This window comes from Acidovorax sp. ACV01 (assembly GCF_014851495.1).
Classification (GTDB): domain Bacteria; phylum Pseudomonadota; class Gammaproteobacteria; order Burkholderiales; family Burkholderiaceae_C; genus Acidovorax; species Acidovorax radicis.
The window spans coordinates 1-56812 of the sequence record NZ_JACUZT010000006.1 but is presented as its reverse complement, the minus strand read 5'-3'; the positions used below and the strand labels follow the sequence as shown (position 1 = coordinate 56812).

Sequence of the window (56812 nt, the reverse complement as noted above, 5' to 3'; positions counted from 1 at the left end):
TGATGAAGACGAGGAGAGAACGGCGGTCCGCGCCGGGCCAGGCCGGCAGCGACTCGGGCGGATGGATCAGGTGCTGGGCGGCATGCACCACCCGTGGGCGCTCCGGGTCTTCGGCGATGTGGATCAGGCCCTTGAAGCGCAGCATCTGTTCGCCGCGCAGGGCCGCCAGCAGTTCGAGCCAGTGGCTGAACGCTGCGCCCTTCACCGGCTCGTCGATGGCGAAGCATTCGGTGGTGATGTCGCTGGCGTGGGACAGATGCTGGCGGGATGGGGCGGACAGCCGCGCGCCGCCACGGCCTGGGTTGCCCAGCAGCAGCCAGCCAGGGCGCTGGCCCCGGGGGGCGTGCAGGCGGTCTTTCAGCGCCAGGAACGCGTGACCCAGGTGGAACAGGTGCTCGGAGTCCAGTTCGCCGCGCACCACCCGGCGCAGCGGCGCACTCGCGTTGATGCACGCGAGCTGCTGTGTCAGGGGTTGAAGGTCGCGTGCGCCAGCCAGATCGGTCTTGGTCAGCAGCAAGGTGTCCGCCATGGCCACCTGCCGGCGGGCCTCTTCGTGCCGCTGCAGCGTGGCGGCGCCGTTGCAGGCGTCCACGGTGACGGCCACGCCCTCCAGGCGGAAATGGCCGGCCAGAGCCTCGTGTGTAGCCAGGGTGTGCAGCAAGGGCATCGGGTCCGCCAGGCCCGTGGTCTCCACCACCACCCGGTTGAACCGTACTGCGCCCTGCTGGCGACGTGCGTGCAGATCGGCCAGGGTGCGCGCCAGGTCCTCGCTGACCGAGCAGCACACGCAGCCGTTGGGCAGCACCTGCACATTCGGCGCCACGTGCTGTACCAGCAGGTGGTCCAGGCCCATTGCTCCCAACTCGTTGACGATGACGGCGGTGTCCTGCCATTCGGCACGCTGCATGAGCTGGTGCAGCAGCGTGGTCTTGCCGCTGCCCAGAAAGCCCGTCAGCACGATGACGGGAACGCGCGGGTCGTCCGTCATGCGGTCGCTCCATGGACACAGCGGCCCTCGAACCAGGTCTGCAGCACCTCTGTGGCACCCAGCTGGCCCGGGTCCACGTCGAACAGCAGGGTGTCCAGGATGGCCAGGTCGGCAGACTTGCCCACTTCGATGGAGCCGGTCAGGTGCGCCAGGCCGGTGGCCTTGGCTGCGTTGATGGTGTAGGCCCGCAGCGCCTGCTCCACGCCAATCGCTTCTTCGGGACACAGGGCGCCGTCCAGGCGGCCCGTAGGATCACGGCGCGTCACCATGCCTTGGATGGACGGCCAGGGACTGGGGTCCGGGACCACGGGCCAGTCGGATCCCCCGGCGACCAGCGCGCCGGCGTCGATGAGCGAGCGGATCGGCGCGATCCGGTCCACCAGCGGTTGGGGCACCGCGCTGCGGATGGCCTCGATGATCACGCTGGGAAACCACAGCGGGGGCGACAGATCGGCCACCACATCGAGCTCGGCAAAACGCGGGATCTCTGCCGGATCGACGAAGCTGGCGTGGGCGATCTGGTGGCGCAGGCCGGGACCATTGAAGCTGCGCAGCACATCGATGGCATCGAGCGCAGCACGCGTCGATGCGTCACCCGTGCAGTGGATCTTGACGCGGATTCCCCGGCGCTCACTGTCGGCCAGCACCTTGGCCAGCTGCGGCACGGTCAGGGTGGTGCCGCCGCGAAAGCAGCAGCCGTGCACGGCGTCGGGCAGGTAGGGTTCCAGCATGGCGGCGGTGCGCGAAGTGGGCACGCCGTCCAGGAAGATCTTGCCCGCATCGGGCATGAAGTGCCTGCTGCGGAACTGCTCGCGCAGGGCCAGCAACTCTTCGCCGGCTTCGCCGGGTGCCAGCGGCGCTTCGGTCACGGGGACGGAGCCCACGACCCAGGCACTCAGGCGCCCCTGGTCTTCCAGCGCTTTCACCGCGCGCAGCACCGCGCGGGTGGTGAGGGCTTCCTGCATTCCGGTCACGCCGCAGGCGTTCAGCCTTTTGATCGCGTGCGCGGCTGCCTCCACGTCCAGATGCGGGGTTGCATCCATGGCCTTGGCAAGCGCGATCTCCACCAGGCTGCAAGCGGCTTCCAGGAGCAGCCCGGTGGCCGCGCCGGTGGCCGGGTCGCGCACGATCCGGCCGTTGGTCGGGTCCGGCGTGCCGTCCTGTATGCCGGCGGCCTCCAGGGCGGCGCTGCTGACGAACCGGTTGTGGTGCGAATCGTCGCGCAGCATCACGGGGCGGCCGCCGGCCGCTTCGTCGAGCCGTTGGCGTGCCTTCTGGTCGAGCTGGCCCATCAGGGACGAGCCCCATATGCCGCCCACGATCCATTCCCCCGGTGCCTTGCCCGCGGCCGCATCGCGCACGGCCGCAAGCACCTGGTCGAGGCTGAAAAAGGGCGGTACGAACATTTCGTAGAGCTCAGCGCGGCCAGCCCAGACGAAGTGGTTGTGCACGTCCAGCAGCCCGGGGACCACCATGGCGCCAGGCAGGTCGACCACGCGTGCGCCGGGCAGTGCAGCCCTGGCCTCCTGCAGCGTGCCGATGGCGACGATGCGGCCTTCGTGCACAGAAATTGCTTCGACCCAGGGGCGCTCAGCCGACATGGTGCAAATGCGCGGGTGGTGGAGGATCAGCGTGGGGAGCGGAGATTTGTCAATGTGCATGGAAGGGATGTGTGGAAGTCAATGGGATGGGGCGAGGGAATCCACCGTTGCGGGCGCCGGTGCAATCGCTAGGCTTGGGACTCGCAATGGCCGTTGGCCGGTAGGCGCACTGATCTAGTGCGCGAATCCATGGCGCACGGCGTTGAACAATTTTTTCTATGCGTAACAGTCCCTCTGCGTTTCTGAGCAAGCCCGATGAGTTGCTGTTGGATCTCTACGCCGGTGCTGCGCAACCTTCTCGCTGGACGCAGTCGCTGGACCGCTTGTGTCTGTCCACGGGCGCATGCTCTGCCGTGGTACAGGCGTTTCGTTTCGAGCAGGGTCGCGCCCGCATCCTGTGGGCGGCGCGTGATTCGCGGACCCTGGCTGGTCTGGCGACCGAGCCCCGTGGGCTGGCTGATGGAGACAATCCGCGACTGAACTTCCATCGCGCCTTGCGCGGACTGGACCGCGTAGCGGGGGATGAAGTGCTTTTTGACCCTGGTGATGAGGCCCGGCCTATGCTGGAGCAGCGCTTGGCCACGTTGGGCCTGGGGCGTTTCATGGGCACGCTGCAGGACGTGGGTCGTGGCGTGTACCTGAGCCTTGCCCTGCACCGCTCCGTGGAGGACTGCGAGGAATTCGACGAGCAGCACATCAATCGCCTGGCCAATCTCGCCCCCCACCTCGGACAGGCCTTCCTGCTCACGGAGCAGCTGACCGCGTCGCTGGAACGGGACGACCGCCTGCGCGAGCTGATGGATTGCCTGCGCTTTGGCATCGTGCTGAGCGACGAAAGAGGGCGTGTCCAATGGTCGAATCGGCATGCTTTGGCCTTGCTGGGCGCCGACGCGGCACTCACACTGCGTGGTGAATCCCTGCATGGACGCAGTGCTGAAGAAACCCACAGGCTGCTGCGCCAGCTTTCGGACGTGAGAAACGCGCCTGGGCAGGAAGCGGGCTACATCCGTATGGGGCAGGGGGCAGGGGCCTTGCATGTGGCCGTCCAGGCGTCGAACGGTCCGGGCACGCTGGTGTTGGTCATCTCGTCCGCAGACCAAGCGCTGGACCTCCCGTCCGGCGCGCTCGAGAACCTGTTCGGGTTGACACCCACGGAAGCACGGCTGCTTGCTGCGTTGGCAACTGGAAGTTCGGTGGAGGACTATGCAGTGCATCGCGGGGTGTCCGTGGGGACAGCGCGCGTGCAACTCAAGCAGATCCAAGCCAAAACTGGCCAGCATCGCCAATCGGATCTCGTCCGCTTGGTGCTGTCGTCCGCAGCTGCGCATCTGTCCGGTTCCTACAGGTCTTGAGACCATTTAATTCAGAACGTCCAGGCCGCGCGCACGGCGAACTGCGTGCCCTGAGTTCGATTGCGGGCGCCAAATTCCTTGTAGACGTGGGCCCAGACAAGTGGCCAGTCCGAACCCAGTTCGAAGAAGCTGACGGTGGGGCCCAGTGCCACCACACGCGAGCGGTTGCCATCCTGGAAGCGGGCCCCATTGGCCTTGTCATCCGTCAGCTGCTTGTACAGATAGCCACCGACCCCGAAGGTCCAAGCTCCTGCATGCTGGCCCACGGCGAAGTCGTGCTGGTACTCCATGCCCGAGCGGTACTGCGTGTCCTTGTTCTTGCCGTGCACATTCACCTGGATGTTGGACGACACCTCGAACCCGCCCGGTGTGATGTAGGTGAATGCAAAGGTTGGCGATGCCGTCCAGTGGTTGGTGCCGGCGTTGATGATCCGGGTGCGGTCATAGGAGCCGGTGGGCAATTGCAGTTCCACCCGCGCGTTCATGAACACGCCGGGCGAGGGGGTCCACTTGACGATCACGGGCGCGACCTGCACATCGCCGATCGCGCGGTTCTCCCCCCGCAGGTCCAGCGGTCCGACGGGCGTGGGGACCGTCAGGCGGTTCTGCATGTCCAGGTAGGGCACGACAGCGGAGAAGCCGTAGGTGCCGCCCAGCAGCGGGGTGTCGGTTATCTTCACCACGGCGGCACCGACGCTGCTAGCGCGGATCTTGATGCCCACGGGGGATGCGTTGCCGTTGGTGTCCTTCAGCCGTGTGGCGCTGTACTGGGCTGCTCGTACGCCCACGGTGGCCACGTCGGAGGGCGGAGGCAGCATGCCGGCGCCGAATTCGAATACACCGATGGGGGTGATCGGCGCGCCGTTCTCGACGGCGTGTGCCGCACAGGCCAGGCTCAGGGCGCTGGCCGACACCAGGTATTTGCGCAGGGTCAGGGATGCGATGTGCATGGAAGTCGTCTCTTTGTTCAGGGGTGGATGAAAGCGTTGATCTGGGGTTTGAGGTTAGGGATCTGGTGCCGCGGCATCACCTACCAAACGGGATAGAGCGCGCTAAGGGTTTGTGCGGGTGCTTCCGCTCAGCGCCAACGCCGCCGCCCTGCGCTGGTGCGCGTACGCGCAATCCAGCGCGTGAGATGGGCTCAGTTCGGTGCGGTGCAGCCCTATGCCTGCCCTGGCCTGGTGCATGGATTGGGATTGCGGCGACCCGCAATCACGATTGCACTGCCTCGGTAAAAGGGGCTCGCATGGATCCGGCAAGCACCTCAGTCAGGCCATCAGGACGTCAGGGAGGAATGCGGCCAGGCGCACAGTGCAGACCACACTGGCGCAGCCATAAAAAAAGCCATCGCCGATTGCGGGCGATGGCCATGGATGGGGTCGAATGCCTGGCCTGTCAGTCCAGGTAGAAGCCGGATGCCTTGACGATGGGAGCCCATACCGCAGCGCCGGCTTCCTGGGCCGTGCGCAGTTCTGCAGGGGAGCTTGGTTTGGGCTGCAGGCCAATGGCCATCAACCGCGCATACACATCACGCTCAGCCAGCACCTTGCGCAGCGCGGTGTTCCACTGCGCAATGGCTGCAGGCGACGTGGCGGCCGGTGCATACAGGCCGTACCAGCCTTTCACCTGGGTTCCCGGATAGCCGCTCTCCGCAAAGGTAGGCACATCCGGGAGAAGCGGTGCGCGCTCGCGGCCCGACACTGCCAGCACCTGCACCTTGCCGTTGCGGTGCATCTCCAGCATGTCGCCTAGGGTGTTGATGCCTGCTGGAACATGGCCGCCCGCCATGGCGGTGACCAGGGGTGCACCGCCCTGGAAGGGCACGTGCACCATCGGCAACTGCGTGACCTGGCCCACCAACAAGCCGAAGAAGTGCAGGGGGCTGCCTGCCGCAGGCGAGCCGAAGCTGGCGCGCTCCGGCGACTGGCGCGCCCACTTCACGAAGTCTGGCAAGGTCTTGGCGCCAGCGACACTGCCGGCCGCCAGGACATACGGAAACTCCGCCACCATGGAGATGGGAGCGAGATCGGACACCGTGTACGCGAGCTTGCGAAAGACCAGGGGATTGGTGACCGTGAGCGCCTCGGGCGCCAGCATCACCACGCTCCCGTCGCCCGGAGCGGACTTGAGCGCGGCTGCGGCGATCCGCCCGCCTGCGCCGGGCCGGTTGTCCACGATCACGGGGCGGCCCAGCTGGGCCGAAAGCTTTTCGGTGAGCAGGCGCGCAACAGCGTCGGCCGAGCCGCCCGCGGGGAAGCCGACGACGATGCGGGCGGGCGCATCCGCCGACTGCGCCCAGGCGGCCGGCACGGCACATGCCGCAGCCAGGGCGATGACCAGGCTGCGGCGCAGGCAGGGGAGGGAAGTGGGATCGGGCATGGCGCTGTCCTTCGCTGTAGGGGTGGGGCTGCAAGCTGCATGGCCGCTTAGCCGGAGCCCAGGTTATCCCTGCGAAGAACGCACCGTTATCGAAATCCTGCAAATGTGGTTGCGCCTGTTGCATGTGCGCAGAACCCCCGCCTGCACGCTTGCGGCGGCTTTTATGCGGGGCTACGCTTGGTTTCCGCACCGTCTGCGCCATCCCTTGCCATCGCCATGAACTGGACATCGCCCTATCCCTCGCACCGCACGCCGACCCTTGCGCGCAACACCGTGACCACCACGCAGCCCCTGGCGGCCCAGGCCGGGCTGCGTGTGCTGCAGGCAGGTGGCAACGCCGTGGACGCGGCCTTGGCCGCCGCCATCACGCTCACAGTGGTGGAGCCGATCATGAATGGCATTGGCGGTGATCTCTATGCGATGGTGTGGGACCAGGGGAGGCTGCACGGCTTGAACGCGACGGGCGCTGCGCCCGCCGCGTGGAGCCCACAGCGGTTTGCAGGCCTTTCGCAGATGCCGCGCAACGGTTGGGATGCGGTCACCGTGCCAGGCCAGGTGTCTGGCTGGCGCGCCCTGTCGGAGCGTTTTGGTCGCTTGCCATTCGAGCGCCTTTTCGAGAGCGCCATCGACTATGCGGACAACGGATTCGCGGTGTCGCCTTTCATCGCCTCGGTCTGGCCTATGCTGGCCAGTCTGGTGCGTGGCCAGCCGGGCTTTGACGCGGCCTTCCTGCGCGAAGGGCGCGCACCGGTGGCTGGCGAATGGTGGCGCTTTCCCGACCAGGCCAGGACACTGGCCGACATCGCAGCCACGGGCGGCGAGTCCTTCTATCGCGGGGCCTTGGCCGAGCGCATTGCCGCCCATGCACGCGCAACGGGCGGTGCACTGACCGAGGCAGACCTGGCTGCCCAGCAGCCGCAGTGGGTGACACCTGTGGCACAGCGCTACCGTGGGCTCACCTTGCATGAGATTCCACCCAACGGGCAGGGTATTGCCGCACTCATGGCGTTGGGAATTCTTGAGCATTTCGACATGCGCGCGGCCGGACTGGATACCGCAGGCGCGGCTCACCTGCAGATCGAGGCAATGAAGCTCGCCTTCGCAGATCTGCATGCGCATGTGGCCGACCCTGGGCATATGAGGTGCACCACCGAGGAGTTGCTGGACCCGGACTATCTTGCACGGCGCGCACGCTTGATCGACCCGCACCGTGCCCAGGCGCCAGCACCCGGTGCGCCCAGGTCCGGGGGTACCGTCTATCTCGCTGCGGCAGATGCCGATGGCATGATGGTCTCGCTGATCCAGTCCAACTACTATGCCTTCGGATCGGGGGTGGTGGTTCCGGGAACCGGGATAGCACTGCACAACCGGGGGTGGAACTTCAGCCTGGAGCCGGGCCACCCCAACCAGGTGGCGCCAGGCAAGCGCCCTCTGCACACCATCATCCCGGGCTTTGTCACCGACTCCGCGGGTGAACCATTGATGGCGTTCGGGGTGATGGGGGGATTCATGCAGGCCCAGGGGCACGTGCAGATGCTGTCGCGCCTGGCCGACTTCGGGCAGGTGCCCCAGGCGATGAACGATGCGCCGCGCTTCATGGTCTCGCCGGTGGACCATACCGTGAAGCTGGAGACCCACATGCCGGAGGCGGTCGCACAAGGCCTGCGGGAGCGGGGGCATGCCGTGCAGGCGCTTCCCACGGGGCACCTTGACTTTGGCGCGGCCCAGATCGTTCAACGTGCGCAGGGCTACTACGTCGCTGCTTCCGATGGCCGCCGCGATGGCCAGGCGGTGGGTTACTGAAGGGCGGCCTGCCCGTGCGCCGGCGCGATGTGCCAGCGCTTCAGGAGCCGGCCGTAGTCGGGTGCGCCGTGAAGGTCGCGGATGAACGCATTGAGTTCCTCGCGCATGGTGTCGGCGCCGGGGTCACCGCAGACCCCCACCGTGTAGTGGAACACCGGGTCGGTTGGCGCAGCCGCCTGCACCTGCAGCCGGCCCGACCAGGGGCTGTCGGGTGCTGCGCAGACCCAGCCGGCCATGGTCTGCTCCAGCAGCAGGGCATCCACCCGGCCCGCGCACAGCGCATCGAACACTTCGGTGAGGGATGGAAAGACCAGCAGGTTCTTCAGCCGGTGGGCATCGGCCTGCGGCTTGTCGCGGCCCCAGTGGACACCATGGGCATGCAGGAGATCGGGCACGGCCGGGTCCGGCATGGCGCCCAGCGTGTACCCGGCCAGCGAGCCGATGTCGGTGAAGCGCGCCTCGCCTTGCCTGCGAACCAGCACATAGCGAAAGTGCACATAGGGCTCGGAAAACGCCACGCGATGAAAGATGGGGGCGGGCACCAGGGCGCTCCACATGACGTCTGCTGCAGCGCCCGCGGGCGCGCCGGCCATGAGCAGCCAGGGGCATTCGAGCCACGGGCGTTCCACGAACTCCACGGCCACCCCCAGCCTCCGGGCGAATGCGTGTGCCAGGTCGACGTCCAGGCCCCGTGGCTGGGATGCACCCCGGGCGCGAAAGCTCATGCCCCAGGCACGCGGCTCTATGGCGACCCGCAGCACGCCCCTGCCCCGCACGGAATCGAGCACGGAGACGCTGCTTCCTGTGGGGGCCCCGATGCGCTGCGCCGCGGCTGCCAGCGCACAGGGGCCGTGGCAGGCCTCTTGCATCTGCGTGCAGCCTTCGCCGGCAATCTCCAGCACACGGCGGCCTCGCTCGATGGCGTCGCGCGCATTGGCCAGCATGTCGGGTATTGCGCGCGTATGCGCCTCGATTTCGTCCATGCGCAGCGCCATGTCGCTCTGGCTGGTAGACACGGAATAGAGTGCGCTGGAGATGCGCTGGTCGGCATCGCCGATGCTGTGCGCCAGCGTGGTGTTGAACTGTGCGAAGCTGGCGCGAAACGGAGAAAAATCGAGCAACTGGGCCACCTGCCGGGCGTCAAGCGAGGATCGCTCTGCCAGGTTGCGCATGCGGGTGGCAAGCACACCGAAGGCCTGGCCCGCCTCGCCACCGTGTGCCGCTTGTATGCCGCTGTTGATGGCCAGCAAGGACAGCTCGCTACTTGAGCGCTCTATGGTTTCCATGACAGCACCAATGCGCTCCATGCGCTTGTCCAGATCGGCTGACAGCTGCGTGAGCGAGTCAATGGTCTGGTGCGAGAGCGCGGAGAGGCGCTCGGTGCTGGCCAGTGTCTTTTCCTGCGCAGCTTGCAGGGACTGCTCCATCGTGGTGCGCATCGCCTCGAGTTCCTCGATCACCGTCCGGGAGCGGCTGTCTATTTCGGTGAACACGTCGTCCAGGGCATCGTGGCTGTCCGCGGTGTACTGCAGGAGCGCCACGGTGCGTCCCAGCGCCCGCTCCAGTTGGCCACCGAGCAGTGGGCCGGGCGCGCCTGCGGGATCGAGGGCCGTGGAGGGCTCGCGTACGGTGCGGGAGCGGGAAAAAAAGGGGATGTGCACGGCGAATGGAAAGTAGGAAGCGGAGGCAAAGCCTGGCGGACCGCCGCGATGGGTACCGCTGGGTCCTCGACGATAGGTGCGGCCCCTGTGCTGGCGCTATCGAATTCCTGCAATCTTGCCGAGTACGTGGACAGGGCGGGGCCCGGCTGGCACGGCCTGTGCATTGGTTCACGGCACTTTCCGCCTGTCTCGGCACGCGGTTGTTGCCGCCGGGGATTAGGGTTTGCGCGAGGTGGTTCTTGCCACACCTTCCCTGATATTCCAGGCGGCAGTGCCTGTGATCAGGCAATCCTGTTCAGGAGGCCATTGTGGCAAGTACCCCTTTCGAAAACTGTTCTGTTCCCGATGAAAGACTGTCGCCCGCTGCGTGGCATTGCTGTGCCGACACGGCGGATGTCGAAGAGCATGCGGGTTCGCTGCCGGAGTGGGCTTTGCAGTACGAACAGTTGTCGGAAGGCGCCTTCCATGGCCGTGTGGAACAGATTCACCTGCCTGGTGCCTACATGGTCAAGGAAACCATGAACCGATCGGTGCGCCAGCGTGGCGAAATAGGCCGCGATATGTATGGGTTCGCATTGGTGCTGCAGTCCGGCAGCGAGGCCATATGCAACGGTCAGCGCCTCGATTCGAACGCGCTACTGGTCGGGCGCGGCGATGACCTGGATCTGTGCAACACCACCGCTTCTCAGATCGGCGCATTGTCCGTGGACTGTGACTATGTCAACGACGTATCGCTGCGCATCTTTGATCGCCCCTTGGCTTCGTGGCTGAGCCAGCAGGTCGTAGTGGGTGTGGGCAACTGCGTTGCCGATGGCTTGCGCACTCGCCTCAACGGTGCCCTGCGCGATGCAGAGTCCAGCCTCCGACATGGTAATAGTGATGAATCTGTCCTGGAGCGGATCCGCGACGACATGCTGCTGGCCTTTCTGGATGCGTTGCCGTGGGAAACGGACACGTCGCATTTGAAATCGATCGCCTCGCGCCGCCGCGTCGTCAATCGAGCGCGGGAAATGATGCTGGACAGACCTGACAGTCCGCCCTCACTGCTGGAGGTGTGCCGCCATGTCGGTGCCAGCCACCGAAAACTCAACTATTGCTTTCAGGAAGTCTTGGGCATGAGCCCTGCGCGGTACCTGCGGGTATTGCGCTTGAATGGTGTGCGGCGCCAACTCCGGTCAGAGCTGGATCTGCGCCTTGGCGTACAGGATGTAGCGGCATTGTGGGGCTTCTGGCATTTGGGGCAATTCTCCGCAGACTACAAGCGGCAGTTCGCGGAACTTCCCTCGCACACACTCAAATCCAGTAGGACGCGCCCAATTCCTGGGTGACACCCACGTGCTTCTCAAGGATGCATTCATGCGCTAGGTGAAGGCGCATCGGGCTCTTCGGGTGGAGTGAAAAAGCTGACTTCCTTGAGCACACTACGGGCCATTTCGACAATTGTCTCTACGCCGGCCGTGCGTCTCTCAGCCAGGAACGAAACATAGTAAGAAATGGACGGAAGTGGTGGAACGGCATCCACCAGCTTCAGCCGGCCTTGTCTCAGCGGTTCTGCGACAAGGGGAATCGGCATGGCTGCCATGGCATGTCCTTCCAGCACCGTTTTCATGATCATCGCAAGCGAGTTGCACGTGTTGAGGCGGTGCAGGTCGGTACCTGATTGCGCAAGCCAGTTGCGCGCGACATGATGCAAGATGGATGGCTGCGGGGTGATGATCAGCGGGACATTCTCCGCGTCACGGGGCGTGAATGGCGTGTCCGGTCGTTCCATCTCAATGCTGGCAATCCACGCCACCTGAACTTCGCCCAAGAAGCTGTCGATCACGTGAGGCCGCAGTGCAGGCGTGGTTTGCAGGGCGATGTCCAGCTCCCGCCGGTTCAACTTCTCGTTGAGTACCTTGCTGCGATCAATCGTCAGATCAACCCGCAGGGAAGGGTACCTGGCGCGCAGTGCCTGCAGCAGTTCGGACATGCCTGCGGTCGCTGACGATTCGTCCGCACCCATTCGCAGAACACCATCCAGTGGGGGGATGTCCTGCGTGCCTGCCATTTCCATTTCCGCCCCAAGCTGCAGCATGCGTTGGGCATGCTGCAACAGATCGCGTCCTGCGGGCGTGAGCTCCACACCCTGTTGGCTGCGGGTGAGAAGTCCCAGTTCAAGAACTTCCTCGAGCTCTTTTACCCGGGCTGTGATTGCTGGTTGGCTCACAAACAGGTGCTTTGCCGCTGCGGCAACCGTGCCGAGCGTTGCGGCCCAGTAGAAGGCTTCCAGTTGTCTGAGCGTGATGTGCAGCATCAGGAAAGTTTATAGCCAGGGGTCCGAATTCGTGACTATTCCGTGACGGGGGAAGTACCTAGAGTGCATCACATCTCAACAGCACTCATGTAATTCAAATGTTCATCCTGAATCCTCTCCCAGACCAAGTGGCCCCAGCGTTGATCGAGCTGCTCGTTTCGGCGGAACCCGCCGTTATCGGCCACTTTCGCCACACGGGCTTCATGTCACCTGCGATTCGCGCGCATTTCCAAGACCGTCGCATTGCAGGCACGGCGGTCACCGTTCGCATCCCGGGGATGGATGGTTCCATGGTCCACTACGCAGTGGGACAGGCCCGGCCGGGCGACATTCTGGTTTTTGATCGTTGCGGGGACGAAACCATCGCGACCATGGGCGGCGCAGTTGCCTATGCGGCGAAGAAGGCTGGCGTAGCCGGCATCATCGTGGATGGCTTGGTCACGGATCTGGGAGAGCTGCGGCAGTATGGAGTACCGGTCTGGTCCAAAGGAACGTCTGCCGTGACCGTCAAGACCTTGGGGCTGGGAGGTGAGTTCTGCGTACCCGTGACCTGTGGCTCGGTGGCGGTGCGCCCAGGGGATGCCATCCTTGCCGACGAGAACGGCGTCTTGGTGCTGCCTGCTTCGGACATCGAGAGCAGTGCCCGCCGTGCACTGAAGATGATGAGCGACGAAAAGCAGACCCTCCAGCGCCTTGATAAGGGAGAGAAGTATCCGGACATCGTCGGCACTTCGGTGGTGATCGCCAAGATGATGGAGTCGAAGGCATGAACCGGGTGGAGCAGCTACTGGCTGGCGGCTTCCCCAGCCTTCTGTCGTTGTCCGAAATGCTGCGCAAGCGCTTGTGCAGTTCCGTGGACCTCACCGAATACGCGTTGACCCGCATCGGGGCGTTGAATGAACAGCTGCACGCCTTTGTCGCTGTCTATGCCGAAGAAGCGCTCCAGGCGGCCCATGCGGCGGACAGACTTCTGCAGGCTGGCCACTGGCTTGGGCCTTTGCATGGCGTACCAGTCGCCCTGAAGGACAACATCGACATGCGCGGGCGGCCCAGCATGAATGGCTCGCCCCTCCTGGCGGCACGCCTAGCGGAGCAGGACGCCTGGATTACGCGGCGCCTGCTGGCCGGCGGCGCCGTGATTGTCGGGAAGACCCACATGGTGGAGTTCGCATTGGGCGCCTGGGGGGCGAATGCGTACATGGGCGCTCCTCGCAACCCATGGGGGCGCACGGAGCACCTCAGCCCTGGCGGATCGAGCAGCGGATCTGCTGTGGCCGTCGCCTCTGGCATGGTGCCGTTGGCCGTCGGCACCGATACTGGTGCATCGGTGCGGGTTCCGGCCGCTCTGTGTGGCATCACCGGTCTTAAACCCACCATTGGCCGTCTTCGGGGAGACGGCGTGGTGCCGCTGAGCACCACGTTTGATAGCGTTGGCCTGCTTTCCAAGACGGCTGAGGATGCCGCGCTCGCATTCGCAGTCCTGACGGACGACGAGAGGTCCTATCCACCGGCGGAGAGGCTCAGCGGCCAGCAGCCAAGCCTCGGCGGCCTGCGGGTGGGAGTGCTTGGCGAGGAGAATTTGGAGGGGCTGCAGCCTGAGATCCTGCGTTCCTATCAAAGTGCGGTGGAGCTCTTCCGGGAGCATGGAGCACACCTGAGGATGCTCAGCCTGCCGGCGAGCTTTGACGACATGGCAGACGTCCAGAGCACCATCATGCTGTCCGAGGCTGCCGCCAGTTGGGGTCACTTGGCCGCCGACGAGTCTTTGAAGATGGATCCTTCGGTACGTCCGCGCATACTTGCCGGTGCTCGGATCGGTGGCGCCCAGTACGTTCAGGCGGGCAGACGGCGCGAGGCATTGAAGCGGGCTTTCAATGAGTCAATGGGTGATCTGGATGTGTTCCTGACACCGACAACCCAATGGACTGCCAGACCCCTGTCCACAGCAGACCACAGCAAGCCCCCCGTGAGGTATGCCCGCATCGGGAATCTCTTGGACCTGTGCGGTATTTCCGTGCAAATGGGCGAAGACGACAACGGGTTGCCCATTGGATTGCAGATCGGTGGACCGACCAACGCCGATGAACGCGTGCTCCAGGTGGCCCGCAGCTTCCAATCCCGCACGGCATGGCATCTACGCCGCTGGCAGGCGTAGCCCATCCGACGAATTCGCAGACCTTCTACCTCACCATTGCACCTGCACCATGAAGACCTACATTCGCAACCTCACCCTCGGCGTTGTCACTGCCATGGCGTTGATTTCCGCGGCTGCACAGACCGTGGATCCGTATCCCACCAAACCGCTGCGCATCGTCGTGCCATTTCCTCCAGGGGGAAGCATCGACATGGTTGCGCGCATCATCGGACAGAAGCTTTCGGACGAGCTGAAGCAAGCGGTCATCGTAGACAACAGACCTGGTGCGAGTGGCAACATCGGTATGGACCATGTCGCCAAATCCGCTCCTGACGGATACACGCTCGTCATGGCCCCGTTCAGCATTGCGACGAATGCGCACCTCTTCCTGAAGCTGCCATTCGATCCGCTCAATGACCTCGCGCCAATCATCCGCGTTGCCGACCAGCCCAATGTACTCATCGTCAATCCAGACAGGGTGAAGGCGAAGTCCGTGGCGGAGCTGATCAGCCACCTCAAGGCCAATCCCGGAAAGCTGAGCTTCGGAACTTCCGGCTCAGGCAATCCGCAGGATTTGTCTGCACGCGTTTTCATGGCGGCCACAGGTACTGATATGGTGAACGTCGCGTACAAAGGCGGCGCTCCTGCGCTGGCTGATCTGGTGGGCGGGCATATCGACCTGATGTTCGAGACGGCACCCACGGCAGTTCCGTATGTCAAAAGCGGCAAGCTGAAGGCCTTGGCGGTGACCAGTGAGAAGAGGCTGCAGTCCCTGCCTGAAATCCCAACCGTTGCCGAAGCAGGGGTCAGCGGATACAAGGCGGTGTATTGGATGGGCCTGCTTGCCCCCGCACGCACGCCTCCATCGGTGATCAGCAAATTGAATGCAGCGACGCAGAAGATCCTCGCGACGCCGGACACGCAGCGGCAGATCAGCGATATCAGCCTGAGCCCAGCAGGGGGAACGGCGGCCGAGTTCGCCTCATTCATCCGAGCTGAATCTGCTGCTTACTCGAAGCTGATCAAGGAACTGAACATCCCGGCCCAATGACTCCAGGTGCTCGCACCTGGCTGGTGCAAGTGGATTGTCGCGGGCCTGCACGCGGTTGGTGCTGATACAGAAATCGTATCAGCGGTATCCGCACTTCGGAATGGACGCCTCTCGGCCTGCCCGCGATATTCCTGGCGTGATGCAAAAATACAGGAGACCCAATGATTTCGACTCTTCGTCGCGCGTCGGCCATCGCACTGATGGCTGTCACTTCTCTCGGCTTCGCAGCTGAATTTCCGAGCAAACCCATTCGGATCGTTGTGCCCTACCAGCCAGGCGGTTCCACCGACGTCATGGCCCGTCTGGTGGGAGAGCGCTTGTCGCATCGTCTCCAGCAACCTGTCATCGTCGAGAACAAGGCTGGTGCCAGTGAGCAGGTCGGCGCCACGGCAGTCGCCAAATCGCCGGCAGACGGCTACACCGTGATGCTGGCCACCACCATCGGCCTGGCCATCAACCCATCGCTGTACGCCAAGCTTCAGTACGATCCCGCAAAGGACTTCACCCCTTTGCTGCCGGTTGCCAAGATCGCAAGCGTGGTGGTTGTGAACCCCCAGTTGCCGGTCAAGAGCCTGGAAGAGCTGACGGTCTATCTGAAGGCCAATCCTGGGAAGATCAGCTACGGATCTGCGGGAAGCGGGGCGCCCAGCCATCTGGCGATGGAGCTGTACAAACGCGCTGCCGGCGTTGATGCTGCACACATTGCCTACAAGGGTGGTGCGCCGGCATTGCAGGACCTGATGGCGGGCAATATCCAGGTCATGATCGCACTGGTGTCTGAGGCCATGCCGCTCGTCAAGGCGGGAAAATTGCGGGCGCTGGCCATCACCTCGCCGACCCGGTCAACGCGATACCCCGAGTTACCGCCTGTCGCTGACGTCCCGGGCATGAAGGATTTCGAGATCTATCTGTGGTACGCGCTTGTGGCGCCCGCTGGAACCCCGCGTGATGTCGTGGAGAAGTTGAACCAGTCCATCAACAGCGTGCTGGAGGATAAATCCATCAAGGACAAACTGGCCGAGCTCGACATCGAAATAGCCGGTGGTCAGCCGTCGCGTGTGCCAGCGATCTTCAATGCCGAGGGCCTGAAGTGGAAAAAGGTAATCCAGGATGCCGGGATCAAGGCCGAGTGAGTGCCACGCCACGAGTGGATGCCATGCAACCTCGCTATCACTTGTGCGGCGCCTCTGCGCTCATGATGGACGTGTCCGATGGACCGTTCGACCTGACAAAGCAGGAGCGTTTATGGGCACTCAGCGCCCCCGGCGGTGACCTTGTCCAAGTGCACGGTGTACGCAGCCTGGTGCTGGGCGTTAACAACCTTCTGGTGATGTTCGACTCAGACCAGATCGCAACGAAGGCGCTTGGCGACGCTCTCGATGCTGCCTGGGCCAGTTCGCATGCGCGAAGCATGGCAGGACAGCTTGTCGAGGTGCCGGTGCGGTATGACCGCACGAGCGGCTCTGAACTGGAAGGACTGGCGGCGCACGCGGGGCTGGGCGTGGCGGAGGTCGTGCGGCTGCACACCTCCGTGGACTACTGTGTCGCTTGTATCGGCTCGGTGCCTGGATTCCCATACCTCGTTGGCCTGCCGGATGCGTTGGCCATGCCCAGGCATGCCACGCCGCGCCCGCGAGTCCCCAAGGGAGCGGTTGCAATCGGCGGTGCCCAGACAGGCATCATTCCGATGGACATGCCTTCAGGCTGGCATGTGCTGGGCAGTACCGACCTGGCGCTGTTCGATCCCTTGCGGCCAAAGCCTTGCTTGCTCTCTCCTGGCGACCGTGTTCGCTTCATTGACGCGGAGGCAGTGTGACGATTGAGATCCTGAGCAATGGAGCCCTGAACCTCGTACAGGATCTGGGCCGGCCAGACCATGTGGGCATCGGCGTGAGCAGCAGCGGTGCGATGGATGTCCCTGCACTGATACTTGCCAACTCGATGTTGGGCAACCCCGCTGACGCCGCCGGGATCGAGATCAGCATCTTTCCGTTCCGTCTACGGTTTCTGGAGGCTGCCAATTTCGCTTCGGCAGGCGCTTCGACGACAGTCGCAGTGCGAGGCCGCAGCTGGCCCAGCTGGTGGACGGCCCATGCGGATGCAGGCGATATCCTGACCATCGAGCCGCCACCTGATGGAGGGCGTGTGTACCTGGCGATGTCTGGCGGTATCGATGTGCCTTGTGTGTTGGGCTCTCGCTCGACTGATCTCAAGAGCGGGTTCGGTGGTTTTGAGGGGCGCGGTTTGCTGAAAGGTGATCGGCTTTCCTCACTGCACGGGGGCCTGGTTGGAGCAGCCAGCCTGCCTAGCCGGGGTATCGCTCCGCAAACCCGCATTGCGTTCTCCGATGAGCTGAAGCGAGGCACCGTGACCATTCGCACCATGGCAGGTGCGGAGCTCCATCGTTTCAACAAGCAAGCCATCGCGGCATTCACAGAGTCGGACTTTCGATTGACACCCGACTGCAACCGGCAGGGCTATCGCCTGGAAGGTGAGGTGCTTGCGCTGGATGCGAAGGTGGAGCTGCTATCGCATGGCATCGTACCGGGCACCATCCAGGTGCCTCCGTCCGGCCAGCCCATCATCCAGATGGCTGAGGCGAATACCTGTGGTGGTTATCCCAAGATCGCTACCGTCATCGAAGCAGACCTCTGGAGGCTGGCACAACTCAGACCAGGGCTGAGAGTGCGCTTCACATTGGTCGATCAACAAGCCGCGCTGGCCGCAAAGCGTGCCTTGGACGAAGAACTTGCGCGCTTCGCAAATGCGCTGGCGGTCGCAGGTGTTCCTGCGCCGGCGCTCTTAAAACACAAGGAGATTCCATGACAACCGGCAACTTGGCGCGAAGCGTCGATTTGAACTCTGATCTGGGCGAAGGCTTTGGTGCCTGGAGGATGGGCGACGACGATGCGATCCTTAAGGTCGTGAGTTCTGCCAACGTCGCTTGCGGTATGCATGCGGGCGATCCTCACATCATGGCCCGCACCTTTGCCCGCGCGAAGGAGTTGGGCGTGGCGGTCGGTGCGCACCCCGGGTATCCCGACCTGTGGGGCTTTGGCCGACGTGAATTGCCTTGCACCCCCTCGGAGATTGAGCAGTTCATGGCCTACCAGATTGGGGCCGCCTTGGGGGTCTCCACCTACGTCGGGCATCCCATCACCTACGTCAAACCACATGGCGCCATCGCCAACCTGTCGCAAGTCGACGAGGTGGTCGCCGGGGCCATTGTTCGAGCCATCGCGGCGGTCGATTCCAAGCTCGTGCTTTTGACGTATCCGAACGGCCATGCGACCAGGATCGCGCAGGAAATGGGACTCAGGACCTGTGCCGAGATATTTGCCGATAGGGCATACACACCAGACGGGCGCTTGGTTTCGCGCAAGCTGCCAGGGGCTGTTCTGCACGACGTGGAAGAAGCAGCTGCACGTGCCCTGCGGATGGTGCAGGCCGGAGCAGTTGAAACCATTGATGGCTCTTCGCTGCCAATGGAGATCGGGTCCATCTGCGTGCACGGAGACAGCCCCGGTGCCATTGAGATGGCTGCCGCAGTGCGCAGGAAACTAGGCGAAGCGGGTATTGCCATCCGTCCATTTGCCTGAGGGGGGGTCGTGCTATATCAATTGGTTGATGAAGTCTTGGCGAGCGTTGCGGGCAGCAACATCACGGCGCTGGAGTATCGCGCCAGCGGTCATCGCATCCGCCTTGAGCGCCCTCAAGGCGGTGCGCAATTTGCCCCTGCGTCTGACGGTCTGGCCGTATCCCTGCCTGTCCCATCTGCGGAGCTGCAAGCGACGGTCAAGCCAGCGCTGGTACGTGCCGCGATGTACGGCACTTTCTTCCGGGCAGCATCTCCTGATCAGGCGCCATTGGTTGAGGTGGGCCAAACCGTTGAGGTCGGCCAGCAAGTCGGCATCCTGGAGGCGATGAAGACCTTGCACGCAGTCGAGGCAGAGTCTGCGGGTATCGTCCACGAGATCTTTGTAGAGAACGGCGCCGCCGTTGACGCTGGAACTGTGCTCCTGAGCATCAAGGAGGCGGTGCATGGCTGACTTTGACACGGTGTTGATCGCCAATCGCGGGGAAATTGCTTTGCGAGTACACCGCGCTTGCAAGGCGCTCGGTCTCAAGACCGTTGCGGTGCACTCCGACGCGGATCGAAACTTGCGACACGTGGAGCTGGCCGACCAAGCTATCTGCATTGGCCCGGCACCAGCCGCACAGAGTTATCTGAACCCCGACTTGATTCTTCGAGCTGCCCAATTGACGGGGGCTCAGGCGATCCACCCAGGGTATGGCTTTCTTTCGGAAAGCGCCCATTTCTCCGAAGCGGTGGCTCAGGCTGGCCTGGTCTTCATTGGGCCCGGGGGCGCCGCAATACGTCGCATGGGAGACAAGATCGTGGCAAAGCAAGCCATGAAGGCCGCAGGGGTTCCATGTGTGCGGGGCTCCGACGGGGCATTGCCGCAGGATGCTTCGCAAGTATTGCAGCTCGCGCGTGAAACAGGCTTTCCTTTGATCATCAAGGCAGCGGCCGGTGGAGGGGGCCGGGGGATGCGCGTAGTGGCCAAAGAGAGCGAATTGCTGGGAGCCATCGCGTTGACGCGCGAGGAAGCGGCCCGAGCATTTGGCAGTGATGTGGTGTACATGGAGCAATTCCTTCAGAAGCCCCGCCATATAGAAATTCAGGTGCTTGCCGACTCTTTCGGCAATGCCATCTGGCTGGGCGAGCGCGACTGCTCCATGCAACGGCGCCATCAGAAGATCATCGAAGAGGCCCCCGCACCTGGCGTCCCGCGCGACCTGATAGCGAAGCTAGGGGAGCAGTGCGTCCAGGCCTGCCGAGAAATTGGCTATGTCGGTGCGGGAACGTTCGAGTTTCTGTTCGAGGCGGGCGAGTTCTTTTTCATCGAGATGAACACGCGCGTGCAGGTTGAACATCCCGTGACGGAATGGGTAACGGGAGTCGACATCGTGGTAGAGCAAGTTCGCATTGCGCAAGGGAAGCCACTGTCGATCCGGCAGGAGGACGTGCGCATCGAAGGGCATGCCGTGGAATGCCGCATCAATGCCGAGCATCCGTGGCGTTTCACCCCTTCACCAGGAGAGGTCGTGCAGTGGATTGCGCCTGGAGGCCCCGGGGTGCGTGTTGAGTCGCATCTGTATGCTGGTTACACAGTCCCTCCCAACTACGATTCGCTGATCGCCAAACTGGTGGTGCACGGACGTAGCCGAGATCAGGCATTGGCTCGTATGCGAACGGCTCTCGACGAGATGGACATCCAAGGCATCGACTCCACCATTCCGTTGCAACGCACGTTGATGGATGAGCCAGGCTTTGTAAGTGGAGGCGTGGACATTCACCACTTGGAACACTGGCTGGGCGCGCAAGCGCAACACAAGGAATGAGCATGCCTGTCGAGCACCAACTGGGCGAAGTGGTGAAGCGCTTGCGAGCAAGCGATGTCAGCTACTTCGAGTGTGAAGGCCCTGATTTCTTCCTTTCTGTGCACCTCTCCCGCGCCCCCTTGGCTGCTGGTCCCGAGACTGGGTCGCCGCCGGCATCAGTGGGGGCAACTCCGGCCGCCATGGTCGTCAGGTCGGCTGGCATGGGCGTCTTGCGATTGGCCCATCCACTAGGTACCCAGGTGGCACTGAAGGAAGGCGATCGCGTGGAGCCCCAGCAGTGGGTGGCATTGCTGTGTGTGGGCGATTTGCTGACGCCGGTATTTGCGGCGCATGCTGGCGTGGTCGACCGGGTCATAGGCACCGAAGGCTCGATCATCGGATACGGGGATGCGCTGTTTGAATTGCGACCTGGGTAAGGGGCTTGCACACGATTGTGTTGGTACCGACCGGTTGCACTGAAAGCTAGGTGATCCGTTCACCGGTCTAGTGTGCAGCGCGTTTGCGCCGTGCTGGCGGGGGTGCGTTCACCGGTGCATGCAGCACCGCGTCGAGCATGGGGTGTTTGCGTGCCGTGTTCCAGGCAATTGCTGCCGTGATCACCTTCAGGTTCTCCTTGAGGGGGCGCACCACTACGTTTTCAGGGGCCAGCTTCTTCAGCGACGCAGGCACCAACGCAATTCCTTGCCCGCAGCCTACAAACGCTACCTGAGAGGCGACGGAGCGCACCTCGTGCAGCACGCGTGGAGAGAACCCGCTGGCATGGCAGGCGGCGACCAGGCTGTCAAAGTACACCGGACTCACCTGCCGGGAGAACATGGCGAACTCTTCGTGCGCCAGCGAGGCGAGCCGCACCCTGGGTAGCCCGGCCAGGGGGTGCGTCTTGGGGAGTGCCACAGCCAGGCGATCCTCTGCAAGTGGGGTGGACGCGATGTCCGGGCCCAGCTCGCCCTCCAGCCTGGCGAACGCCAGGTCGATATCCCCGCTTCGCAGCAATGGCACAGCCTCCGCACTGTCGATCTCCCGAACGGACACGGTCAACGAGGGATGTTCGCTCTTCAGTCGAGCAAGAAGCAGGGGCAAGGTATCCAGCATGGTGGAGCTGATGGCCCCGATGGTCAACAGGTTGGCATGGCCAGCGGCTGCCTCCTGCACCGCTAATTCAAGGCGCTGCAGCTGATCTGCGAACTTTCGCACCGCAGGGAGGATCGCTGCCCCCGCTGGCGTCAGTCGCGTGCCTCGGCGCGATCGCTCAAAAAGTTGCAGCTTCAATGCCTGCTCCAGCACTTGTATCTGCTCGGTCAGTGGTGGCTGTGACATCCCCAGCCGCTTGGCCGCGCCGCTAAAACTCTGCGCCTCGGCAACGGCGAGAAAAAGCCAAAGGTGACGGATAAGGCGGAAGTTGATCATGGCAGTTCTATAGGTTGGGCATATGGATAAGTTCCAAATATCGGAATTTACAGATAACCCGGCGTCAACGAAAGTGCGGACTCAAGAACTTTCGATGGGCCTCGCCGATGCCGACCTCTCTACTGAACCGTTTGGCAGCGCTGGACACGAACACCGTGTCGGATGCGCTGGACTTCCTGCAACTGCCGGGTGCTACCTACGGTTTGCGGCCACTCTGGGCCTGCCCAAAAATTGTCGGCCGTGCCAGCACCATCCAGTTGGGCGCCAAGACCGATGCCCAGCCCACAGTGCACCTCATTTCCCCCGTGATTGCCGAGATCGACAGCGATGACCGCGTCCTGGTGATCGCCGGCGGCCTGGAGGGAATTTCATGTTGGGGCGACATCCTCGCCAATGCTGCGGTTGCACGCGGGGTCCGTGGATCTGTGATTGACGGTTTGAGCCGCGACATCGAAGGCAGTGAGTCGGTGGGGTATCCGGTGTATGGGCGCGGCGTGACCATGATCAGCGCGCGGAATCGTGTCGTGCAGATTGACTCCGGCAAGCCAGTGCAGATGGCAGGTGTCACTGTGTGCCAAGACGACTACGTGATTGCTGATCGCTGCGGGGCGGTTTTCGTGCCGGCAGCTCGCATAGAGGAGGTGCTGCTCCTTGGCGAGCGCATTGCCCGCCGCCAGGACGGGATGGTGCTGGCAGTCCGCCAGGGGCGCTCTGTCGCTGATGTCATGCACGACAAGGAATTTGACGCTATTCATGGAGGAAAGAAATGACTGCACACGAAGACAAGGAATTGGTCGCTCTGTTCAAGGGACTGGACACCCCAGGGGTGTCGGATGCGATGGACAAGTTGGGGCTTCATGGCCAGTGTCTGGGCGTTGCACCTTTGGAGAACTACAAGCAGGTGGTGGTAGGCCCGGCCTTCACTGTGAAGTACGTCGCTGCATCCCATCCAGCAGGAACGGTGGGTGACTTCATCGACGATGTCGCTCCAGGCGATGTGGTCGTGATCGATAACGATGGACGGACCGACTGCACTGTTTGGGGCGACATCATGACCCAGTACGCCGGCATCCGAAAGATCGGTGCGACGGTCATCGACGGCGTGTGCCGTGATGTTTCCAAGGCGCTGGGAGACGGCTATCCGCTGTTCACCAAAGGCCGATTCATGCGTACAGGTAAGGACCGTGTTCAGGTTGAAGCCGTTAACGTGCCCGTGTCCATCGGTACGGCCCGAGTGGCAGCACGAGACATCATCGTTGCGGATGCCAATGGCGTGGTGGTTGTTCCTCGCAATCGGGCGCGCGAAGTGGCGGAAGTGGCGCACAAGATCGAATCCACTGAATCTGATATCCGGATCCAAATCGCCCAAGGGAAAACGCTGGGTGAGGCCCGCGCTGCGCTGGGCTATCACACCTTACAGCGGAAAGTCTGACCATGGGCTTGAATGCAGATCTGGAACGGCTGAATGTCCACCTTGCAAGTGCGCAGCCATCTGCGACATACAAGATGATGGACCGTGTCGCGGCACGGCGAGCCGCGGGAGGGCGGGTGCTTTCGCTTTCAGCGGGCGAGCCGGACTTCGACACGCCTGAACACGTGCGTGAGGCGGGGATTGCCGCGATCCGAGCCGGCCACACGCGCTACACGCAGGTGGGCGGTATGAGAGAGCTCCGCGAGGCCATTGCCACCAAGTTCACTCGGGAGAATGGGTTGGATGTCGATTGGCAGGACACCTTGGTATGCAACGGTGGGAAGCAGGTCATCTACAACGCGCTTGCGGCGACCCTCAATGAAGGCGATGAAGTGATCGTGCCGGCACCGTACTGGGTGAGCTATCCCGAAATGGTTCAACTGTGCGGGGCCAAGGCAGTCACTGTTGCCTGCGGCAGTGCCAGCGGCTTCAAGCTGACACCGCAGATGCTTGCCAGGGCCATCACACCGCAGACCCGTTGGATCATCCTCAATTCACCTTCCAATCCGACGGGTGCGGTGTACACGGCGCAAGAGTTGCGTGCACTTGCCGAAGTGCTCCTCGCACATCCCCGCGTGCTGGTTTTGTCCGACGACATCTACGAGCACCTGATCTTTGACGACGCGGCGTTCCATACGATGGCCCAGGTCGCTCCTGAACTGCGTGAGCGCATTTTGACCATGAATGGGGTCTCCAAGGCCTATGCGATGACGGGTTGGCGCATCGGCTATTGCACAGGACCTCGATGGCTTCTGGATGCCATGGAGAAGCTGCAGGGTCAGCAGACTTCGGGTGCGTGCACGATCTCACAGCACGCAGCGCTTGCCGCCCTGCGGGGACCGCAAGACTTCATCGGCCGCAGTCGTGCGGTCTTCCAACAGCGGCGAGACCTCATGGTGCGCATGCTCAACGAAACGCCAGGCCTGCAATGCGACGTTCCCCAGGGTGCGTTCTATGCGTTTGCATCGTGCGAAGGCCTTCTTGGGCACACCACGCCAGCGGGAACAGCCTTGCATACGGACGAGGACGTCGCAGGGGCGTTGCTGGACGAGGTCGGAGTGGCTGTGGTCCATGGAAGTGCCTTTGGCCTGGGGCCGTACATCCGGATTGCCTATGCCTTGGACGATGCTTCGTTGCTCCAGGCGTGCGAAGCCATCCAGGGGTTCTGCCGGTCTTTGAAGCACCTCCCGGCGCTGAATGACTGGCGGGAGTCAACTGGCATGACGACGGGTGCGTCCTGATCGATTGGCCAAGTACACATGTTTAACAAGAAGGAGACATCTGTGAAGATAAGTGCAAAAGTATGTGCGGCTGCGGTGCTGGGAACGGTGACAAGCGTCGCCATGGCGGACGACCTGGTCGTGAAGATCGGGCATGTTGCCCCCTTGAGCGGACCGATTGCCCATTTGGGCAAGGACAACGAAAACGGCGCACGCATGGCGGTGGATGAACTCAACGCCAAGGGCGTGCAGATCGGGGGACGAAAGGCCAAGTTCGTGCTCTTGGCTGAAGACGATGCAGGAGATCCCAAGCAAGGCACCGCGGTGGCGCAAAAGCTGGTGGACGCCAAGGTCAACGGCGTCGTTGGGCACCTGAATTCAGGCACCACCATACCGGCCTCGAAGGTGTATGCGGATGCGGGGATCGCGCAGATCAGCCCTTCGTCCACCAATCCAAAGTACACGCGCCAGGGTTTCAAGACCACGTTCCGCATGGTGGCTGACGACGTTCACCTTGGCGGCACGCTGGGCCGCTATGCTGTGAAGGAGCTCCATGCAAAATCCATTGCGGTGGTCGATGACCGGACCGCATACGGGCAGGGGGTCGCTGACGAATTCAGCAAGGCGGTCGCTGCGGCTGGTGTGAAAGTCGCCGTGCGTGAGTTCACGACCGACAAGGCTGCCGATTTCAGCGCCATTCTCACGAGCATCAAATCCGTCAAGCCGGACGTCATCTTCTACGGTGGCATGGACGCAGTCGGCGGCCCGATGATCCGCCAGATGAAGCAACTGGGGATCTCGGCGAAGTTCATGGGGGGTGACGGCATTTGCTCCAGTGAACTGCCCAAACTCGCCAATGGGACGATTGCGGACGATCAAGTGGTTTGTGCGGAAGCCGGTGGCGTGGAGGCTTCTCAGAACGGGGCACTCGAAAAGTTCAAAGCGGACTTCAAGAAGAAGTTCGGCGCCAACGTGCAGATCTACGCTCCCTATGCCTACGACGCAGTGCAGGTCATGGCGCACGCCATGGTCCAAGCCGGATCGGCTGAGCCTTCCAAGTACCTTCCGGTGCTGTCCAAGATCACCGGCTTCAATGGCGTCACCGGGGCTATTGCCTTCGACGAAAAGGGCGACATTCGCAACGGCGCCTTGACGCTCTATACCTTCAGGGCAGGCGAGCGAAAGCAGTTGACGGTGGTTCGCTAGGCGCACTGCTGCTGTTGGCTCTACCCGAGGGTTGCGCAATCCATTGTGCGATTGCGCACCCTGTTCATTTCACTTACGCCTCGGAGCATGCCGTGGCCCATGCTGAGGGCATGGCACGCCTTGAGCTCATGGGGCATAGGAAACGACTGCATGATTGAGAAAGCAGAATTCAAGAGGACTCGCTGGTCACTCGTTGTCGATGGCGTCGGATTGGAGATCGCCGCCATTCACCGCGAAGGAGATGGCACTCCGGTCGTGTTCCTGCATGGCTTTGGTTCCACGAAGGAGGACTATGCCGATCTGGTACGGCATGCGGACTTCGCAGGCAGGCCCTTTGTTGCCTACGATGCGCCAGGCTGTGGAGAAAGCCAATGTGGTGACCTAGGCCGGATTTCCATCGACTTTCTCGCGGCCACCGCGCTCGAGGTGCTTGGGCGCCTAGATATCGAACGCTTCGACCTGGTCGGCCATTCAATGGGTGGGCTCACATCGTTGATGCTCGCGCACAGGCATCCTGAAAAGGTCCTGAGCTTCGTCAACATCGAAGGGAATGTTGCACCGGAAGACTGCTTCCTCAGCCGGCAGATATTTGGCTATCCGCAAGCCGATGCCCAGATCTTTTTCGATGAGTTCATCGAGAGAGCGCGCCATGCTCCGGCCTATGCCAGCGCCCTGTATGCCGCCAGTTTGAAGCACAAGGTCAGGCCCGGTGCCGTGAGGCCAATATTCGAGTCGATGGTGAACCTGTCAGACCATGGGATGTTGATGGACAAATTCCTTGGCCTCCCATGTCCGCGCATGTTCATGTACGGCGAACAGAACGCCCATCTTTCTTACCTGAGCTACATCCGGGAAAAAGGTGTCCGGCTCGCACCCATTCCCCACTGCGGCCACTTCCCCATGTACTCCAACCCGATTGCAATGTGGGACGCCATTGCAGCATTTCACCGATCTCGCGGCGTCCGCAATGAGCACTTGGGCCTGTGAGTCTCATGCCCCTTTGAGGGCCTCTTTTGGGTATCCAGTTTCCTTGCATTCATCAACCATTCGAAGTGAGAGCACCATGATCGGCTGCCAAATCCTCCAACGACAACGTGCCGTCAGCCTCGCGCTGGCTCGGCAATTCCTCGATGTGCCCGTGGCCAACGTCAGCGACTGCATGTCGCGCATGACCGCAGGCGGTGCCCGCCTGCGGCCCATGCACGACGGCACCGCCATGGCCGGGCCGGCCTTCACCATCAAGACCCGCCCGGGTGACAACCTGCTGATCCACAAGGCGCTGAAACTCGCGCAGCCCGGCGACGTGATCGTGGTGGATGCGGGCGGCGACCTCACCAACGCCCTCATTGGCGAGATCATGGTGGGCGAAGCCAAGCTCAAGGGCTTTGGCGGCATCGTCATCAATGGCGCCATCCGCGACAGCGCCGTGATCCGCAAGGACAGCTTTCCGGTGTTCGCCGCCGGCGTCACCCACCGCGGCCCTTACAAGGACGGCCCCGGCGAGATCAATGTGCCCATCGCCATCGACGGCATGGTCATCGAACCCGGCGACCTGGTCATTGGTGACGACGACGGTTTGCTGTGCGTGCCCTATGACCAGGCCGAACAACTGCTGTCAGCCGCCCACAAGAAGCAAGACATTGAGGCCGTGATGGTGGCCGAGATCCGCGATGGCACGCAGGACAACGCTTGGATTGACGTGGCTCTGAAACGGGTAAGCTGTTCCATCGAAGCGTGACTATCAGTTGGCGGAGTAGCCTTCATGTCGGCGGCCATGCACTGGGAGGCCGGACGAGGCATTCGCACACGCGCAAACAGGTTTGGCCTCGTGGCCAACGTCCTTGCGGCCATGCTCCATCCTCGATTTTTTCCTTCACAACTCCAACAAGGAGGTCTACCGCACTGCGGACATGACGTGCGGTAGGACGATTGTTGGGCAGACCCAGCATGATCGTGTGGGTGATTTCAGGACAGCAATTGGAGATTCTCACGACGCAATTGAAGGGCCGCGAAATCAAGGGAATTCACTAAGGTCCATCCTATGTCCGTAACTGCATAGGCGATGTCCACGCATAGTTTGGCTTGGCTATTCCTTTGAAGATGTGAGCCGCCCAAGATGAACGGCCGCACTATCCGATAGGCGGTATTCAGGCTTTTGTCAGGCACAACGGCCATCGGGTTGCGTCTACCGCCTGTCCTTTTTCGACCCTCTGGATGTGCACGCGCACGTGCCCCAGCGATAGGCTTGCACCCCAGCCCACTTCGCATTGACTGCGGTGAATCGGGTTTGAAAACCAACGGCCAACACATTGGAGGACACTCATGCTGACACGGACACCTGACCGAACTTCTTCAGGGATTTTTCACCCCAAGCTCTGGGCTATGGCCTTGGGGCTTTGCCTAGGCGGAGCCACTGGCCATGCACTGGCGCAAAGCGCCAATACCCCACCGGCGGGCTACAAGCCCTGCGCCATCGAAGGGCAGAAATGCAGCTTTAGCGGCACGGCCAATGTGGTCTATGGAGCGGGCAACACATGGACCAGCCCCCGCAGCTTCACCAACGGTGCAAACTGCAGCAACGCCACATTTAGCGATCCCTTGTGGGGCGTGCAAAAGGCTTGTTATGCCAGTGCCCCAGCGTCACCGCCAGCCCCTGCGCTGAGCGCACCTCCACCGGGCTACACCTTGTGTGCAGTAGAAGGGCAACAATGCAACTTCAGCGGCACGGCCAATGTAGTGTATGGGGCTGGCACGACCTGGACTGCCGCACGCGCATTCACCAACAACGTGATGTGCGACAACGCCACTTTTGGTGATCCTCTGCGGCAGGTGAAGAAGGCATGCTACGCCGGCAACCCTGTCCCAACGCCCACTCCATCAGCACCACCCGCTACACCGCCGGTGTCGACACCAAGTGCCTCCGTGACGTACTACTTCTCCGACTGCCAGGCAGGCGCTGCCACCGGTTGCGTGCCAGGGAGCAACTCCAACCCCGGCACCCAGGCGGCACCCAAGCAAAATCTGGCGAGCATCAACGTCAACACTTTGCCAGCAGGGTCGCACCTGCTATTCAACCGCGGAGGCGCATGGATGGGGTTTGCCGTTGGACTGGAGAATTCCAATGCAACGGTTGCAACACCACTGACGTTCGATGCTTACGGCAATGGCGCAGCCCCGCTACTGCAACTAGGCTCAGGCAACATGTTCAATATCGGCGGCGGTTGGGGCAACCAGACAAACGACGGTGGCTACCAGATCCGTAACCTGAAACTCGACGGCATGGGCACCGCCGAGTGGGGCGTGTGGTTCGTGCAGAACGTACATGACGTGACATTGGAGAACAACGAAATTACAGGTTTCCGGATTGCCATTAACTCGAACAATGGAGCTCCGCATGGCGTCTCAGGCATCACGCTTAGAAACAACAATATCCACCACAATCGAGCGATGGGCCTGCTAGGGCACTATAACGATCTGCTCATCGAGGGCAACCTCATTGAGGCGAACAATTTCAGCGGGAGCGGCTTCGACCATGGTACCTACATTGGTGGTGGGCGCAATATCACCATCCGGGACAACAGGTACATCCGTAACTCGATAGTCAATGGTGTGTGCCAGGGCGGGAATATGACTTTTCACGGTCAGATCGATGGCCTCCTGGTCGAGGGCAATCGCATTGAACAAGACGCGGCTGCGGCTGGTTGCTGGCTGATGTCGATCACCCAAGGTTACAGCACGGCAGAGTGGTTCCGCAACGCCGTGGTGCGTAACAACAAGCTTATCAACGGTGGTAACACGGTGATGGCGGTTCAGTCAGCACCCGGCATCGTGGTGGAGGGCAATGTGGCCATCAACACACAGGCGACCACCCAGACTGCATTCGCCATCGGCAGCGGCCCTGGCCCATACCAAGATGGCGATTCGGGCGACAGCAATGCGGTTGTGCGCAACAACACCGCGTGTAGGGCCCACGCCAGCGCCTCGGGGGCAGTGACCAACATCAACTCGCCTGGTGCAATCGTGACCAACAACACCGAAGTTACAGGTGCAGCAGCCACCACGGGGCTTTGCGCACGCTGACGCGCTCTCAACGTTGCTGTCCCGCTTAGTCCCTTCGTCCGCCCTTGCTGCTTGGGCGAAGGGTACTCAGCCTCCTACGCATTGCATCGGAGCAAAGTCCTTCATGTGGGCTGCTTGCCCACCACCTAACAGCCCTGTTTCATCGTCCCCTGGTTTCGTTCGTTCCAGAACATAGCAGACGCTTTCACAATATCTAGGACTGACTGGCAGGCGATCCAGAAAATTGCTTAGCGCCTGCTTCGAAAACGGCGCGGGCGTTGGACTTCAGCCTCGGGCGATGCGGTAAGTTGTAGTGGCCCCCCGACTATCGACTCCTGTACCACCGGAACATTGGTGAAGTCGCAGTACTCTTGCGCCAGCATCACGATCGAGGAGATCAACGTGCTTCGATCCTCGCCTTGTACATAGCTATGTAAGTGGATTCAGGCGGTTCGGGCGTGCACTGCACAACTGTCAGAGAGCCGTTGTGCACCATGGGCTCAAGGCACTGAAGGGGAAGGCAACTAGTGCCCAGCCAGGACACCGTGAGGCCGATATTGGCGATTGGGTTGTTGAGCATGATCGTGTTGGTCGGCTGCACGCCAGTGACTTCATCCAACTTGCGTAGGCCGAGCCCGCGCCGGAGTGGCTTCACCGCAACTGAAAGCGGCGGGCGCCCAGTTCGTGTAGGCGGTAGACCTTGGAGAGCGCTGCTCGCGTCAAAATCGATCCACATCCCCAATGTGCGCGGCTCGGCCATCACCGACGTCATGGCGGGGCACATCAGCATGATGCTCGAGGGGCCTTCCGTGTTCTCGCAGATCCAGGTTGGCAAGTTGCGCGCGCTGGTCCTCACTTCGAAAAAGCGCCTGCCTCAGTTGCATGAGGTGCCCACTATGGACGAGGCGGGGGGCCTGGTTTTGAGGTCATGGCTTGGCAGGGTGTCTTTGCGCCGGCGGGAACACCCAAGCCCGTGCTTCAGCGACTGCGCAAGGAAATCGCAACCATACTCCGCACGCCGGAGGTGCAGCGCCGGCTGGAGCAGATGGGCGTGGTCGGCTCGGGCATCGGCGACGATGATGGGTTGCTGTGCGTGCCCTACGATCAAGCCGAGCAACTGCTGGCTGCCACGCACAAACAACAGAAGATCGAAGCAGTGATGGTGGCCGGGATCGCGGACGGCACGCAGGACAACACGCGGATTGATGCCGCGCTCAAGCGTGCGAATTGCACAATCGAAGGGCAGAGATCCATGGACGCATCTTTCATGCGCAGGGCTGGGAAGACGCTCATCAATCGTGTGCTGGTTGCGTTCCTTTGCCAAACGCCTGGAAAGCGCGCGTGAAGTCGCAGCAGTTCTGGGCCAGCATCACGATGGAAGAGATGAGGGTGCTGCGGTTCTCTCCTTTGTACAGGGCTGCGTAGGTGTTCGCTGGTGGGCTGGGCGTGCAGGGCACCACGGCCAGCGAGCCTGCCGCGATCATTGGGCTCAGGCAGCGCACGGGCAGGTAGCTGATGCCTAGCCCCGATACCGTGAGCCCGATGACGGCGATCATGTTGTTCACCACGATGGCATCGGCGGGGGTCACCCCCTGGGACTTCATCCAGTTGGCATAGGCCACGCCCGCGCCGGAGCGGCTGCCCTGCAGGATCAGGCGGTGGGTCGCCAGCTCGTGCAGCCGGTACACCCGCCCGGTCTCCACCAGCCCGGGCTTGCACATCCAGGCGCTTTCGAAGCCGCCCACGGTCTTCTTCTGCAACCGGTCTTCGGGAAATGCGTCGGGCACGATGACCAGGTCCAGCTCGTCGCCCAGTAACTTCTCGCGCAGGTTGACGCTCGCGTCCACATCAGGCTCGATGGTGACTTTGGGGTAGTACTCCTGAATCAACTCGACCAGTCGGTACAGCCAGGTCATGGCCGTGAGCTCCGTGACGCCGATGCGCACGCGCCGCTCGATCACCTCAGGCTTGCTGAACTGCTCGATGGCGGCGTCGCGTTGCTCCAGCAGGCGCTTGGCCAGCACGAACATCTCTTCTCCCTTTTCCGTAAGGCGCGCTGAACGAAGGGAGCGGTCAAAGAGCTGCGTGTCAAAGGCCGCTTCCAATTCCTGGACACGTTTCGACACGGCGGACTGGGATGTGTGCAGCTTCTGTGCTGCAGGTCCAAAGCCATCGAGCTGGGCAACCCAGTAGAGCGCCTCCAGTTGTTTGAACGTCATCATGGTGCAGCCCCTAGGCTAAACCCTAAATAAAACACTTTTTTTCCGATGTTTGCGCGGAAAAATATCGCTTTTTTAATTCTAGGGGACTTTGACAATGGCGCATCGCTCTCGCAAAGAGCCCTTGAGGAAAACGCCATGGTTCCCACCAGTCTCGCCATCGACCCATATGCCGCGTCCACCAGTGGCGCTGCCGTCGAAGCCTTTCGCGACGTCGTCACACCGCACATCAGCGATAACCTGCAGCGTTTGCCCGGTATCACGGCCCTGCAGCGCTTTCACCGTGGGCGCAAGCTCCTGGGGACTGCCGTCACGGTGAAGACGCGGCCCGGCGACAACCTGGTGATCTACAAGGCTCTGATGACCATGTCGCCGGGGCAGGTGCTGGTGGTGGACGGTGCAGGCGACATGACCAACGCGCTGATCGGTGAGTTGATCATGCTCTACGCGCAGCAGCGCGGCTGCGCGGGCGTGGTGATCGACGGTGCCATCCGCGATGCGGCAGCCTTCTATGGAGCGGACTTTCCCTGCTATGCGCGCGGCGTGAGCCACCGCGGGCCGTACAAGCAGGGGCCGGGTGTCATCAACGTGCCGGTGTCCATTGCCGGGCAGGTGGTCTGCCCCGGGGACATCGTGGTCGGTGATGAGGATGGTGTGGTGACCTTCCCCGTAGCCGATGCGCCGCGCCTGCTGGATGCCATTGCGCAGACGGCGCGCATGGAGGACGCCATCAAGGCCGAGATCGCCACGGGCCGGGTAGAGCAGTCCTGGCTCAGCAAAACCCTGGGGTCGCACGGCCTGCTTTGAGTCGAGTCCCCGCCTCCTTTCAACCTGTATCTCCTGGAGACCTCGTGAGTACCTCGCTTCTTGCCCGGCGTCTTTCCGACGTCAAGCCTTCGCCCAGCATGCTGGCCAAGGCCCGTGTAGACGGACTGCGCGCCGCAGGCCGATCCATCATCGACTTCACCATCGGCGAGCCCGACTTTCCCACCCCGGCCCATATCGTGCAGGGCGGGGTAGATGCGCTGCTGGGAGGGCAGACGCGTTACACCGGCTCCGCCGGAACGCCCGCTCTGCGCAAGGCCATCGCGTCCAAGCTGGCAAGCGAGAACGGACTCGACGTTTCGCCGGACCACATCGTCGTCGGCTCAGGAGCCAAACAGGTCATCTTCGAGGCGCTTGCGGCCACGCTCAATCCGGGTGACGAGGTGGTGGTCGCCGCACCCTATTGGGTGTCCTACCCGGACATGGTGGTCATCAATGGCGGTACGCCCGTGATTGCGCGCGGCGAGGCCGCCCAGGGCTTCAAGCTCACGCCCGCAGTGCTGGAAACCGCCATCACCCCGCGCACGCGCTGGTTGCTGCTCAACACGCCCAACAACCCGACGGGTGCGGTCTACTCGTCCGATGAGATGCTCGCGCTGTGCGAGGTGCTGCGGCGCCATCCGCAGGTGTGGGTTATGAGCGATGAAATATACGAGCACTTCGTGTTTGGCGGCGCGGCCCACGTTTCGCCTCTGCAGGTCGCTCCGGACCTTTCGAGCCGTACCCTGATCGTAAACGGCATGTCCAAGTCATACGCGATGACGGGTTGGCGCATCGGCTACGGGGCAGGACCTCTGCCCCTGGTCAAGGCCATTTCCATGCTCATCTCACAGAGCACGAGTTGCCCCAGCGCAGTGGGCCAGGCTGCAGCCATCGTCGCCCTGGAGGGACCGCAGGACTGCGTGCGCCAGGCCACGGCAGCGTTCGAAGAACGAGGCGCCCTCATGACGGCGCTGTTGCGTGCCATCGATGGCATCGAATGCGTGGCACCCGCTGGAGCTTTCTACGTCTTCCCCGGCGTGGAAGGGCTCATTGGACGCAGCACTGCCACAGGCCAGGTGCTGCGCACCGATGTGGATGTGGCCGCCTACCTGCTCGATCAGGCCAGTGTCGCCACCATCGACGGCACATCGTATGGTCTTTCGCCGCACTTGCGCCTTTCGTTCGCAACGTCCATTGATCTCATCGAGCAGGGCTGCACCGCTATCCGGGACGCGGTCAGCGCCCTGTCCTGAGAGCCTGCCTCTTCCCTCTGATCTCATCCCCTTCACCAGAAAGCACCCATGAAAGCCCTCTCCATCTCCCTGCTGCTGGGCGCAAGCCTGGCTCTCTCCGCCACGGCAGCATCGGCCGACCAATTGGCTGACATCAAGTCCCGAGGCACGCTCGTGTGCGGAACTCTCGGCACGGCCGAACCGTTCAGCTTCCCCGAGCCTCAGACCCGTGAAATTCAGGGCTACGATGTTGACTTCTGCAAGGCGCTGGCCAAGTCGATGGGCGTGAAGATGGAGCTCAAGCTGATCGCCGTGGCCGCCCGCGTGCCCGAACTGCAGCAGGGGCGAGTGGACGTGGTGATCGCCAACCTGGGCTATACGGCCGAGCGTGCCGAGCAGATCGCTTTCAGCAACCAGTACTTCGCCAGCGAGACCAAGGTGGCCGCGCGCAAGGAAAGCGGCATGACCCAGGTCAAGGAGCTTGCGGGCAAGCGCGTGAGCGCCGTGAAGGGCTCTTCGTCGGAGGCGGGCACGCGCAGGGCCATTCCTACGGCGACCACGGTGACCTTCCAGGACCCGTCCAGCGCCTTCCTGGCCATGCAGCAGGGCAAGGTGGACGGCTTCGCTCTGTCGGAGCTGAGCCTCATCAAGTTCAAGGCGCAATCGGAGGCCACCGTTCCACTGGTTACGCTGGAGCCTGCCCTGTTCCTGGAGCCGTGGGGCGTGGGCATGCGCAAGGATGAAGCCGCCTTGATCAAGCAGGTCAACACCACCCTCGACGCCATGGAGAAATCGGGCGAGGCGCTGCAGCTCTTCAACAAGTGGATGGGAGCATCCACCCCCTACAAGATGCAGCGCGGCTTCAAGATCGAGCCCATCAAGGGTTGAACCCGTCCCCCTCAAAGGCAAGGACATCCAGGCATGAGCGTCAAGCTGGACTTTTCGGTACTGCTGCGGGACGAGTATCCGCAGTGGATCCTGCATGGTGTCATCACCATGTTCGAGCTCACGGCGTTGGCCTGGTTGCTTGCAATAGCCGTGGGGACGGTGCTGGCCGTCATGCGCATGGGCCACAACCGTGTGGCCAGGGCATTCGTCACGGCCTATGTGGAGTACCACCAGAACGTTCCCATGCTGGTGCAGATATTCCTGTGGTACTTCGGCATTCCAGCGCTACTGCCGGCCTGTGCACAGCAGTGGGTCAATGCCCACAACAGCGAGCTCGTCTTTGCCACCATCTCCATCGGGCTGTGCATGGCGGCCTATGTGTCGGAAGACCTGCGCGGCGGTATACGCGCCATTCCTTCCGCGCAGATGGAGGCGGCGCGTGCGCTGGGGCTGACCTACCTGCAGGCCTGCCGGCAGGTGGTGCTGCCACAGGCCGTGCGCATTGCACTGCCGACGCTGGTGAGCCATACGGTGCTGCTGTTCAAGAACTCAAGCCTGGCCATGACCATCGGCGTGGCCGAGCTGACCTATGCCACCCGCGAGATCGAAAGTCAATCCTTCCGGACCGTCGAGGTGTATCTGTTCTCCACTATGTTCTATCTTCTGGTCTGCTTGGCCGTGATGGCAGCCGGCACCGCGCTGGAGGCGCGCTACCGGATCAAGACAAGGTAAACGGCCATGCACGATATCTTCGCAATCCTGCGTGACAACTGGGCATTGCTCCTGGTCGGACAGTACCCGAACGGTCCGCTCGGCGGGCTGGCCATCACCTTCCTCCTGTCGCTGCTGGGGCTGGTGCTCGCCTTTCCGCTGGGGATTGCGCTAACCCTGGCGCGGCTGAGCCCCTTCGCGTGGATCCGCTGGCCTGCTCTGGTGCTGATCCAGTTGGTGCGCGGCGTGCCGCTGATCATGCTGATCTTCTGGGTCTACTTCTTTGTGCCGCTGCTCATCGGGCGCACGGTGAGCGGCTTTTCGACGATGCTGGTCACGCTGGTGGTGTACCAGGCCGCCTACCTCGCGGAGATCGTCCGCGCTGGCATCGAGGGGCTGCCCCGAGGGCAGACAGAAGCTGCGCGTGCATTGGGCCTGGGCTACTGGCAGACCATGGCGCGCATCGTGCTGCCGCAGGCGCTGTACAACATGGTGCCGTCCATGGTGAGCCAGTTCGTGTCGTCCATAAAGGAGACGTCGCTGGGCTACGTCATCAGCGTCAACGAGCTGACCTTCGCGGCCAACCAGATCAACGCCAGCCTGCTGACCAAGCCCTTCCAAGTGTATTTCATCCTGGCGGCCATCTACTTCGTGCTGTGCTTCTCGCTCACGCAGCTGGCGCGGTTCCTGGAGCGGCGCATCGCTGCGCAGCGGGCCGGCAACCGCTGCGTCCCACAGGCCGCTGCCGTGCCACGCGTCGCTGCGGCCGTGGGTTCCCCTTGACCTTGCTCCCGAGCCATCTTCCATGACATCCACCCCGGCAACCCGTGGCAGCGCCTGCGCGCAGCCCATGATCGATTTCCAGAACGTGAACAAATGGTATGGCGACTACCATGCGTTGAACGGCATCGCCGCGCAGGTCGGGCGCGGTGAAGTGGTGGTGGTGTGCGGGCCGTCCGGGTCGGGAAAGTCCACGCTGATCCGTACCGTGAACCGGCTTGAGGACATCCAGCAAGGGCGCATTGAGTTCGATGGCCAGGACATCCATTCCCCTGGCTTGAACCTGAACCAGTTCCGCAGCCGCGTGGGTTTTGTGTTCCAGAGCTTTAACCTGTTTCCCCACCTGTCCGTGGCCGACAACATCATGCTCGCGCCCATGAGTGTGCGGCGGCTGTCGCGCAGCCAGGCGAAGGAGCGTGCGCTGGCCTTGCTCGACCGCGTGGGCCTGGCGGCCAAGGCCGACAGCTTTCCCGGCCAGCTCTCGGGCGGCCAGCAACAGCGCGTGGCCATTGCCCGTGCGCTGGCCATGGAACCGCCCGCCATGCTGTTCGACGAGCCCACCAGCGCGCTGGACCCCGAGATGGTGGGCGAGGTGCTGCAGGTCATGAAAAGCCTGGCGCGCGAGGGCATGACGATGATGTGCGTGACCCACGAAATGGGTTTTGCCCGCGAGGTGGCCGACCGGGTCTGGTTCATGGACGCAGGCACGCTGGTGGAAAGTGGCACGCCGCAAGAGTTCTTTGGTCAGCCGCGCAGCGACCGGGCCCGCAAGTTCCTGTCCGACTTGCGCTCGCACTAGGCCTGCCCCCCGTATTCCATCGGGTGCCGAAAGTCGCATGCCGATTGTGCCAGCCGCCCGATGCGCTCGGCGAGGGTTCCTGCCGACTCTTTCCGGTACACCGCAAAGTATTTCACATGCGGCAGCGCGGGTGAGCTGCGTATGCGCACTAGGCGGCCCTGGCGCACCTGCTCTCGGTAGTACTGGTTGGGCAATTGGCTGATGCCCAGCCCCGCCATGGTCAATTCGCCCAGGGCCGCGAAGCTGTTGGTCATCACGGTGCGCTGCCCCACGAAACCGTTCTGCTGAAACCAGGTGCTGTACAACTGCGTGATTCCCGATTGCGTGGACTTGCTGAGCACTGGATAGCCCGATAGCTCCTCCGCACTGAGCACCCGCCGCGGCACACCTAGCGCGGGGCTGGCCATCCAGCTGCACTCCAGGCTCTTAAGGGGCAAGGCGTCGAACTGCTTGCCCCACAGCGGGCCGGGGATCAACGCCAGATCAATCAGGCCGCGTGCCAGTCGCTCGAACAATGTGCCCCCCAGGTCCACGTCGAGTTCAATGTCCACCGCCGGATAGGCGTCCTTGATGCGGTGCACCAGGCGTGGAAGCCAGGTCTGGCCAATGAGTTCGGTGGCACCGAAGCGAAAAACGCCCTGGTAGCCTGCTAGCCCATCCTTGCTGGCCAGCATCTTCTGGTTGAGTGCCAGCATCTCTTCTGCCGATCGGGCCAGCACATGGCCCTTGGGCGTGGCCTGCGGCCTGCGCCGGCTGCGGTCGAAAAGCTTTTCGTCGAAGATCGCCTCGAGCTCCGCGATGCGCTTGGAGATGGCCGATTGCGTGGTGTGCAAGCGGATCGCGGCGGCCTGGAAACTACCAAGGCGTACGGCCCAGTGGAAGGCCTCCAACTGTTTGAGGGTGGGGTTCACGGCGCTCCTTGTGCGGTATCTGAATGTATTCCTAATGCTCCTGGTTGATACCGCATTTTTATCGCTTTTCGAAATAGGTTCGCAATCCTAGACTGGGCGCCTTTGCCATCCAGCGTATCTGGTGGTTTGCAACGAGACCGATATGAAAGGTAGTGAAATGACCCGGGGACCGATCGCCATCCGCACCGATTTCGAACGGGTTCCGGCCGAGCTGGTGGCTCGCGCCTCAGGCTATGCGGCGTCCATACTCGCGGACGTGGCGGGCCGACGCGGCACCATGCATGGCCGCATACAGGGACTGCAAAAATCCATGCGCATCGCCGGACCGGCCTTCACCGTGGAGGTGCGTCCGGGCGACAACCTGATGATGCACGCTGCCCTTGCCCAGGCGCAGCCTGGCGACGTGATCGTGGTGGACGGCAAAGGCGACCTGAGCTGCGCACTGACAGGGTTTTTGATGGTGAGCCAAGCCAAGGCTGCGCATCTGGGCGGCTTTGTGATCGACGCGGCGGTGCGCGACACCGAGGAGATCTGCGAAAGTGGCTTCCCCGTGTTCGCCGCCGGCGCCAACCCCAACGGACCCACCAAGGGCCTGCCGGGCCGGGTGAACTGGCCGGTGTCGGTGGGCGGAACCACCGTGCATCCAGGCGACCTGGTGGTGGGCGATGGAGATGGCGTGGTGGTGCTCCCTCGCGAGCAGGCGCTGCAGGTCGTCAACGCGGCGCAGGCCAAGCTGGATTTCGAGCAGTCCTTCCTCGCATCGCTGCGCCAGGGCGACCCCCGCAATGGCTGGGTGGCCGACAGCCTGCGGTCGCTGGGCGTGCTGGCTCCCGGGGAGGCGCTGTGACGATGGCCCGTGCTGACGTGCTGGTGACCGCACGGTTCTTCGACGGAGAGGCCCGGCGCGTGCTGCTGGAACAGGGTTGCCAGGTGTCACACGCCGATGTGCCCCACGATGGCGTGGACTCCACGATCACACCCGCCATGCACCAGGCGCTGTTGACCGCCCGCGCGTGGATCGTGGGCATCGCACCGGTAACGCGCGAGGTGCTGCAGCGCTATCCGCAACTGCAGGTGGTGACGCGGCGCGGTGTCGGCTTCGACACGGTGGACACCATGGCCGTGCGGGAGCTTGGCCGCCTGCTAACGAATACCCCAGGCGGCAATGAGCCTTCGGTGGCCGACCATGCCCTGGGGCTGATGCTGGGGGTCGGCAAGCGCCTGGCCGAGTCGCACCAGCGCATGCGCGACGGCAACCGCACTGTGCTAGTGGGCACCGAGCTGTATCGCAAGACCGTGGGCCTGGTTGGCCTGGGTCGCATTGCGCGGCAGATTGTGCAGCGGCTGCAGGGCTTCGAGGTGCGCGTGCTGGCGTACGACGTGGTGCAGGACCCGGTCTACGCGGCTGCTGCGGGCGTGGAGTACGCCCCGCTGGAGCAGGTGCTGGCACAGAGCGACTACCTGAGTCTGCACGCTCCATTGAGCGAGGGCACGCGCCACTTGCTCGGTTCGCAGGCGTTCGGGCAAATGAAGCGCGGCGCGATCTTGGTCAACACCGCGCGGGGCGAGCTGGTTGATGACGCTGCGCTGCTTGCCGCGCTGGAGTCAGGCCACCTCGGTGGAGCAGGGCTCGATGTGCTCGGCTCGGAACGCGATGCGAGCCTGCAAGCAGTGACCGATCGGCTCCTGGCGTTGCCGCAGGTGCTGTGCACGCCGCATGCGGCCGGCTCCAGCCGCGAGGGCTTGGCGCGCTCCAACCTGCTCGCGGCGCAGTGTGTGCTGGCAGCGCTGCAGGGAAACGCAGTGCCGCCGCAATGCATCGTGGCTGACGGGCGGATGCCGCTGGCCGCCTGATCGTTCCACCCTTTCCTCACCAAAACCACAATCATCGGAGACAAATCCATGGCGAAATTTCTTTCCTCTCGGCGGATTATTTCCGCGACCTTTGCTGCGGCGTGCGCGGCGGTGCTGTGCGCACCGGGCCACGCTCAGGCACAGACTGATGCTTGGCCTACCAAGCCCATCACGTGGGTCGCGGTGACTGGCCCTGGCGGCAATTCGGACGTATTGGCGCGGTTGATCGGGCAGCCCTTGAGCGCAGCGCTCAAGGTCCCAGTGGTGGTCGAGAACAAGCCTGGGGGCTCAGGCATCATCGCAAGCTCCTTTGTGATCAAGTCGCCGCCGGATGGCTACACCCTGATCGGTGGCAGCATCGCATCGCATGCCATTGCGCCGCTGATCAACAAGAAGACCCCCTTCGACGTTCTCAAGGACTTCGCGCCTGTAACCATGATTGGCGCCAATTACAACGTGCTGGTGGTGCCCGCTTCAAGCCCTTACAAGACGGTGGCGGATGTGATCGCTGCCGCCAAGGCCAATCCCGGAACGCTGTCGTTCGGATCGCCAGGCATTGGCGGAACGCAGCACATGTCGGGCGAGCTGTTCCAGAACGCTGCGCGCATCAAGATGATCCACATCCCCAACGTGCGGGGTTCGGCCATCACGGATGTGATGGCGGGGCATATCAGCATGATGTTCGAGGGGCCTTCGGTCTACTCTCAGATCCACGGCGGCAAGCTGCGTGCGCTGGCTGTCACCTCGAAGAAGCGCCTGCCTCAGTTGCCCGATGTGCCCACGATGGATGAGGCGGGGGTGCCTGGCTTTGAGGTCATGGCCTGGCATGGCGTATTTGCTCCTGCAGGAACCCCCAAGCCGGTGCTGCAGCGCTTGCATAAGGAAATCGCAGCCATACTTCGCACTCCCGAGGTGCAGCATCGGCTTGAGCAGATGGGCATGACCGGCTCGGGCATCGCGCCCGATGAGTTTGCCGCTTTCCAGAGATCCGAGATCGAGAAGTGGGCGGCCGTGGTTCAGGCCGCCAACATCAAGGCGGAGTGAGCGCTGGGCCAGGCGCCGGCCTGGCGGTCACTGCGCATTCCGTTCTCGCTGCCTGTCCTGCTGGGCCCTACCGCCACAGCAGGCAAGGTGGCCTGGTTCAGGCTTCATGCCGGTATTCCCCCCGGTGCTTCATGAACCGGTGGTATGACATGCGCAGGTGCAGCTGCATCACCTGGCGCGCCAGTTCGCCATCCCGGGCGCGCACCGCAATCACCAGGTCGCGGTGGTGGTGCACGCTCTGCACCAGTTCCTCGGGCGTGTAGATGTAGAACGAGCGCTTGATGATCGGCATGTCGATCATGGTCGCCAGCATGGTTTTGAGGCGCGGCGAGCCCGTGGCCTCGATCAGCGCGTGGTGGAAATCCCGGTTGGCCGACTGCACCTCGGCAATGCCCTCGGGCCCGGCGGCAATACCGGCCTCCATGCGCAGGTTGCTGGCCTCCAGCTCATCGGCCAGCCCCTCGCCGCCGCGCGTGGCCGCGAGGAACGAGGCATATGGCTCCAGCAGCATGCGCAGCTGGAAGGTCTCCTCCACATCCCAATCACTCCACTCCGACACGCGGATGCCCTGGCCCGCGCCGTCCGTGGCCAGGCCGTCTTCCACCAGACGGTGCAGCGCATTGCGCACCGGGGTGCGGCTCAGGCCCAGGTCGCGCGCGATGGGCTCCTCCTTGAGCTGCTCGCCTGGGCGGTAGTGGCCGCCGATGAGCCGCTGGCGCAGCACCTCGTACGCCTTGTCTTTCACGTTTTGCACTGTTTTTGCACCAGGGTGGGGTGTGGATGGGTGTGATGATTCTAGAGGACAGCCACTGGGAGTGGGTTGCCTTGGTTGGCGGTTGTAAAAAATACAAATAAAGTGCAAATTTGCATTGAGGTACGGGAAATCCCTGTGATTGATTGCCGATTTGGATTCGTAAACTGCCATCAATGTTTTAAATTTGTACTTTTATGCAATTCGCAATCCTGGGTGGTGGAACGGTCGGCGCCTGCTACATGCAGGCCTTGCTCGAACAGGGGCACAGCCTGGTCGGCCTGTGCGACCTGCAGCCGAGTGCGGCGGTGGTGCAGGCGGTGCAAACAGCCGGCGGGCAGGTGCACACCGCGCCCGGTGCCTGGCTGGCGGGGGCCGATGTGGTGGTGAGTGCGGTGTTCGGCACCGTGGCGCGCAGCCTGTTCGAGGCCAGCCTGCCGCACCTGAAAGAAGGCGCGGTGTATGTGGACATGACCACCGCCGATCCGCAGGAGATGCGCGCATGTGGCGAGCTGGCACAGCGCGGTGTAGAGGGCAGGGAGGGCAGGGAGGGCAGGGAGGGCAGGGAGGGCAGGGTGGTGCACTTCGTGGACGTGGCCATCACCGGCGCCGTGAACCTGGGCGGCAGGAAGACGCCGCTGCTCGTGGCCGGCAGCAAGGCCGGTTTTGTACAGGAATTGTTCTTGCCCTTCGGCGGCTCGGTCCGCGTGGTAGGTACCCAGCCGGGCGACGCCGCCGCGCTCAAGCTCCTGCGCAGCATCTATACCAAGGGCATGGAGGCCCTGGCCGTGGAGTGCCTGGTGACGGCAGAGCAGATGGGCCTGCGCGAGCCGCTGTATGCCGTGCTGCAGGACATCGACGAGACCCCCTTGCGCACCTTGATGGAATCCATGGTGCGCACGCACATTCCGCATTCGGTGCGCCGCCGCAACGAGGTGGCCGAGGCCCAGCAGCAGATGCTTCGCAACGGTCTGGCGCCGATGGTGTCGCCCGCGGTCGAGGCACTTTTTTCCGCCACGGCGCAGGCGCAAGCCACGCAGCCCTTCACCGGCACAACCACCGACGAAGCCATCGCCTGGCTCGGCACTCACGTACTCGCCAGCCGCCCCTGATCCGCGCGCAGCGCCACCCGAAACCACCCTAGGAGACACCTCAATGACTTTGACACGACGCACCCTGGCACTTGGCTGCCTGCTGGCCCTGGCTGCGGCCGCACCGGCCCATGCCCAGGGCAACTACCCGCAACGGCCCATCAAGGTCCTCGTGCCCTTCCCTGCGGGCGGCGGCACCGACAACCTCGCGCGGCTGGTGGGCACCAAGCTGACTGACGCGTACGGCTGGTCCATCGTGGTGGAGAACAAGCCCGGTGCCGGCGGCAACCTGGCGCTGGACCAGACGGCCAAGGCCCCCGCCGACGGCCTGACCCTGGTGATGGCGCAGACCGACAACGTCGTGCTCAATCCGCTGCTGTACTCAAAGCTCACGTACAACCCCGACAAGGACCTGCGCGCCGTGGCCCTGGTGGCAGCCGGTCCGGCCGTGCTGGTGGTGAATGCCGATTCGCCCTACAAGACGCTGGACGACATCATCCAGGCCGCGAAGAAGGACCCCGGGCGCCTGAGCTTTGCCACGCCGGGCACGGGCACCATCTCGCACATCATCAGCGAGGCCTGGCAGAAAAGCTCCAACGTGAAGTTCACGCACGTGCCGTTCCGCGGCATGGCGCAGGCCATGCCTGACCTGCTGGGCGGGCGCATCGACATGTACATGGGCTCCATCCCCACGCTGCTGTCGCACATCCAGTCGGGCAAGGTGCGCGCCCTGGGGGTGACCACGGCGCGCCGCTCCCACCTGCTGCCCAGCGTGCCCACCTATCCCGAGTCTGGCATCAAGGGCGTGGAGCTGGCCAGCGTGTGGGGTGTGATGGCGCCCGCCGGCACGTCCGACGCCGTCGTCAGGCAGCTCAACGAGGCCATCAACAAGGTGGTCAACGCGCCGGACACGGCCAAGAAGATCGCCGACTCCGGTGCCGAGCTCATCACCGGCACGCCAGAGGACATGGCCAAGCTCTACGCCAGTGACCGTGCGCGCCTGGCCCCCATCGTCAAAAGCTCGGGCACCACGCTCGACTGACCCCTATCTATCTGCCAAGTGAGAACCACCATGATCGGTTGCCAAATTCTCCAACGACAACGTGCCGTCAGCCTCGCGCTGGCTCGGCAATTCCTCGATGTGCCCGTGGCCAACGTCAGCGACTGCATGTCGCGCATGACCGCAGGCGGTGCCCGCCTGCGGCCCATGCACGACGGCACCGCCATGGCCGGGCCGGCCTTCACCATCAAGACCCGCCCGGGTGACAACCTGCTGATCCACAAGGCGCTGAAACTCGCGCAGCCCGGCGACGTGATCGTGGTGGATGCGGGCGGCGACCTCACCAACGCCCTCATTGGCGAGATCATGGTGGGCGAAGCCAAGCTCAAGGGCTTTGGCGGCATCGTCATCAATGGCGCCATCCGCGACAGCGCCGTGATCCGCAAGGACAGCTTTCCGGTGTTCGCCGCCGGCGTCACCCACCGCGGCCCTTACAAGGACGGCCCCGGCGAGATCAATGTGCCCATCGCCATCGACGGCATGGTCATCGAACCCGGCGACCTGGTCATTGGTGACGACGACGGTTTGCTGTGCGTGCCCTATGACCAGGCCGAACAACTGCTGTCAGCCGCCCACAAGAAGCAAGACATTGAGGCCGTGATGGTGGCCGAGATCCGCGATGGCACGCAGGACAACGCTTGGATTGACGTGGCTCTGAAACGGGTAAGCTGTTCCATCGAAGCGTAACTATCAGTTGGCGGAGTAGCCTTAGAGGCTGTGCGCTGGGATGCGGGTAGGCGCTTGCCCCCTTATGGATCTAGTGGCGTAGCCACCGTCCTTGCGGCCATGCTCCGGCCTCGATTCTCTCTTGCACAACCCCGATCAAAAGGTCCACTGCACACCGGACATGGCGTGCGGTCGGGCGATTGTCCGGAAGACCCAGCACGATCGTGCGAGTGATTTCCGGGTCACCCAGAGGTGCACCTGACAGTAGATTTGTTCGCAAGTCTTCGGCCACGGCAATGGGGGGCAGTATCGTCAGGCCATGCCCCCCAAGAACAAGACTTCGCTGAACACTCAGTGCATTCGTTTCAGCTGAAAGATTGAGCGTTACATGTGCGACCGCACAGGCATGCTCAACTAACGATCGAATTCCATGCGGTGCGCTGGGAAGAATCAATTTTTGAGTCTCCAACGAAGCAAGCTTGACCGGACTCTCGGGCACCAAACCCGCGTCAGGTAGGCCTATCACCCAAAGCGCTTCTTCGACGAGGGGCGTCACCTGTATCTCGCTTGATCTTTCGGCGCCATACAGCAGGGCTGCGTCAATTTCGCCAGTCTCTAGCCACCGTGCCAAGGTCCCTGCGTAACCCATGGCAATGCGAACTCTCACGTCCGGGTAGGAATGGTTGATTGCTGAGAGTAGGGCGCTTGAGACGATGTCAATCGTGCTGGGCAGCAATCCCAAGGTCACGAGTCCGCTGATGCCGGAGCCCGCGCTGCTCATCTCTGCTCGCGCCCGATCTAGTTCAAGCATTGCTCTTCTGGCGTACGCCGCAAGGGTTTGGCCTGCCTCCGTAAGCACCATCCCGTGGCGCTCGCGTTCAAACAGCTGCACACCAACGTCCTCTTCCAACAAGCGAACTTGTCTCGATACCGCAGGCTGAACGAGATGCAGAACATCCGCTGCTCGTGTCACGTTGCCAGTCTCGGCGACCGTCAGAAATGCCCTGAGTTGCTTGAAGTCCATTGGTTGATACCCCGATCAGGGTTCTTGATTGTGGAATGCGAAATATCTATTTCACTTAGTCAGTAATCAGATTTTATGATTCCTTCGACTTTCAACTCAACTAAGTATTCGATGAGCAATCCCACTACCGCGGCTCCTGCCTGGCAGGAGGCCATATTCAAGGTGCTGAAGGAAGGAGGCGTCAATCAGATTGCCTACGTTCCCGATGCCGGGCATTCACATGTGATTCGCAGCGCCATCGCCGATCCAGAGATTCAAGATGTGGTTCTGACCACCGAAGAAGAGGGGGTCGCGGTCGCGTGTGGTGCGTGGCTTGGCGGACAGCGCGCCGTTTTGCTCATGCAGAGCAGCGGCGTTGGCAACTGCGTGAACATGTTCTCGCTGTTGCAGGCGGGCGACTTCCCCTTCTTCACGATTGTCACCATGCGTGGCGAGTACGCAGAGTTCAACCCCTGGCAAGGCCCGATGGGCAAGGCGACACAGGCGGCTTTGGAGTTGATGGGAATTCACGTGCTACGGGTGTCGCATCCCGACGAAGTCGAGGAAATCGTGAGTGCCGGTTTCGACGCAGCGTTTGAGGCCGGTGAGAAGGTTGCCGTGCTTTTGGGCCAAAACCTTATCGGTCGCAAGAAGTGGGAGCGTAAGTGATGAACCAGACTACAACCAAGCCCAGCGCCGATCGGCGCGAATTCGTGGCCAAGCTGATCGCCTCCGCACCTGAAGCGCTGATTGTGACGGGCCTCGGATCGGCCGCTTACGACGTCTTTGCAAGTGGCGATCGAGACAAAAACTACTACCTGTGGGGCGCGATGGGCGGATCGACGTCCATTGGCCTGGGGCTTGCGCTGGCGCAGCCGGACAAACCCGTCGTCGTCATCACGGGCGATGGTGAACAGCTTATGGGCATCGGCAGCTTGGCAACGGTCGCGGTCAAGCGGCCGAAAAACCTCACCCTTGTGGTGCTCGACAACGGCCACTTTGGCGAGACCGGCATGCAACGAAGTCACTCTAGCCTGGGGACCGATCTCGTTGCCGTGGCAAAGGGTTTTGGCATTGCCGATTCCTTCTCGACCAGCAGTGTTGGCAGTGCCGAGGAAATCGCTGCACGGATCAATTCCCGCAGTGGCTTGGTGTTTGCCCAGGTCTTCATTGACGCCAATGAGCCGCCGCGCGCATTGCCGCCCCGCGATGGACCATTCATCAAGAACCGCTTTCGCGCAGCACTGGGCCTAAAGCCGTTTTAAACAGCGCCACCCAAGTACATGTCGCAACCACAACTGGCATCCCACGAGGTGCCGACCAGGAGACAAGCGATGCCATACACCCGCCGAGGCGCTCTGAGCGCGCTCATCCTTGCCATGGGTCTGCCGTTTGCGGCCATGGCGCAATCCACTGCAGCCGACCAGGCAATTAAGCTGGTCGTACCGTGGCCGCCCGGCGGATCGGCAGATGCGCTGGGGCGGCAGATTGCCCTGGCATTGTCTGCAGGTTTGGGGCAAAACGTATATGTGGAGAACGTGGCGGGTGCTTCAGGCAACATTGGCACTGCCAATGCGCTGCGCGCCGCACCGGACGGCCGAACACTTCTTCTTGCCACCAGCACGACCAACTCGGCCGGGCCCAGCTTGTTCACCAAACTGCCTTTCCACCCGGTGAATGATTTCGTTCCAATCTCGTTGGCAGCGGTAGCACCCAGCGTACTGATCGTGTCGGCGACGTCACCCTACAAATCCGTCAAGGACATCGTGGACGCAGCCAAGGCGAAGCCGGGGCAACTGACCTACGGTTCTGGCGGCAACGGCAATTCAGGGCATCTGTCGGCCGCGCTCTTCGCCTCGACCTTTGGGTTCCAGGCGATGCATGTTCCCTACAAAGGCAATACACCTGCGACCATCGACTTGCTCGGCGGCCAAATCGACTTCATGTTCGACAACAACCCGGTGGGAATGGTCAAGGGTGGCAAGGCCAGAGCTCTCGCCACGACGGGCGACCAACGCACGGCGGCATTGCCAGAGGTGCCAACCTTCAAGGAGCTCGGTTGGCCGGCGGTGAATCTCACGACATGGTTCGGCTTGGCCGCGCCTAAAGGGACTCCCCCTGCGGTCGCTGAAAGAGTGCACGCAGCGCTGGTAGACGGTCTCAAGAAGATCGACGCCAACAAGCGGCTGCAGGAACTCGGCTTTGAGGTGAAAACCCAGTCTCCAGCAGATTTCCAGGTCTTCTGGAACGCAGAACTAGAACGCTACCGCGGGCTGGTCAAGCTCAGCGGTGCAAAGGTGGAATGACCACTGGAAAGAATGCATGAAACGCTACCAACTCCGCATCGATGGGCAGAAGCCTGATCCTGACTCGCGCACGTGGTTTGAAACCCAGAATCCCTACACCGCCCAGGCGTGGGCGGAAGTACCGAAGGGCAACGCCAAGGACGTGGACTTGGCGGTCAAGGCCGCTCACAGGGCATTGACTGCCGGACCGTGGGCCGAACTGACTGCGACCCAGCGGGGTGCCTTGCTGCGCCGTCTGGGTGATCTGATCGCTCGCGATGCAACTAAGCTTGCCACCATCGAGGTGCGCGACAACGGCAAGCTGTTCGCCGAGATGCAAAGCCAGCTCAACTACATCCCCCAATGGTTCTACTACTACGGTGGGCTGGCCGACAAGGTGCAAGGAACGACTATTCCGCTGGACAAGAAGGGCTACTTCGCCTACACGCGCAATGAGCCCGTGGGTGTGGTTGCCGCCATCACGCCTTGGAACTCACCACTGATGCTGCTCAGCTGGAAGATCGCTCCTGCTTTGGCAGCGGGCTGCACCGTGGTCGCCAAGCCTTCGGAGTTCACCTCGGCATCCACGCTGGAGTTGGCGGACCTGTTTGAGGAAGCGGGGTTTCCTCCTGGTGTGTTCAATGTGGTGACGGGTTTCGGCCCGGAGGTGGGAACTCCATTGGTCGAACACCCGCTGGTGAGCAAGATCAGCTTCACTGGCTCTGACGCGACAGGCCGGCGCATCAACGAGGCTGCGGGACGGCACCTCAAGCATACCGCGATGGAACTGGGAGGCAAGTCGCCCAACGTCGTGTTCGAGGATGCCGATCTGGAGCAGGCGGCCTTTGGGGCGATTTCCGGGATCTTTGCTGCCACAGGGCAGACCTGCATCGCGGGCTCGCGTCTGCTGGTGCAGGAGAGCATCCACGACGCCTTTGTCGAACGCCTGCTGGCCGTTGCGCGGGCTGCACGGATGGGCGATCCCATGAGCCCCGAGACACAGGTCGGCCCGGTGACGACACCGCCGCAGTACCAGAAGGTACTCGAATACATCGACATCGCGCGCAATGAAGGCGCGACCGCAGTGCTGGGTGGATCCAAAGGCAGCCGACCTGAGTGTGGCGATGGGTGGTTTGTCGAGCCCACCATCTTCACCAATGTGAAGAACGACATGCGCATCGCGCAGGAAGAGGTGTTCGGACCCGTCCTGTCCGTGATCCGCTTCAAGGACGAAGCCGACGCGCTGCGCATTGCCAATGATGTGCGCTTTGGTTTGGCCGCGGCTGTGTGGACAAGCGACATTGGCCGCGCCATCCGCATGTCTGAGCAACTGCGTGCCGGCACCGTCTGGATCAATACCTACCGGGCTGTGAGCTTCATGGCGCCATTTGGCGGCTACAAGGACTCCGGACTGGGGCGGGAGAACGGTATCGATGCCATCCGTGAGTATCTGCAGGCCAAGTGCGTGTGGATCAACAGCGGTGCAGTCACCGGTAATCCTTTCGTGATGCGATAGCTAAGAAGTGCAGGTCGCACGATATTCGTCTCGCGCTACCCCTCTTTCAACCCGCCAACCTAAAAGAGAAGACCCATGAAAACCACCACACTTGCCGCCGCAGTTGCACTGGCTGTCTTGCACGTCACCGCACAGGCGCAGCTAAGCGACACACTGCAGAAGATCAAGTCGAGCGGCACCATTCAGCTTGGAGGGCGGGATGGCTCTTTTCCCTTCTCCTACAAGACCAGCGCGGACAGTGCGCCGGTCGGATTCTCGGCCGATTTGTGCATGAAGGTCGTTGATGCGGTCAAGGCAAAGCTGCAGATGCCGGACCTAAAGGTGCAGTACACCATTGTCACCCCGTTGAACCGAATTCCATTGGTTCAGAATGGAACGATTGACCTGGAGTGCAGTACGACCACTAACACTGCGGCCCGTGCGCAGCTAGTGCAGTTTGCTCCCACGCACTTTGTAGGAAGCATCGCTGCTGCTGTTAAGAGCAATTCTGGAATCAACAGCCTTGCAGATCTTGATGGGAAAGCCATTGCAACGGTCTCCGGCAGTACGTCGATCCAGGTCATGCGGGCCTATCGTCGGAACGAAAAGGTGGAGTTCAGCGAGGTGTCCGGCAAGGATAGTGCCGAGACCTTCCTCATGCTTTCTTCAGGGCGCGCATCTGCCATGATCCTGGAAGATGTTCAACTGGCAGGCCTGATTGCACGCGCAAGTCAGCCTAGCGAATACAAGATCCTGGGTGAGCGCATGCGCGACGAGCCGTATGGCTTCATGTACCGCAAGGATGATCCGCAGTTCGCTGCCTTGGTGGATGGCACGCTCACGCAGGTGATGAAGTCCGGGGAGATCGATAAGATCTACGCGCGTTGGTTCACGCAGTCCATTGCTCCCACAGGCGTGAACCTGAACTTTCCGATGACGGATGCGGTTCGCGAGGCGTTTCGGAGCCCCAACAAGAAGCCGGCGCAGTAGGCCCAGGCATTCGTTATGACACAGAAGAGCAAGCTTCAGGGGTTTATCCCGCTGGGATGTTCTACGCCGCCCCTCGTTCTGGGGGACTCTGTGGCAGAGACTCGGGCGCCTATTGGCCAGTAGCAGCTGCAGTCACGTTGGAGCGTCGTCGCCGACCCAGCGAACCGGCCAACAGCCGGTGCCCGCCATGTCCCGCAGCACGTCGAAGACAAGCTCCATCACGGCCGCGACCGCCACGGGTTGCGGCCGGGCCACGTTCGTTGCACAGACCACCCGGCGCGACATGCTGGGGCTGTCGATCACGGCAGTGCGCAGACGCCCGGCCTCCACTTCCTGCGCGACCGACCCGAGCGGAAGAATGGTGCTGCCGAGTCCCGCTTCGGCCGCCCGCTTCACGCTTCCGAGCGACTCGATCTCCGCGATCACGTCGAGCTGCAACCGGTGGGGCGCACAGGCTTCGTCGATCATGCGGCGCAGCCCGTGCTCCTGTCCTGGCAGGACCAGGGGCCAGAGTGCCAGGTCCTGAAGTGTTAGCTTGTCGGGAATGCCGGTGTTGGCAGGCGAGGTGACGAACACCAGCTGGTCGTCCACCATTGCACGCTTGGCCAGTCCGATGTCCGGCGCCCGTCCGTAGAGCAATGCCAGATCGAGGCGGCCGGAGAGCAGCCACTCGCGTAGGAAGCCGCTGTAGGCCTCCACCAGCTTGAGCCGGACTTTCGGAAGCCTCGCGCGGCAGGCGCTCAGGATGGGCAGTGTTGCTGCCAGCGCCACCGTCGTGGGCAGGCCAATGGAAACATCGCCATGGGGTTCGGCGGCCGACTCCCTGACTGCCAGCTTGGCGCGCTCGGCGTCGGCCAGCACGATGCGTGCGTGTGCGAGGAACAGTTTGCCTGCGTCGGTCAGCGCCATGCCTCGGCTTGAACGGGCGAACAGTTGTGCTCCCAGTTCGTGTTCCAGGGCCGCGATCTGTTGGCCCAGAGCTGGCTGGGCGACGTGCAGACGAGCCGCCGCCTGCAGCAGGCTGCCGGCCTCGCTAACGCCAACGAAATACCGGAGTTGTCGCAGTTCCATGGTCTGGCTCCGTGTACAAAAGTGCTATCTGAATGGCATATAGCGTGTATCTTGAATATGTATTTTACAGATACATCGCATATCCCCAGAATTCGTTCTGGATGCGCATGGCGCATGCAGTTTCAACCGATGTGAGCTGGGCCCCGCCGAGCCGGCGCCAGGAAATGGAGACAACAAGTGGCACTTGACATAGAACACCTGCGCACCTGGATCGGGCGCACGGATACCTTGCCCGACTTGGCATCGCAAGCGCCCTTGAAGGCCTTGACCGCGACGCTGGACCGTGAGGATGCGCCGGCAGGGCCCAACGATGCGCTGCCTCCTTGCTGGCACTGGCTCTACTTTCTGCCGACGCCACGGCAGTCCGATATCGGGCCTGATGGGCATCCTCGGCGCGGGGGCTTCCTGCCGCCCGTGCCGCTGCCACGCCGCATGTGGGCCGGGAGTCAACTGCAGTTCCATGCGCCGATCCGCGTGGGGCAATCGTTGGTGCGCGCTTCGCGCATTGCTGATGTGCGGCTGAAGGAGGGGCGCACAGGCCCGCTCGTGTTCGTGAACGTGGACCATGAGATCCGCGCCGACGGGGTTCTTGCTATCTCGGAGCGCCATGACATCGTATACCGCGACATGCCGCAGCCCGGCGAAGCCTCACCTGCACCGGTGGCCGCGCCCGAAGGTGCTCAGTGGATCCGCGAGATCGTGCCAGACGATGTGCTGCTTTTCCGCTACTCCGCCCTGACCTTCAATGGACACCGGATCCATTACGACCGCCGGTATGTCACGGAAGTCGAGGGCTACCCGGGCCTGATCGTGCACGGGCCGCTGATTGCCACTCTGCTGCTGGACCTGCTGCGCCGCGAACTCCCCGACGCCCGCGTCACCGGTTTTTCCTTCCGTGCGGTCAAGCCGCTTTTCGATGTCGCCCCGTTCTCCGTGTGTGGCCGCCGTGACGGCGGCAACGGCGTGAAGCTGTGGGCGCGCACACCTGAGGGCCACCTGGCCATGGATGCCAGCGTGACGCTGGCCTGATGAAACTGACAAAGAGGTCCCCACGCCATGTTCAATGAAACCGACGAATTCCAGGAAATCCGCGACGCCGTACGCCAGCTGTGCAAGCAGTTTCCCGATGAATACTTCCGCAAGGTGGACGAAGAGAAGGCCTACCCCGAGAAGTTTGTCGATGCCCTGATGGGGGCCGGCTGGCTGGCCGCGATGATCCCCGAGGAGTATGGCGGCACGGGCTTGGGCCTGACGGCGGCCACGGTGATCATGGAAGAGATCAACCGGTCCGGCGGCAATGCGGGCGCGGTGCATGGGCAGATGTACAACATGGGGACGTTGCTGCGCAATGGCAGCAAGGCGCAAAAGGAAAAGTACCTGCCAGGCATCGCCGCGGGCAAGCTGCGCATCCAGTCCATGGCCGTGACGGAGCCCACCACCGGCACGGACACCACCAAGATCAAGACCACGGCGGTCAGGAAGGACGGCCGCTACGTGGTCAACGGGCAGAAGGTCTGGATCTCGCGCGTGCAGCACTCCGACCTGATGATCCTGCTGGCGCGCACCACCCCGCTGGCTGACGTGAAGAAGAAGTCCGAAGGCATGTCGATCTTCATGGTGGACCTGCACGAAGCCATCGGCAAGGGCCTCACCGTCCGCCCCATTCCCAACCTGGTGAACCACGAGACCAATGAGCTGTTCTTCGAGAACCTGGAGATCCCGGAGGAGAACCTGATCGGAGAAGAGGGCAAGGGCTTCAAGTACATCCTGGACGGCCTCAACGCGGAACGCACGCTGATCGCCGCGGAGTGCATCGGCGATGGCTACTGGTTCATCGAGCGGGCCCGCAAGTACGCCAACGAGCGCGTGGTCTTCGACCGGCCCATCGGCAAGAACCAGGGTGTGCAGTTTCCGATCGCTGACGCCTTCATCGAGGTGGAGGCCGCCAACCTGATGCGCTTCGAGGCTGCCCGGCGCTTCGATTCGCATGAGAACTGCGGCGCCCAGGCCAACATGGCCAAGTACCTCGCGGCCAAGGCGTCGTGGGAGGCGGCCAATGTCTGCCTGCAGACGCACGGCGGCTTCGGCTTCGCCAACGAATACGACGTCGAGCGCAAGTTCCGCGAGACACGCCTGTACCAGGTGGCGCCGATCTCCACGAACCTGATCTACGCCTACATCGCCGAGCACGTGCTGGGCCTGCCGCGGTCGTTCTGAAAGGAGCATGCCATGACACGCCCCCTCGACGGCATCACGGTCGTCACGCTGGAACACGCCATCGCTGCACCGTTCTGTACCCGCCAACTGGCCGACCTCGGCGCGCGGGTCATCAAGGTGGAGCGCCCGGGCACGGGTGACTTCGCACGTGCCTACGATGAGCGCGTGAACGGCCAGGCCTCGCATTTCGTCTGGACCAATCGTTCCAAGGAGAGCCTGACGCTCGACGTCAAGCACCCCGAGGCGCAGAAGGTGCTGGCCCAACTGCTGCAAGAGGCGGATGTGCTGGTGCAGAACCTGGCGCCCGGCGCGGCAGCCCGCCTGGGGCTTTCCTACGAGGCGCTGCGGGACAAGCATCCCCGTCTGATCGTCTGCGACATTTCGGGGTATGGCGAAGATGGACCATACCGTGACAAGAAGGCCTACGACCTGTTGATCCAGAGCGAGTCTGGCTTCCTCTCCGTCACAGGATCGCAGGATGAGCAGGCCAAGGCCGGTTGCTCCATCGCCGACATTGCGGCAGGCATGTACGCCTACACCAACATCTTGTCCGCCTTGCTCCAGCGGGGCAGGACAGGCGAGGGCTGCCACATCGACGTCTCCATGCTGGAGAGCATGGTCGAGTGGATGGGCTACCCGATGTACTACGCCTTTGAAGGCGCAGCGCCGCCGCCCCGCGCTGGTGCCGCGCACGCCACCATCTACCCATACGGGCCTTTTCTTGCGGGGGATGGTTCATCCGTGATGCTGGGCCTGCAGAACGAACGTGAATGGGCCGTGTTCTGCAAGGTGGTTCTGCAACAACCTGACCTGGCGGTGGCCGAGCTGTTCTCCTCCAACTCGCGCCGCGTCGCGAACCGCGATGCCTTGCGCGCGTTGATCCTGCAGGCGTTCTCGACCTTGACGGCCGAGCAGGTCGTTCAGCGGCTGGACGAGGCGCAAATCGCCAATGCCCGCGTCAATGACATGCGCGACGTGTGGGCACATCCCCAACTTCAGGCACGCCAGCGGTGGACCGAGGTACCTGCACCGGGCGGCCCGATCCCGGCACTGTTCCCCCCTGGGCGCACCAACGCGTATACGGCCCACATGGGCGGTGTTCCCAGCCTTGGTCAGCACACACAGGACATCCTGACAGGCCTGGGCTGGTCCGCACAAGCCATTGAAACCATGCGCCAGGAAGGCGCCATCTGAGCCGCTCGACGGACACGAGAAAACCCAAGGAGACAAGCACATGAACTTCAACATTCCACGCACTGCGGCCATCGCGGGCGCAGTGCTCGCCAGCCTCGCCTGCGCGATGCCCGCCTGGTCCCAGGCCTACCCCGTCAAGCCCATCACCCTGGTCGTTCCGTTCTCCGCAGGGGGGCCTACCGATGTGGTCGCGCGCCTGCTGGCCGCCGCCATGGGAAAAACCTTGGGTCAGACGGTCCTGGTCGAAAACAAGACCGGTGCCGGTGGGACGATCTCCGCCACCTACACGGCTCGGGCCACACCCGACGGGTACACCTTTCTCATCCACCACAACGGCATGGCCACGGCGCCCGCGCTTTACCGCAAGCTGAGCTACAAGCCGCTGGCCGACTTCGAGTACGTCAGCCAGGTCGTCGATGTGCCCATGACGCTGGTCGGGCGCAAAGACCTGCCTGCCAAGGACTTCAAGGAACTGCAGGCCTGGGCCAAGGCGCAGGGCGACAAGACCAACCTCGCACACGCCGGCCTGGGCGCCGTGTCGCACCTGTGCGGGGTGTTGCTGCGCCAGGCCATGGGGGTGGAAATGACCACGGTGCCTTTCCAGGGAACGGGGCCAGCCATGAATGCGCTGCTTGCCGGGCAGGTGGATCTGCTGTGTGACCAGACCACATCGACCACCCCATTCATCAAGGCGGGATCGGTCAAGCTGTATGGCGTGACCACGCCTTCGCGGCTCAAGACGCTGCCCGAGACACCCACGCTGCAGGAGCAGGGGCTCAAGGGTTTCCAGATCGTCGTGTGGCATGGCATCTATGCGCCCAAGGGGACGCCTAAGGAGGCCATCGAAAAATTCGGAGCCGCCCTACGCACGGCACTCAAGGATCCTGCGGTGGTGCAACGTCTGACCGACCTCGGTGCCGTGATCCCCAGCGAAGAGAAACTTAACCCCGAGGGGTTGAGAACCTGGCTGGACCAAGAGACCCAGCGTTACGCCCCTGTCATCAAGGCCGCCGGGCAGTTTGCCGACTGAATATCAACCATTGAGAGAGTAGTGCGGAATGAAGATTCTGGTAAGCGTCAAGCGCGTGGTGGACTACAACGTGAAGGTCCGAGTCAAGTCGGACAACACGGGTGTGGACATCGCCAACGTGAAGATGAGCATGAACCCCTTTGACGAAATCGCCGTCGAAGAGGCCGTGCGCCTGAAAGAAAAAGGCCTGGTGACCGAAGTCATCGCTGTCTCGTGTGGCGTGGCCCAGTGCCAGGAAACCCTGCGCACCGCCATGGCCATTGGCGCCGACCGCGCCATCCTGGTGGAAACCGACGTCGAGTTGCAGCCTCTCGCCGTGGCCAAGATCCTGAAGGCCCTGGTGGACAAGGAGCAGCCCGGCCTTGTGATCCTGGGCAAGCAAGCCATTGATGACGACGCCAACCAGACCGGCCAGATGCTGGCGGCTCTGGCCGACCTGCCCCAGGCCACGTTCGCCAACAAGGTGGAACTGTCGGCCGACAAGGTCAACGTGACCCGCGAAGTGGACGGCGGCCTGGAAACCCTGGCCTTGACCCTGCCTGCGGTCATTACCACCGACTTGCGCTTGAACGAGCCCCGCTACGTCACCTTGCCCAACATCATGAAGGCCAAGAAGAAGCAGCTGGACACCTTCAAGCCCGAAGACCTCGGTGTGGATGTGGCTCCCCGCCTCAAGACCC

Annotated in this window: 55 protein-coding genes and 1 pseudogene (1 of these 56 cut by a window edge); 44 read left to right on the top strand and 12 right to left on the bottom strand. The window is 62.7% G+C overall.

The features are described 5' to 3' along the window. Both IB243_RS17550 and IB243_RS17545 read right to left on the bottom strand, forming a co-directional pair. Positions 1-988, bottom strand: the 5' portion of a protein-coding gene (locus IB243_RS17550) for a GTP-binding protein (protein ID WP_192428532.1). 80 nt of this gene lie to the left of the window's left edge; only the first 988 of its 1068 coding nucleotides appear in the window; the start codon lies at positions 986-988; its stop codon lies off the left edge, out of view. Next, complete coding sequence (locus tag IB243_RS17545; protein ID WP_192428531.1) at positions 985-2649, bottom strand: amidohydrolase; 1665 nt, start codon at positions 2647-2649, stop codon at positions 985-987. Before IB243_RS17545 ends, IB243_RS17550 begins: the two co-directional genes overlap by 4 nt. Before the next feature lie 158 nt (positions 2650-2807). Between IB243_RS17545 and IB243_RS17540 the strand changes: the two genes are divergently transcribed. Then, entirely contained in the window at positions 2808-3941 is a 1134-nt protein-coding gene (locus IB243_RS17540) for a PAS domain-containing protein (RefSeq protein WP_192428530.1), read from the top strand. Between the two features lie 11 nt (positions 3942-3952). Here the strand turns inward: IB243_RS17540 and IB243_RS17535 are convergent, their stop codons facing one another. Both IB243_RS17535 and IB243_RS17530 read right to left on the bottom strand, forming a co-directional pair. Continuing rightward, positions 3953-4891 (bottom strand): transporter, encoded by a 939-nt coding sequence (locus tag IB243_RS17535; RefSeq protein ID WP_192428529.1) that lies wholly within the window; start codon positions 4889-4891, stop codon positions 3953-3955. 445 nt (positions 4892-5336) lie between these two features. Beyond that, a complete protein-coding gene (locus IB243_RS17530) occupies positions 5337-6320 on the bottom strand; it encodes a tripartite tricarboxylate transporter substrate-binding protein (RefSeq protein WP_192428528.1) in 984 nt (327 codons plus the stop codon). A gap of 216 nt (positions 6321-6536) precedes the next feature. Here IB243_RS17530 and IB243_RS17525 point away from each other — a divergent pair, with 216 nt between their 5' ends. Continuing rightward, positions 6537-8123: a gamma-glutamyltransferase family protein gene (locus IB243_RS17525; RefSeq protein ID WP_192428527.1), complete on the top strand. Its 1587-nt coding sequence runs from the start codon at positions 6537-6539 to the stop codon at positions 8121-8123. Here IB243_RS17525 and IB243_RS17520 read toward each other — a convergent pair. Then, positions 8117-9784 (bottom strand): transporter substrate-binding domain-containing protein, encoded by a 1668-nt coding sequence (locus IB243_RS17520; RefSeq protein WP_192428526.1) that lies wholly within the window; start codon positions 9782-9784, stop codon positions 8117-8119. The genes IB243_RS17525 and IB243_RS17520 overlap by 7 nt on opposite strands. A gap of 308 nt (positions 9785-10092) precedes the next feature. Here IB243_RS17520 and IB243_RS27480 point away from each other — a divergent pair, with 308 nt between their 5' ends. Further along, positions 10093-11112: a helix-turn-helix domain-containing protein gene (locus IB243_RS27480; protein WP_192428525.1), complete on the top strand. Its 1020-nt coding sequence runs from the start codon at positions 10093-10095 to the stop codon at positions 11110-11112. A 26-nt stretch (positions 11113-11138) separates the two neighbouring features. On the opposite strand, the gene IB243_RS17510 is transcribed toward IB243_RS27480, so the two are convergent. Next, the gene (locus IB243_RS17510) at positions 11139-12080 is read right to left on the bottom strand and encodes a LysR family transcriptional regulator (protein WP_192428524.1); all 942 of its coding nucleotides are present in this window, start codon (positions 12078-12080) and stop codon (positions 11139-11141) included. A gap of 98 nt (positions 12081-12178) precedes the next feature. Between IB243_RS17510 and IB243_RS17505 the strand changes: the two genes are divergently transcribed. The 10 genes from IB243_RS17505 to IB243_RS17460 all read left to right on the top strand — a co-directional run bounded on the left by IB243_RS17505 (position 12179) and on the right by IB243_RS17460 (position 21087). Then, on the top strand, positions 12179-12850 hold the full coding sequence (locus IB243_RS17505; protein WP_192428523.1) for an RraA family protein: 672 nt from the start codon (positions 12179-12181) through the stop codon (positions 12848-12850). Continuing rightward, positions 12847-14235, top strand: a complete 1389-nt coding sequence (locus tag IB243_RS17500) for an amidase (protein ID WP_192428522.1) — start codon at positions 12847-12849, stop codon at positions 14233-14235. The genes IB243_RS17505 and IB243_RS17500 overlap by 4 nt, the downstream gene beginning before the upstream one ends. A 49-nt stretch (positions 14236-14284) precedes the next feature. Next, positions 14285-15265: a tripartite tricarboxylate transporter substrate binding protein gene (locus tag IB243_RS17495; protein WP_192428521.1), complete on the top strand. Its 981-nt coding sequence runs from the start codon at positions 14285-14287 to the stop codon at positions 15263-15265. Between the two features lie 161 nt (positions 15266-15426). Further along, positions 15427-16398: a tripartite tricarboxylate transporter substrate binding protein gene (locus tag IB243_RS17490; RefSeq protein ID WP_225585027.1), complete on the top strand. Its 972-nt coding sequence runs from the start codon at positions 15427-15429 to the stop codon at positions 16396-16398. A gap of 23 nt (positions 16399-16421) precedes the next feature. After that, positions 16422-17081 (top strand): 5-oxoprolinase subunit PxpB, encoded by a 660-nt coding sequence (pxpB, locus tag IB243_RS17485; protein ID WP_192428520.1) that lies wholly within the window; start codon positions 16422-16424, stop codon positions 17079-17081. After that, complete coding sequence (locus IB243_RS17480; protein WP_370540354.1) at positions 17078-18091, top strand: biotin-dependent carboxyltransferase family protein; 1014 nt, start codon at positions 17078-17080, stop codon at positions 18089-18091. Before pxpB ends, IB243_RS17480 begins: the two co-directional genes overlap by 4 nt. Continuing rightward, a complete protein-coding gene (locus tag IB243_RS17475) occupies positions 18088-18864 on the top strand; it encodes a LamB/YcsF family protein (protein ID WP_192428519.1) in 777 nt (258 codons plus the stop codon). Before IB243_RS17480 ends, IB243_RS17475 begins: the two co-directional genes overlap by 4 nt. 9 nt (positions 18865-18873) lie before the next feature. Beyond that, the gene (locus IB243_RS27475) at positions 18874-19314 is read left to right on the top strand and encodes a biotin/lipoyl-containing protein (protein ID WP_192428518.1); all 441 of its coding nucleotides are present in this window, start codon (positions 18874-18876) and stop codon (positions 19312-19314) included. Next, on the top strand, positions 19307-20671 hold the full coding sequence (accC, locus tag IB243_RS17465) for an acetyl-CoA carboxylase biotin carboxylase subunit (protein ID WP_192428517.1): 1365 nt from the start codon (positions 19307-19309) through the stop codon (positions 20669-20671). Before IB243_RS27475 ends, accC begins: the two co-directional genes overlap by 8 nt. A 2-nt stretch (positions 20672-20673) precedes the next feature. Continuing rightward, the gene (locus tag IB243_RS17460) at positions 20674-21087 is read left to right on the top strand and encodes a hypothetical protein (RefSeq protein ID WP_192428516.1); all 414 of its coding nucleotides are present in this window, start codon (positions 20674-20676) and stop codon (positions 21085-21087) included. A gap of 67 nt (positions 21088-21154) precedes the next feature. On the opposite strand, the gene IB243_RS17455 is transcribed toward IB243_RS17460, so the two are convergent. Next, positions 21155-22078, bottom strand: coding sequence for a LysR family transcriptional regulator (locus IB243_RS17455; protein WP_192428515.1), 924 nt, complete (start codon positions 22076-22078; stop codon positions 21155-21157). A 107-nt stretch (positions 22079-22185) separates the two neighbouring features. Between IB243_RS17455 and IB243_RS17450 the strand changes: the two genes are divergently transcribed. From IB243_RS17450 to IB243_RS27305, 9 genes and pseudogenes are all read left to right on the top strand, one after another. Continuing rightward, positions 22186-22848 carry an RraA family protein gene (locus IB243_RS17450; protein ID WP_192428514.1) on the top strand — a complete coding sequence of 221 codons (663 nt, stop codon included), beginning with the start codon at positions 22186-22188 and terminating at the stop codon, positions 22846-22848. Then, a complete protein-coding gene (locus IB243_RS17445) occupies positions 22845-23510 on the top strand; it encodes an RraA family protein (RefSeq protein WP_192428513.1) in 666 nt (221 codons plus the stop codon). The genes IB243_RS17450 and IB243_RS17445 overlap by 4 nt, the downstream gene beginning before the upstream one ends. 2 nt (positions 23511-23512) lie before the next feature. Further along, entirely contained in the window at positions 23513-24790 is a 1278-nt protein-coding gene (locus IB243_RS17440) for a pyridoxal phosphate-dependent aminotransferase (RefSeq protein ID WP_225585026.1), read from the top strand. An 18-nt stretch (positions 24791-24808) separates the two neighbouring features. Then, a complete protein-coding gene (locus tag IB243_RS17435; protein WP_192428512.1) occupies positions 24809-25975 on the top strand; it encodes a branched-chain amino acid ABC transporter substrate-binding protein in 1167 nt (388 codons plus the stop codon). A 150-nt stretch (positions 25976-26125) separates the two neighbouring features. Continuing rightward, positions 26126-26962: an alpha/beta fold hydrolase gene (locus tag IB243_RS17430; protein WP_192428511.1), complete on the top strand. Its 837-nt coding sequence runs from the start codon at positions 26126-26128 to the stop codon at positions 26960-26962. A gap of 76 nt (positions 26963-27038) precedes the next feature. Next, positions 27039-27713 (top strand): RraA family protein, encoded by a 675-nt coding sequence (locus tag IB243_RS17425; protein WP_192428497.1) that lies wholly within the window; start codon positions 27039-27041, stop codon positions 27711-27713. A 584-nt stretch (positions 27714-28297) separates the two neighbouring features. After that, positions 28298-30055, top strand: a complete 1758-nt coding sequence (locus IB243_RS17420; RefSeq protein ID WP_192428510.1) for a right-handed parallel beta-helix repeat-containing protein — start codon at positions 28298-28300, stop codon at positions 30053-30055. 557 nt (positions 30056-30612) lie between these two features. Further along, a pseudogene (locus tag IB243_RS27470) lies at positions 30613-30918 on the top strand (hypothetical protein); the annotation flags it as partial. A gap of 44 nt (positions 30919-30962) precedes the next feature. Beyond that, a complete protein-coding gene (locus tag IB243_RS27305; protein ID WP_192428509.1) occupies positions 30963-31379 on the top strand; it encodes a tripartite tricarboxylate transporter substrate-binding protein in 417 nt (138 codons plus the stop codon). On the opposite strand, the gene IB243_RS17405 is transcribed toward IB243_RS27305, so the two are convergent. Then, on the bottom strand, positions 31327-32253 hold the full coding sequence (locus IB243_RS17405) for a LysR family transcriptional regulator (RefSeq protein WP_192428792.1): 927 nt from the start codon (positions 32251-32253) through the stop codon (positions 31327-31329). The genes IB243_RS27305 and IB243_RS17405 overlap by 53 nt on opposite strands. A 138-nt stretch (positions 32254-32391) precedes the next feature. Here IB243_RS17405 and IB243_RS17400 point away from each other — a divergent pair, with 138 nt between their 5' ends. From IB243_RS17400 to IB243_RS17375, 6 genes are all read left to right on the top strand, one after another. After that, on the top strand, positions 32392-33060 hold the full coding sequence (locus tag IB243_RS17400) for an RraA family protein (RefSeq protein WP_192428508.1): 669 nt from the start codon (positions 32392-32394) through the stop codon (positions 33058-33060). A gap of 98 nt (positions 33061-33158) precedes the next feature. After that, positions 33159-34313: a pyridoxal phosphate-dependent aminotransferase gene (locus IB243_RS17395; RefSeq protein ID WP_192428791.1), complete on the top strand. Its 1155-nt coding sequence runs from the start codon at positions 33159-33161 to the stop codon at positions 34311-34313. Between the two features lie 48 nt (positions 34314-34361). Next, positions 34362-35180, top strand: coding sequence for an ABC transporter substrate-binding protein (locus IB243_RS17390; RefSeq protein WP_192428507.1), 819 nt, complete (start codon positions 34362-34364; stop codon positions 35178-35180). A 33-nt stretch (positions 35181-35213) separates the two neighbouring features. Continuing rightward, complete coding sequence (locus tag IB243_RS17385) at positions 35214-35912, top strand: amino acid ABC transporter permease (protein WP_192428506.1); 699 nt, start codon at positions 35214-35216, stop codon at positions 35910-35912. A gap of 6 nt (positions 35913-35918) precedes the next feature. Then, entirely contained in the window at positions 35919-36674 is a 756-nt protein-coding gene (locus tag IB243_RS17380; RefSeq protein ID WP_192428505.1) for an amino acid ABC transporter permease, read from the top strand. 67 nt (positions 36675-36741) lie between these two features. Continuing rightward, positions 36742-37470, top strand: coding sequence for an amino acid ABC transporter ATP-binding protein (locus tag IB243_RS17375; RefSeq protein WP_192428790.1), 729 nt, complete (start codon positions 36742-36744; stop codon positions 37468-37470). On the opposite strand, the gene IB243_RS17370 is transcribed toward IB243_RS17375, so the two are convergent. Beyond that, positions 37467-38381: a LysR family transcriptional regulator gene (locus IB243_RS17370; RefSeq protein WP_192428504.1), complete on the bottom strand. Its 915-nt coding sequence runs from the start codon at positions 38379-38381 to the stop codon at positions 37467-37469. The genes IB243_RS17375 and IB243_RS17370 overlap by 4 nt on opposite strands. 142 nt (positions 38382-38523) lie before the next feature. On the opposite strand from IB243_RS17370, the gene IB243_RS17365 reads away from it, so the two are divergent. From IB243_RS17365 to IB243_RS17355, 3 genes are read left to right on the top strand one after another with little or no spacing between them, the layout of a single operon-like run. After that, the gene (locus IB243_RS17365) at positions 38524-39228 is read left to right on the top strand and encodes an RraA family protein (protein WP_225585025.1); all 705 of its coding nucleotides are present in this window, start codon (positions 38524-38526) and stop codon (positions 39226-39228) included. Positions 39229-39230: 2 nt separating this feature from the next. Then, positions 39231-40235 carry a phosphoglycerate dehydrogenase gene (locus IB243_RS17360; protein WP_192428502.1) on the top strand — a complete coding sequence of 335 codons (1005 nt, stop codon included), beginning with the start codon at positions 39231-39233 and terminating at the stop codon, positions 40233-40235. Between the two features lie 48 nt (positions 40236-40283). Next, the gene (locus tag IB243_RS17355; protein ID WP_225585024.1) at positions 40284-41279 is read left to right on the top strand and encodes a tripartite tricarboxylate transporter substrate binding protein; all 996 of its coding nucleotides are present in this window, start codon (positions 40284-40286) and stop codon (positions 41277-41279) included. 97 nt (positions 41280-41376) lie between these two features. Here the strand turns inward: IB243_RS17355 and IB243_RS17350 are convergent, their stop codons facing one another. Next, the gene (locus tag IB243_RS17350) at positions 41377-42033 is read right to left on the bottom strand and encodes a GntR family transcriptional regulator (RefSeq protein ID WP_192428500.1); all 657 of its coding nucleotides are present in this window, start codon (positions 42031-42033) and stop codon (positions 41377-41379) included. A gap of 194 nt (positions 42034-42227) precedes the next feature. Here IB243_RS17350 and IB243_RS17345 point away from each other — a divergent pair, with 194 nt between their 5' ends. Genes IB243_RS17345 through IB243_RS17335 form a run of 3 tightly spaced genes read left to right on the top strand, consistent with a single transcriptional unit; the run spans position 42228 to position 44868 of the window. Further along, the gene (locus IB243_RS17345; RefSeq protein WP_192428499.1) at positions 42228-43142 is read left to right on the top strand and encodes an NAD(P)-binding domain-containing protein; all 915 of its coding nucleotides are present in this window, start codon (positions 42228-42230) and stop codon (positions 43140-43142) included. Between the two features lie 43 nt (positions 43143-43185). After that, the gene (locus IB243_RS17340) at positions 43186-44163 is read left to right on the top strand and encodes a tripartite tricarboxylate transporter substrate binding protein (RefSeq protein ID WP_192428498.1); all 978 of its coding nucleotides are present in this window, start codon (positions 43186-43188) and stop codon (positions 44161-44163) included. Between the two features lie 30 nt (positions 44164-44193). Next, complete coding sequence (locus IB243_RS17335; protein WP_192428497.1) at positions 44194-44868, top strand: RraA family protein; 675 nt, start codon at positions 44194-44196, stop codon at positions 44866-44868. Between the two features lie 70 nt (positions 44869-44938). Here IB243_RS17335 and IB243_RS17330 read toward each other — a convergent pair whose 3' ends face one another. Beyond that, entirely contained in the window at positions 44939-45871 is a 933-nt protein-coding gene (locus tag IB243_RS17330) for a LysR family transcriptional regulator (protein ID WP_192428496.1), read from the bottom strand. A 75-nt stretch (positions 45872-45946) separates the two neighbouring features. On the opposite strand from IB243_RS17330, the gene IB243_RS17325 reads away from it, so the two are divergent. From IB243_RS17325 to IB243_RS17305, 5 genes are all read left to right on the top strand, one after another. Then, the gene (locus tag IB243_RS17325; protein WP_370540353.1) at positions 45947-46519 is read left to right on the top strand and encodes a phosphonopyruvate decarboxylase; all 573 of its coding nucleotides are present in this window, start codon (positions 45947-45949) and stop codon (positions 46517-46519) included. Continuing rightward, the gene (locus IB243_RS17320) at positions 46519-47115 is read left to right on the top strand and encodes a thiamine pyrophosphate-dependent enzyme (RefSeq protein ID WP_192428494.1); all 597 of its coding nucleotides are present in this window, start codon (positions 46519-46521) and stop codon (positions 47113-47115) included. Before IB243_RS17325 ends, IB243_RS17320 begins: the two co-directional genes overlap by 1 nt. Positions 47116-47184: 69 nt before the next feature. Continuing rightward, complete coding sequence (locus IB243_RS17315; RefSeq protein ID WP_192428493.1) at positions 47185-48156, top strand: tripartite tricarboxylate transporter substrate binding protein; 972 nt, start codon at positions 47185-47187, stop codon at positions 48154-48156. A 16-nt stretch (positions 48157-48172) separates the two neighbouring features. Next, entirely contained in the window at positions 48173-49651 is a 1479-nt protein-coding gene (locus tag IB243_RS17310) for an aldehyde dehydrogenase (RefSeq protein WP_192428492.1), read from the top strand. Positions 49652-49726: 75 nt separating this feature from the next. Continuing rightward, positions 49727-50620: an amino acid ABC transporter substrate-binding protein gene (locus IB243_RS17305; protein WP_192428491.1), complete on the top strand. Its 894-nt coding sequence runs from the start codon at positions 49727-49729 to the stop codon at positions 50618-50620. 132 nt (positions 50621-50752) lie between these two features. Here the strand turns inward: IB243_RS17305 and IB243_RS17300 are convergent, their stop codons facing one another. Next, positions 50753-51691: a LysR substrate-binding domain-containing protein gene (locus IB243_RS17300; protein WP_192428490.1), complete on the bottom strand. Its 939-nt coding sequence runs from the start codon at positions 51689-51691 to the stop codon at positions 50753-50755. Positions 51692-51868: 177 nt separating this feature from the next. Between IB243_RS17300 and IB243_RS17295 the strand changes: the two genes are divergently transcribed. From IB243_RS17295 to IB243_RS17275, 5 genes are all read left to right on the top strand, one after another. After that, the gene (locus IB243_RS17295) at positions 51869-52720 is read left to right on the top strand and encodes a MaoC family dehydratase N-terminal domain-containing protein (protein WP_192428489.1); all 852 of its coding nucleotides are present in this window, start codon (positions 51869-51871) and stop codon (positions 52718-52720) included. A 27-nt stretch (positions 52721-52747) separates the two neighbouring features. Beyond that, positions 52748-53908, top strand: coding sequence for an acyl-CoA dehydrogenase family protein (locus tag IB243_RS17290; RefSeq protein ID WP_192428488.1), 1161 nt, complete (start codon positions 52748-52750; stop codon positions 53906-53908). Between the two features lie 12 nt (positions 53909-53920). Then, complete coding sequence (locus tag IB243_RS17285) at positions 53921-55102, top strand: CaiB/BaiF CoA-transferase family protein (RefSeq protein ID WP_192428487.1); 1182 nt, start codon at positions 53921-53923, stop codon at positions 55100-55102. 40 nt (positions 55103-55142) lie between these two features. Then, positions 55143-56132 (top strand): tripartite tricarboxylate transporter substrate-binding protein, encoded by a 990-nt coding sequence (locus tag IB243_RS17280; protein WP_192428486.1) that lies wholly within the window; start codon positions 55143-55145, stop codon positions 56130-56132. A 28-nt stretch (positions 56133-56160) separates the two neighbouring features. Next, on the top strand, positions 56161-56812 hold a 652-nt coding region (locus IB243_RS17275), incomplete at its 3' end, for an electron transfer flavoprotein subunit beta/FixA family protein (RefSeq protein WP_192428485.1).

Coding starts and splice junctions, on each gene's coding strand:
- IB243_RS17545 (WP_192428531.1), bottom strand. CDS start 2,649: ATGCACATTGACAAATCTCCGCTCCCCACGCTGATCCTCCACCACCCG.
- IB243_RS17540 (WP_192428530.1), top strand. CDS start 2,808: ATGCGTAACAGTCCCTCTGCGTTTCTGAGCAAGCCCGATGAGTTGCTG.
- IB243_RS17535 (WP_192428529.1), bottom strand. CDS start 4,891: ATGCACATCGCATCCCTGACCCTGCGCAAATACCTGGTGTCGGCCAGC.
- IB243_RS17530 (WP_192428528.1), bottom strand. CDS start 6,320: ATGCCCGATCCCACTTCCCTCCCCTGCCTGCGCCGCAGCCTGGTCATC.
- IB243_RS17525 (WP_192428527.1), top strand. CDS start 6,537: ATGAACTGGACATCGCCCTATCCCTCGCACCGCACGCCGACCCTTGCG.
- IB243_RS17510 (WP_192428524.1), bottom strand. CDS start 12,080: ATGCTGCACATCACGCTCAGACAACTGGAAGCCTTCTACTGGGCCGCA.
- IB243_RS17505 (WP_192428523.1), top strand. CDS start 12,179: ATGTTCATCCTGAATCCTCTCCCAGACCAAGTGGCCCCAGCGTTGATC.
- IB243_RS17500 (WP_192428522.1), top strand. CDS start 12,847: ATGAACCGGGTGGAGCAGCTACTGGCTGGCGGCTTCCCCAGCCTTCTG.
- IB243_RS17495 (WP_192428521.1), top strand. CDS start 14,285: ATGAAGACCTACATTCGCAACCTCACCCTCGGCGTTGTCACTGCCATG.
- IB243_RS17490 (WP_225585027.1), top strand. CDS start 15,427: ATGATTTCGACTCTTCGTCGCGCGTCGGCCATCGCACTGATGGCTGTC.
- pxpB (WP_192428520.1), top strand. CDS start 16,422: ATGCAACCTCGCTATCACTTGTGCGGCGCCTCTGCGCTCATGATGGAC.
- IB243_RS17475 (WP_192428519.1), top strand. CDS start 18,088: ATGACAACCGGCAACTTGGCGCGAAGCGTCGATTTGAACTCTGATCTG.
- accC (WP_192428517.1), top strand. CDS start 19,307: ATGGCTGACTTTGACACGGTGTTGATCGCCAATCGCGGGGAAATTGCT.
- IB243_RS17460 (WP_192428516.1), top strand. CDS start 20,674: ATGCCTGTCGAGCACCAACTGGGCGAAGTGGTGAAGCGCTTGCGAGCA.
- IB243_RS17455 (WP_192428515.1), bottom strand. CDS start 22,078: ATGATCAACTTCCGCCTTATCCGTCACCTTTGGCTTTTTCTCGCCGTT.
- IB243_RS17450 (WP_192428514.1), top strand. CDS start 22,186: ATGCCGACCTCTCTACTGAACCGTTTGGCAGCGCTGGACACGAACACC.
- IB243_RS17445 (WP_192428513.1), top strand. CDS start 22,845: ATGACTGCACACGAAGACAAGGAATTGGTCGCTCTGTTCAAGGGACTG.
- IB243_RS17440 (WP_225585026.1), top strand. CDS start 23,513: ATGGGCTTGAATGCAGATCTGGAACGGCTGAATGTCCACCTTGCAAGT.
- IB243_RS17435 (WP_192428512.1), top strand. CDS start 24,809: ATGTTTAACAAGAAGGAGACATCTGTGAAGATAAGTGCAAAAGTATGT.
- IB243_RS17430 (WP_192428511.1), top strand. CDS start 26,126: ATGATTGAGAAAGCAGAATTCAAGAGGACTCGCTGGTCACTCGTTGTC.
- IB243_RS17425 (WP_192428497.1), top strand. CDS start 27,039: ATGATCGGCTGCCAAATCCTCCAACGACAACGTGCCGTCAGCCTCGCG.
- IB243_RS17420 (WP_192428510.1), top strand. CDS start 28,298: ATGCTGACACGGACACCTGACCGAACTTCTTCAGGGATTTTTCACCCC.
- IB243_RS27305 (WP_192428509.1), top strand. CDS start 30,963: ATGGCTTGGCAGGGTGTCTTTGCGCCGGCGGGAACACCCAAGCCCGTG.
- IB243_RS17405 (WP_192428792.1), bottom strand. CDS start 32,253: ATGACGTTCAAACAACTGGAGGCGCTCTACTGGGTTGCCCAGCTCGAT.
- IB243_RS17400 (WP_192428508.1), top strand. CDS start 32,392: ATGGTTCCCACCAGTCTCGCCATCGACCCATATGCCGCGTCCACCAGT.
- IB243_RS17395 (WP_192428791.1), top strand. CDS start 33,159: ATGCTGGCCAAGGCCCGTGTAGACGGACTGCGCGCCGCAGGCCGATCC.
- IB243_RS17390 (WP_192428507.1), top strand. CDS start 34,362: ATGAAAGCCCTCTCCATCTCCCTGCTGCTGGGCGCAAGCCTGGCTCTC.
- IB243_RS17385 (WP_192428506.1), top strand. CDS start 35,214: ATGAGCGTCAAGCTGGACTTTTCGGTACTGCTGCGGGACGAGTATCCG.
- IB243_RS17380 (WP_192428505.1), top strand. CDS start 35,919: ATGCACGATATCTTCGCAATCCTGCGTGACAACTGGGCATTGCTCCTG.
- IB243_RS17375 (WP_192428790.1), top strand. CDS start 36,742: ATGATCGATTTCCAGAACGTGAACAAATGGTATGGCGACTACCATGCG.
- IB243_RS17365 (WP_225585025.1), top strand. CDS start 38,524: ATGAAAGGTAGTGAAATGACCCGGGGACCGATCGCCATCCGCACCGAT.
- IB243_RS17360 (WP_192428502.1), top strand. CDS start 39,231: ATGGCCCGTGCTGACGTGCTGGTGACCGCACGGTTCTTCGACGGAGAG.
- IB243_RS17355 (WP_225585024.1), top strand. CDS start 40,284: ATGGCGAAATTTCTTTCCTCTCGGCGGATTATTTCCGCGACCTTTGCT.
- IB243_RS17345 (WP_192428499.1), top strand. CDS start 42,228: ATGCAATTCGCAATCCTGGGTGGTGGAACGGTCGGCGCCTGCTACATG.
- IB243_RS17340 (WP_192428498.1), top strand. CDS start 43,186: ATGACTTTGACACGACGCACCCTGGCACTTGGCTGCCTGCTGGCCCTG.
- IB243_RS17335 (WP_192428497.1), top strand. CDS start 44,194: ATGATCGGTTGCCAAATTCTCCAACGACAACGTGCCGTCAGCCTCGCG.
- IB243_RS17330 (WP_192428496.1), bottom strand. CDS start 45,871: ATGGACTTCAAGCAACTCAGGGCATTTCTGACGGTCGCCGAGACTGGC.
- IB243_RS17325 (WP_370540353.1), top strand. CDS start 45,947: ATGATTCCTTCGACTTTCAACTCAACTAAGTATTCGATGAGCAATCCC.
- IB243_RS17320 (WP_192428494.1), top strand. CDS start 46,519: ATGAACCAGACTACAACCAAGCCCAGCGCCGATCGGCGCGAATTCGTG.
- IB243_RS17315 (WP_192428493.1), top strand. CDS start 47,185: ATGCCATACACCCGCCGAGGCGCTCTGAGCGCGCTCATCCTTGCCATG.
- IB243_RS17310 (WP_192428492.1), top strand. CDS start 48,173: ATGAAACGCTACCAACTCCGCATCGATGGGCAGAAGCCTGATCCTGAC.
- IB243_RS17305 (WP_192428491.1), top strand. CDS start 49,727: ATGAAAACCACCACACTTGCCGCCGCAGTTGCACTGGCTGTCTTGCAC.
- IB243_RS17300 (WP_192428490.1), bottom strand. CDS start 51,691: ATGGAACTGCGACAACTCCGGTATTTCGTTGGCGTTAGCGAGGCCGGC.
- IB243_RS17290 (WP_192428488.1), top strand. CDS start 52,748: ATGTTCAATGAAACCGACGAATTCCAGGAAATCCGCGACGCCGTACGC.
- IB243_RS17285 (WP_192428487.1), top strand. CDS start 53,921: ATGACACGCCCCCTCGACGGCATCACGGTCGTCACGCTGGAACACGCC.
- IB243_RS17280 (WP_192428486.1), top strand. CDS start 55,143: ATGAACTTCAACATTCCACGCACTGCGGCCATCGCGGGCGCAGTGCTC.